Source organism: Sphingopyxis sp. 2PD (assembly GCF_005503695.1).
GTDB lineage: Bacteria > Pseudomonadota > Alphaproteobacteria > Sphingomonadales > Sphingomonadaceae > Sphingopyxis.
Genome location: NZ_SCMU01000018.1, coordinates 1 through 55,040 on the forward strand (window position 1 = coordinate 1; position 55,040 = coordinate 55,040).

Annotated in this window: 50 protein-coding genes, 1 tRNA gene and 2 pseudogenes; 20 read left to right on the forward strand and 33 right to left on the reverse strand. The window is 63.0% G+C overall.

What is annotated here, in order from left to right:
• Positions 1-79, forward strand: a pseudogene (locus FFS18_RS12235) (integrase catalytic subunit); the annotation flags it as partial.
• Here the strand turns inward: FFS18_RS12235 and FFS18_RS12240 are convergent.
• The 15 genes from FFS18_RS12240 to FFS18_RS12315 all read right to left on the reverse strand — a co-directional run bounded on the left by FFS18_RS12240 (position 68) and on the right by FFS18_RS12315 (position 11,350).
• The gene (locus FFS18_RS12240; protein WP_137871057.1) at positions 68-358 is read right to left on the reverse strand and encodes a DUF5983 family protein; all 291 of its coding nucleotides are present in this window, start codon (positions 356-358) and stop codon (positions 68-70) included. The pseudogene FFS18_RS12235 and the gene FFS18_RS12240 sit on opposite strands and share 12 nt — an antisense overlap.
• A gap of 95 nt (positions 359-453) precedes the next feature.
• Positions 454-1,329 carry a hypothetical protein gene (locus tag FFS18_RS12245; protein ID WP_232014689.1) on the reverse strand — a complete coding sequence of 292 codons (876 nt, stop codon included), beginning with the start codon at positions 1,327-1,329 and terminating at the stop codon, positions 454-456.
• A gap of 480 nt (positions 1,330-1,809) precedes the next feature.
• Complete coding sequence (locus tag FFS18_RS12255; RefSeq protein ID WP_062900439.1) at positions 1,810-2,241, reverse strand: hypothetical protein; 432 nt, start codon at positions 2,239-2,241, stop codon at positions 1,810-1,812.
• Positions 2,242-2,314: 73 nt separating this feature from the next.
• Positions 2,315-4,000, reverse strand: a complete 1,686-nt coding sequence (locus FFS18_RS12260; protein WP_062900440.1) for an ATP-binding protein — start codon at positions 3,998-4,000, stop codon at positions 2,315-2,317.
• Positions 4,001-4,110: 110 nt separating this feature from the next.
• Positions 4,111-4,662 carry a hypothetical protein gene (locus FFS18_RS12265; protein WP_249340390.1) on the reverse strand — a complete coding sequence of 184 codons (552 nt, stop codon included), beginning with the start codon at positions 4,660-4,662 and terminating at the stop codon, positions 4,111-4,113.
• On the reverse strand, positions 4,662-5,123 hold the full coding sequence (locus FFS18_RS12270; RefSeq protein ID WP_062900441.1) for a hypothetical protein: 462 nt from the start codon (positions 5,121-5,123) through the stop codon (positions 4,662-4,664). Before FFS18_RS12270 ends, FFS18_RS12265 begins: the two co-directional genes overlap by 1 nt.
• Positions 5,124-5,134: 11 nt before the next feature.
• A complete protein-coding gene (locus tag FFS18_RS12275; RefSeq protein ID WP_062900442.1) occupies positions 5,135-5,779 on the reverse strand; it encodes a hypothetical protein in 645 nt (214 codons plus the stop codon).
• Positions 5,780-5,845: 66 nt separating this feature from the next.
• Positions 5,846-6,115 (reverse strand): hypothetical protein, encoded by a 270-nt coding sequence (locus FFS18_RS12280; protein WP_062900443.1) that lies wholly within the window; start codon positions 6,113-6,115, stop codon positions 5,846-5,848.
• The gene (locus FFS18_RS12285) at positions 6,112-6,744 is read right to left on the reverse strand and encodes a hypothetical protein (protein ID WP_137868952.1); all 633 of its coding nucleotides are present in this window, start codon (positions 6,742-6,744) and stop codon (positions 6,112-6,114) included. Before FFS18_RS12285 ends, FFS18_RS12280 begins: the two co-directional genes overlap by 4 nt.
• Positions 6,686-7,162 (reverse strand): hypothetical protein, encoded by a 477-nt coding sequence (locus FFS18_RS12290; protein ID WP_062900445.1) that lies wholly within the window; start codon positions 7,160-7,162, stop codon positions 6,686-6,688. The genes FFS18_RS12285 and FFS18_RS12290 overlap by 59 nt, the downstream gene beginning before the upstream one ends.
• Positions 7,163-7,301: 139 nt before the next feature.
• Positions 7,302-7,538, reverse strand: coding sequence for a hypothetical protein (locus FFS18_RS12295; RefSeq protein WP_062900446.1), 237 nt, complete (start codon positions 7,536-7,538; stop codon positions 7,302-7,304).
• Between the two features lie 62 nt (positions 7,539-7,600).
• On the reverse strand, positions 7,601-8,449 hold the full coding sequence (locus tag FFS18_RS12300) for a Mom family adenine methylcarbamoylation protein (RefSeq protein WP_232014691.1): 849 nt from the start codon (positions 8,447-8,449) through the stop codon (positions 7,601-7,603).
• A 19-nt stretch (positions 8,450-8,468) separates the two neighbouring features.
• Positions 8,469-8,858, reverse strand: a complete 390-nt coding sequence (locus FFS18_RS17750) for a hypothetical protein (protein WP_232014692.1) — start codon at positions 8,856-8,858, stop codon at positions 8,469-8,471.
• Between the two features lie 57 nt (positions 8,859-8,915).
• Positions 8,916-10,109 carry a hypothetical protein gene (locus FFS18_RS12310; protein WP_062900447.1) on the reverse strand — a complete coding sequence of 398 codons (1,194 nt, stop codon included), beginning with the start codon at positions 10,107-10,109 and terminating at the stop codon, positions 8,916-8,918.
• A 308-nt stretch (positions 10,110-10,417) separates the two neighbouring features.
• Positions 10,418-11,350, reverse strand: a complete 933-nt coding sequence (locus tag FFS18_RS12315; RefSeq protein ID WP_062900448.1) for a LysR family transcriptional regulator — start codon at positions 11,348-11,350, stop codon at positions 10,418-10,420.
• A 99-nt stretch (positions 11,351-11,449) separates the two neighbouring features.
• Here FFS18_RS12315 and FFS18_RS12320 point away from each other — a divergent pair, with 99 nt between their 5' ends.
• The 6 genes and pseudogenes from FFS18_RS12320 to FFS18_RS12345 all read left to right on the forward strand — a co-directional run.
• Positions 11,450-12,202 (forward strand): 3-oxoacyl-ACP reductase family protein, encoded by a 753-nt coding sequence (locus FFS18_RS12320; RefSeq protein ID WP_062902942.1) that lies wholly within the window; start codon positions 11,450-11,452, stop codon positions 12,200-12,202.
• 23 nt (positions 12,203-12,225) lie between these two features.
• Positions 12,226-12,828 (forward strand): NADPH-dependent F420 reductase, encoded by a 603-nt coding sequence (locus FFS18_RS12325; RefSeq protein ID WP_062900449.1) that lies wholly within the window; start codon positions 12,226-12,228, stop codon positions 12,826-12,828.
• A gap of 532 nt (positions 12,829-13,360) precedes the next feature.
• Positions 13,361-13,540 carry a hypothetical protein gene (locus FFS18_RS12330; RefSeq protein WP_062900450.1) on the forward strand — a complete coding sequence of 60 codons (180 nt, stop codon included), beginning with the start codon at positions 13,361-13,363 and terminating at the stop codon, positions 13,538-13,540.
• 37 nt (positions 13,541-13,577) lie between these two features.
• Positions 13,578-16,448: an HsdM family class I SAM-dependent methyltransferase gene (locus tag FFS18_RS12335; protein ID WP_062900451.1), complete on the forward strand. Its 2,871-nt coding sequence runs from the start codon at positions 13,578-13,580 to the stop codon at positions 16,446-16,448.
• Entirely contained in the window at positions 16,414-17,166 is a 753-nt protein-coding gene (locus tag FFS18_RS12340) for a hypothetical protein (protein WP_212743050.1), read from the forward strand. The genes FFS18_RS12335 and FFS18_RS12340 overlap by 35 nt, the downstream gene beginning before the upstream one ends.
• Before the next feature lie 131 nt (positions 17,167-17,297).
• A pseudogene (locus tag FFS18_RS12345) lies at positions 17,298-17,924 on the forward strand (transposase); the annotation flags it as partial.
• 438 nt (positions 17,925-18,362) lie between these two features.
• Here FFS18_RS12345 and FFS18_RS12350 read toward each other — a convergent pair.
• The 7 genes from FFS18_RS12350 to FFS18_RS12380 all read right to left on the reverse strand — a co-directional run bounded on the left by FFS18_RS12350 (position 18,363) and on the right by FFS18_RS12380 (position 28,478).
• Positions 18,363-18,950: an RES family NAD+ phosphorylase gene (locus FFS18_RS12350; protein WP_062900453.1), complete on the reverse strand. Its 588-nt coding sequence runs from the start codon at positions 18,948-18,950 to the stop codon at positions 18,363-18,365.
• 2 nt (positions 18,951-18,952) lie between these two features.
• Positions 18,953-19,534, reverse strand: a complete 582-nt coding sequence (locus FFS18_RS12355; protein ID WP_062900454.1) for a hypothetical protein — start codon at positions 19,532-19,534, stop codon at positions 18,953-18,955.
• Positions 19,535-19,618: 84 nt separating this feature from the next.
• Positions 19,619-20,617: a hypothetical protein gene (locus FFS18_RS12360; RefSeq protein WP_120216964.1), complete on the reverse strand. Its 999-nt coding sequence runs from the start codon at positions 20,615-20,617 to the stop codon at positions 19,619-19,621.
• A gap of 102 nt (positions 20,618-20,719) precedes the next feature.
• Entirely contained in the window at positions 20,720-21,034 is a 315-nt protein-coding gene (locus FFS18_RS12365) for a hypothetical protein (RefSeq protein ID WP_062902943.1), read from the reverse strand.
• Positions 21,035-21,060: 26 nt separating this feature from the next.
• Positions 21,061-25,356: a strawberry notch family protein gene (locus FFS18_RS12370; protein ID WP_062900456.1), complete on the reverse strand. Its 4,296-nt coding sequence runs from the start codon at positions 25,354-25,356 to the stop codon at positions 21,061-21,063.
• 138 nt (positions 25,357-25,494) lie between these two features.
• Positions 25,495-27,513 (reverse strand): ParB/RepB/Spo0J family partition protein, encoded by a 2,019-nt coding sequence (locus FFS18_RS12375; protein WP_062900457.1) that lies wholly within the window; start codon positions 27,511-27,513, stop codon positions 25,495-25,497.
• Between the two features lie 32 nt (positions 27,514-27,545).
• Positions 27,546-28,478, reverse strand: a complete 933-nt coding sequence (locus tag FFS18_RS12380) for a DUF7146 domain-containing protein (protein ID WP_223181169.1) — start codon at positions 28,476-28,478, stop codon at positions 27,546-27,548.
• 205 nt (positions 28,479-28,683) lie between these two features.
• On the opposite strand from FFS18_RS12380, the gene FFS18_RS12385 reads away from it, so the two are divergent.
• Positions 28,684-28,884 (forward strand): helix-turn-helix domain-containing protein, encoded by a 201-nt coding sequence (locus tag FFS18_RS12385; RefSeq protein WP_062900458.1) that lies wholly within the window; start codon positions 28,684-28,686, stop codon positions 28,882-28,884.
• Positions 28,885-28,999: 115 nt separating this feature from the next.
• Here the strand turns inward: FFS18_RS12385 and FFS18_RS12390 are convergent, their stop codons facing one another.
• The 4 genes from FFS18_RS12390 to FFS18_RS12405 form a co-directional block, all read right to left on the reverse strand.
• Positions 29,000-29,590, reverse strand: a complete 591-nt coding sequence (locus tag FFS18_RS12390) for a mobile mystery protein B (RefSeq protein ID WP_062900459.1) — start codon at positions 29,588-29,590, stop codon at positions 29,000-29,002.
• Positions 29,587-30,051: a mobile mystery protein A gene (locus FFS18_RS12395; RefSeq protein WP_062900460.1), complete on the reverse strand. Its 465-nt coding sequence runs from the start codon at positions 30,049-30,051 to the stop codon at positions 29,587-29,589. Before FFS18_RS12395 ends, FFS18_RS12390 begins: the two co-directional genes overlap by 4 nt.
• 135 nt (positions 30,052-30,186) lie before the next feature.
• A complete protein-coding gene (locus FFS18_RS12400) occupies positions 30,187-31,422 on the reverse strand; it encodes a tyrosine-type recombinase/integrase (RefSeq protein WP_062900461.1) in 1,236 nt (411 codons plus the stop codon).
• A 172-nt stretch (positions 31,423-31,594) separates the two neighbouring features.
• A tRNA-Leu gene (locus FFS18_RS12405) sits at positions 31,595-31,681 on the reverse strand.
• A gap of 203 nt (positions 31,682-31,884) precedes the next feature.
• On the opposite strand from FFS18_RS12405, the gene FFS18_RS12410 reads away from it, so the two are divergent.
• From FFS18_RS12410 to FFS18_RS12450, 9 genes are all read left to right on the forward strand, one after another.
• On the forward strand, positions 31,885-32,823 hold the full coding sequence (locus FFS18_RS12410; protein ID WP_137871058.1) for a complex I NDUFA9 subunit family protein: 939 nt from the start codon (positions 31,885-31,887) through the stop codon (positions 32,821-32,823).
• 75 nt (positions 32,824-32,898) lie between these two features.
• Positions 32,899-33,699: an undecaprenyl-diphosphate phosphatase gene (locus FFS18_RS12415; RefSeq protein ID WP_120216966.1), complete on the forward strand. Its 801-nt coding sequence runs from the start codon at positions 32,899-32,901 to the stop codon at positions 33,697-33,699.
• A gap of 158 nt (positions 33,700-33,857) precedes the next feature.
• Positions 33,858-35,300 carry an NAD(P)-dependent oxidoreductase gene (locus FFS18_RS12420; protein WP_137871059.1) on the forward strand — a complete coding sequence of 481 codons (1,443 nt, stop codon included), beginning with the start codon at positions 33,858-33,860 and terminating at the stop codon, positions 35,298-35,300.
• A gap of 23 nt (positions 35,301-35,323) precedes the next feature.
• On the forward strand, positions 35,324-36,457 hold the full coding sequence (locus FFS18_RS12425; RefSeq protein ID WP_249340391.1) for a DUF2059 domain-containing protein: 1,134 nt from the start codon (positions 35,324-35,326) through the stop codon (positions 36,455-36,457).
• A 17-nt stretch (positions 36,458-36,474) separates the two neighbouring features.
• The gene (gltB, locus tag FFS18_RS12430; protein WP_137871061.1) at positions 36,475-41,004 is read left to right on the forward strand and encodes a glutamate synthase large subunit; all 4,530 of its coding nucleotides are present in this window, start codon (positions 36,475-36,477) and stop codon (positions 41,002-41,004) included.
• A 263-nt stretch (positions 41,005-41,267) separates the two neighbouring features.
• Positions 41,268-41,699 (forward strand): hypothetical protein, encoded by a 432-nt coding sequence (locus tag FFS18_RS12435; protein ID WP_137871062.1) that lies wholly within the window; start codon positions 41,268-41,270, stop codon positions 41,697-41,699.
• 154 nt (positions 41,700-41,853) lie between these two features.
• Complete coding sequence (locus FFS18_RS12440; protein ID WP_120218272.1) at positions 41,854-42,525, forward strand: glutathione S-transferase family protein; 672 nt, start codon at positions 41,854-41,856, stop codon at positions 42,523-42,525.
• An 80-nt stretch (positions 42,526-42,605) separates the two neighbouring features.
• On the forward strand, positions 42,606-42,938 hold the full coding sequence (locus tag FFS18_RS12445) for a hypothetical protein (RefSeq protein WP_137871063.1): 333 nt from the start codon (positions 42,606-42,608) through the stop codon (positions 42,936-42,938).
• 33 nt (positions 42,939-42,971) lie between these two features.
• A complete protein-coding gene (locus tag FFS18_RS12450) occupies positions 42,972-43,889 on the forward strand; it encodes a hypothetical protein (protein WP_137871064.1) in 918 nt (305 codons plus the stop codon).
• 18 nt (positions 43,890-43,907) lie between these two features.
• On the opposite strand, the gene FFS18_RS12455 is transcribed toward FFS18_RS12450, so the two are convergent.
• Both FFS18_RS12455 and ubiG read right to left on the reverse strand, forming a co-directional pair.
• A complete protein-coding gene (locus FFS18_RS12455) occupies positions 43,908-44,510 on the reverse strand; it encodes a YdeI/OmpD-associated family protein (RefSeq protein ID WP_137871065.1) in 603 nt (200 codons plus the stop codon).
• Entirely contained in the window at positions 44,498-45,307 is an 810-nt protein-coding gene (ubiG, locus tag FFS18_RS12460) for a bifunctional 2-polyprenyl-6-hydroxyphenol methylase/3-demethylubiquinol 3-O-methyltransferase UbiG (RefSeq protein WP_120216971.1), read from the reverse strand. The genes FFS18_RS12455 and ubiG overlap by 13 nt, the downstream gene beginning before the upstream one ends.
• A gap of 160 nt (positions 45,308-45,467) precedes the next feature.
• Between ubiG and FFS18_RS12465 the strand changes: the two genes are divergently transcribed.
• Entirely contained in the window at positions 45,468-46,715 is a 1,248-nt protein-coding gene (locus FFS18_RS12465) for an aspartate kinase (RefSeq protein ID WP_137871066.1), read from the forward strand.
• Positions 46,716-46,870: 155 nt separating this feature from the next.
• On the opposite strand, the gene FFS18_RS12470 is transcribed toward FFS18_RS12465, so the two are convergent.
• Positions 46,871-47,458 (reverse strand): inner membrane-spanning protein YciB, encoded by a 588-nt coding sequence (locus FFS18_RS12470; protein ID WP_137871067.1) that lies wholly within the window; start codon positions 47,456-47,458, stop codon positions 46,871-46,873.
• 183 nt (positions 47,459-47,641) lie between these two features.
• Here FFS18_RS12470 and FFS18_RS12475 point away from each other — a divergent pair, with 183 nt between their 5' ends.
• Positions 47,642-48,058 (forward strand): DUF3703 domain-containing protein, encoded by a 417-nt coding sequence (locus FFS18_RS12475; RefSeq protein ID WP_120216974.1) that lies wholly within the window; start codon positions 47,642-47,644, stop codon positions 48,056-48,058.
• Positions 48,059-48,195: 137 nt separating this feature from the next.
• Here FFS18_RS12475 and katG read toward each other — a convergent pair whose 3' ends face one another.
• The 4 genes from katG to FFS18_RS12490 form a co-directional block, all read right to left on the reverse strand.
• Entirely contained in the window at positions 48,196-50,388 is a 2,193-nt protein-coding gene (gene katG / locus FFS18_RS12480; RefSeq protein WP_137871068.1) for a catalase/peroxidase HPI, read from the reverse strand.
• 300 nt (positions 50,389-50,688) lie between these two features.
• Complete coding sequence (locus tag FFS18_RS17490; RefSeq protein WP_171005306.1) at positions 50,689-50,913, reverse strand: hypothetical protein; 225 nt, start codon at positions 50,911-50,913, stop codon at positions 50,689-50,691.
• A 58-nt stretch (positions 50,914-50,971) separates the two neighbouring features.
• Positions 50,972-53,500 carry a TonB-dependent receptor gene (locus tag FFS18_RS12485; RefSeq protein ID WP_137871069.1) on the reverse strand — a complete coding sequence of 843 codons (2,529 nt, stop codon included), beginning with the start codon at positions 53,498-53,500 and terminating at the stop codon, positions 50,972-50,974.
• 90 nt (positions 53,501-53,590) lie between these two features.
• The gene (locus FFS18_RS12490) at positions 53,591-53,761 is read right to left on the reverse strand and encodes a YezD family protein (protein WP_137871070.1); all 171 of its coding nucleotides are present in this window, start codon (positions 53,759-53,761) and stop codon (positions 53,591-53,593) included.
• A 190-nt stretch (positions 53,762-53,951) separates the two neighbouring features.
• On the opposite strand from FFS18_RS12490, the gene FFS18_RS12495 reads away from it, so the two are divergent.
• On the forward strand, positions 53,952-54,956 hold the full coding sequence (locus tag FFS18_RS12495) for an NAD(P)H-dependent flavin oxidoreductase (RefSeq protein WP_137871071.1): 1,005 nt from the start codon (positions 53,952-53,954) through the stop codon (positions 54,954-54,956).
• Positions 54,957-55,040: the final 84 nt, after the last annotated feature.

Here is a 55,040-nt window from a genome sequence, read left to right on the forward strand (position 1 = left end):
TCCATCGCCAGTGTCGCCCGCCGGTTCCGCTTCGCTCCACCTGCGGCCAACACTGGCGATGGACGCGTCAATGCACTAACAATCCCAGCGGACCACTCGGTGGGGGCCGGTCACTGTCGAGCAGCACATAATCACAGCCGTTGTCGCGGCCGAGCGCCAGGATCGCGGGCAGTTCCTTGGGGAGACAGCGCTGCGCTTCGGGCGGTAGCGTCATCGTATGGAGGAACCAGCCATATTGCGTTGGCGCGACGCACAGCGGCCGCCTGTGCGGCGGATAGTCTGCCCAAGCGGTGAGCAGCTGCCCGGTCGCGCAGCGAATATGGGCGGTGCTGAGCACAAGATATTGTCCGGTTTCCATGGCGTATTCCTTGAAGGGAGGCTCTGGTCGAGGGCAATTCAACGAACCGATTCCTGCTGTTCGATCCGCGAATTCGGATCCGCGGTGCTCGATGGTCACGCCGCGAGCCGCGTGACACCGGCGTTGAACCGGTCGATCCATTCGCGGAGCGGCGGTCGCTCTTCGATCGGGATCTGCGCCGCGACTGCCTGGAATTCGACGAGGGCGACGGGTGCGCCGTTCACGATCGCGGCAATCTCGCGGGGCGGCAACAGGCCGCGGTCCCGGATGAACTCGGTCATCGTACCGGGCCGCGCACGGGTGGACCGCCGCCACAGGCCTTCGACATTGATCAGGCGGGGGGCCGCGCGCGCTTCCATCAGGACGATCAGGCGCAGACACCAAGCGGGCAAGGTCTGAACCTCGTGCGGCTTCATCGCGGCGCAGAAGAAGCAGCTCGACTTGACGGGAACGGGAAGGCCTTCGGCCTTGATGCGAGCCGCGCATCGATGCCGGTCCCAACCCCAGTCGCGTAAGGGGTAACAATAGTCATAGCGCGGGTCGACATGCCCCTCGCGGTGCGCATACCGGCGGCTGTCCGCCGGCGATGCATCGTAGCCAATGAGCTTGATCACCTTGCCGCCGCGTGCCCACGCCTGCTTCGCGGGATCCCAGCTCTCGACCCATTTATCCTGTGGCTGGATCTTCCATTTCTGACTGCAACTGTGACGCCCGAAGCTGATCGAGGGCAGGGTCGCGTTGGTGAGGCAGTTTTCGAGCAGGGAGAAATAGGGCGGCCAATGCTTGAAGCGCTTCGGGGCATAGCGGACGATCTCGTGCGCTATGCCGCGGGCATCCATCCAGCGCTGAAATATCGGGAGATAGTCATAGGTTTCCGGACGCTCGCTGCCGGTGTCGGCCGTCAGCACGAGGTCCAGGGGTCGGCCGCGCGCGATCCATTCGATGATCATCGCCGTGCTATCGAGTCCCATGCCCCATGCGGCGATGACCGGCGGACGTGGCAGCGCAGGATCGTCCGGAAGACCCGGGTGTGGCCGGACATCAGACGAGAGGCGGGCGAGCGCGGTAGCCATATCAACGGCACCGGCAGCCGAGCGATCGCCGAAAGAAGCGGTGCGAATGTTGCGGGCGTGAAGATGTCATCGGCGAATACCTTCCAACGATCCTCGCCGATGCTTCTCCCTTCCCTCCTCCGTATTGGCCGGTCAGGCGACGAGGGTCGTCAACCTTTCGCCATTGCCGGGCGGTCGCGATGAGACCCTGAAAGGCCGCAGCGTCTCTCCAGTGTTCACGATGAACTGGGCGCGACCGCTGGCGGCGCACCGCCTGACGGCAACGGCATAGCAACGCTCGAAGGAGGCGAGTTCCGCGCGCCGCGGCGACAATCGGATCGATGGTTCAGCGTTCGCCATGACAAAGTCCAGTCGAAGTGGATGAGGAGAGGCCCGCCTTCAGGTGCCGACGCGTTTGATCGTGAGCCGGAAGGCATCACCGTCTTCGAACACGACATGAATATGCGCGGCATCGATCCTGGAGCTGGTCGCGATGCTTGCGATATAAGCCTGCGTGCCAAATGCCTCGGAGACGATGTGCGGCGGGCGCTCGTCCGGACCGCCCCCGGCGTTCTCGCATTTGTCGATATGCGTCTCGATCAGTTCGGAAAGGAACGCGGCCATCGTCGAAAGGCGCGTCCTCGCGGAGCCCGCGTCGCCACTCTCGGGAGGGCCGAGGTCGCGCAAGATGGGCGCAAGAGCATCGTTGATCAGGTTCAGGAGATGCGATCTCCCCTCGGCATCCATTCCGGCGAGTAGCGAGGATGGGATCAAATTGTTGACCGCATGGGTCGCGTTGTCGACGAGATCGTCGAATTCGTCTTCCGCCATGGGAGTGACTCCTCGGGAATTGGGCCGGTCAGGTGACCACGGATCGCCCGCTCGGTTCAAGATTCCGGCATCGTCATGCCACAGTGGTTTCAGGGTCGGCGTCATTGGCCGCCAACGCGACCCGCACATTGCCGTGATAGGCCTCGAGCGTGAGCCGCCGCCCGATCGGGATCATCCATTGAACTTCTTCGGCGAAAACGGCGCGGATGTTCTCGGCGAGCGCTTCATCGGCTCCAAGAAGCAGTTCATTTGCAAATTTGCGGGCATCGCGTTCAAAATCGCGGTGCTGGGTGTGCCAACTATCGCTGCTACAATCCTCGTCGTAGGCAAAGCAGCAATCCTCGATCATCTGCGCAAGCGCCGCCGGCGCGATAGTGGCTCCTTCGCGAACGAAGACATGGGTTTCATCAAGACCGCTTCCGCCATTCGCACAGACCAGCATGTCGACGGGAAAGTTCAACGTCGCGATCGGCTCGTCGGACGCGGCGCAGCGGACGACTGGAACTTCGAGCGTGATCATAGGAACGCGGCCAGACAATGTGTCCGAGCAAATCACATCGCCGTCGGCGTAGTGAATCTGACGCCCGTCAATCTCGGTCGCAAAGGACAGGCCCGTGACGCGGGGAAGGTCATCATACCATTTGTAGCCCGCGAACGCGTCCTCGGCGCGGACGGCACGAAAGCCGAGCCTCTCTTCGGTCAGCAGCGATGCCGCGCATTGCTCGATATCGGCGTCATGATCGGGAATCAGGATCATCGGGACGGCCTCGATGCGGGCGCCCTCGGCGCCGCCACGATCGTCCGCCGTGCGTGGGCACCATTCGGAGAGCCAGGCACTGGCTTCGGGAAGTTCGATGCCGAGATCGGCTGCGCGCTGCCAGTTCTGGAATGAAAGTCGGTGGCTGCTCTCGGTTGCAATGGTTCGATAAATGGTGGCCTGAACGGCTACCCGCAGCGAAGCGAGCGCGGCATTATCGACCATTTCCTTGCGCGCAGGGAGCACGAGCTGCAACGATGGCGCGTCGACGATGTCGATCCGGGCCGTCCAGGGATACGAACCATCGACCTCTTTGACCGACGGCAAGCGGCAGGCGACCTTGACCCCGTGAAAGTTGATCCGCGGTTCAGTCGCGAGATCATAATTCGCGCGGAAGATGCCGATCCGGCAACCGTTCCATTCCTCGACCCGATGGGCCCCTTCGAGGAAATCCTCACGCGGCAGCAGTGCGCCGTGGAAGTGGACAGGCAGGGGGAAATGCTTGGCAGCGGCCTCGATCTGGCCCCGAAGATTGCAGAGCCATTCCTTGGGCATGGCGATGATGATCTCTGTGCCCGCCCGGATGCGACAGTTTTCGACAGCCAGGGGCTGCGCTCCTTCCCAGCCGTCCGCGGGGATGGTCATTGTCCAGCCCTCGTCTGCGACCCGCGAGAAGGACCGCACGGTCACGGTCCTGCCGGCCAGGCTGAACACACCCATGCCGGCCGGGTCCTCGCGCTGCGCGATCTCGTCGCTCCAGCCAGAGCGCCCAAGCGTGACGAAGGAAGCAGGGTCGTCGATACCGCGGCCATCGTCGGCGATGTGAAGGCTCGAGCTGCCCTCGTGGTCGCCCAGATGAACGTCGATCCGTCCGGCGCCCGCGCGGCGGGCATTCTGGAACAGCTCGTTGAGAACGTCGGTGATCGTCCCATTGAACAGGCGCGATACCTTCGTGATGAGTTCATCGCCGACCGATGGCCGAATCTCGCGGGGAAGCGTCATGACAGGATCTCCGGTTGCCGGGCAACATCATTGCTGCCGCACCGCCCCGCTCCCCCTTTCCTCCTAGCCCAGGGGAAGCGGGCGCATGGGCCCGTCATCAGGGGCCCCGCTTATCGGCTTCGGCGAATGGCTCGCTCAGCCTCGGTTTCGACATAGACCTGTTGTGAGCGACCGCGGCGGCGCTTGCGGATGCGGCCATCGACATGGGCCTCGGCCCAGCGCCGCGCCTCGGCGGCGCGCATGCCCATCGCGCATTCGTCGGCTTGCTCGAAGATCGTGTAGGCAAGCGCATATTGCTCGCGCTCGGGAAGAGCGAGCAGGGCCGAAGCGACCGGCAGAAGCCCCTCGTAGAATTCGAGAACATGGCGGCCGCCGCCATGGTGCATCAATATGGCGAGGCGGCCCTTCTTGCCGATGCCGGTCGGCCTTGCGATCATCACATTGTGCGAGGCATAGGTGACGCCGGCGCTGCAGCCGTCGGGTTCCGTCGGATAGTAGACGCGATCATCGCGCGCCGGCAGTGGGTGGGCGATGATATCGTAGCCGTCGAACGTTTCGACCTTTCGTATGTGATTATGTCCGATAACGCTCATTTCAGACCCTTTCTTTTTGGGTGGCTTCAGGACGAGGTTGCAGGTTTCGTGGACTCGGCCGACCGACATCAGGCGGCGCGTAAATTGTCGCCCTGACGCAGACCGAGGTCGAAGGCCGTGAGAATGTCGAGGTTGGCCTCAAGGCGATCGAACGCGGCCGTGAGGTCCGCGATTTGGATCCAGACGCACGCATCGCCTGGGTCATGGTCGAGCTCGAATACGATCGGCACCGAGTCCGCTGTCATCTCGGGGAAGATCGAGCGGATGATCAGCAATTCGATCCTGCGGCTGAGCGCCCCGATGCGCGGCGCGAGGGCCGCACGTTCGACGGGGCTCATCATCAAATAGCGCTCGGGCGCTACGATGGGCGCCATGCGAACACATGCGATCCGCCCCGCAATCTTGGGCGCAGCGGACGCACCGCCGATCATGCGTCGTTCTGCCGCGACGCCGTCGGCGGGGACCAGGACGCGGTAGATATAATGGGGCGGCGTCCCCGCGAGGCGGGAACGGGAGACAATGATTTCCATCGATTTGCTCCTCAGGCAACGAGCCGCAGGGGCGGCGATCCGGGGTTGGGGAGATGGAGGTCGCGGCGGATGCGCGCCGCCAGGCGATCGGGCTCGAGCAGTTCGCCAATGGCGGCCCAATGATTGCGGTCGCCGCAATAGTCTCGTCGACCTGCGACACGGCGAAACATCACCTCGCGGCCGGACCCGATGCCGAGGCCGAGCTGGACATAGATGCCTTCGCCATGAAGGACGATCTCGCCGCTGACCGCGATGCCGCCCTTGTTCGAGCGCAGGTCGTAGCTTCCGTCGGCGAGGCAAAGCGCGTCGGCGAGGCGCTTCAGCGCCTTCCGGCCATCGCTATGGAAGAGCTTCTTGGCCTGCTCGTCATAGCTGACGCCCTTTTGCGCGAGCACCGCGAGGGCGGATTTGCCTCGCATGTCGGCAATCCGGTCCATGCAGGCGCGGCGAAGCAGACTGTCACCCTCGCCCAAGTCTCTCGCGATGGCGCCGAGATGGCGTGCCAGCAAAATCACGGCGGGATCGAGATCGTCGGACTTGCCCGCGTTCCGGCAATCCGTGATCGCGGCGGTCAGCGCGTGGAGACAGGCGGGAAGCGTCGACAGCCCCGAGGGATCGAGCGCTTGCTGAAATCGGAACGCGATATCGTAAGCCATGGGATAGGCTCCTGCCTTCGGGCGCCCCATCGCGCCCGCCCCTGCCCATCCCCCTCTCCTCCGGCTTCAGTCGGCCAGTTGCGGTTCGCAATTATCGATTAGCTCGGCACAGCAATCCTCGATCTGGACGCCCAGCGGGCTCGGGCCGGGATCGAAGATCATCTTGAGGCATGCGCAGATATCGGGCTGGCCCTGTGTCCCGCACATCAGTTCAAAATCGGACTGATCGGCGGTTCCGCTCGTCTGCGCATAGGCGGCAAAGGCCGATTGCCGCATGATTTGCTCGTCCCACACATCGACATAGAGCGTCACGCTCGCGCTGGTGATGCCGGTCACGTCCTCAATCCCGGGCGGACCGATCGCAGCGTTTCGTCCATCATCTCGCGGGTCGAGGTGCCGAGAATCTCCGTGCCGGTGATGACGAAATATCCGCCGCCATGCTGGCCCGGCCTGAACTTGTCGCAGGTAGACGCCCACTCGAAACCGAAGGGAAGCGCGCTTTTGCAGACCTTTTGGATCAGCGATGCGAGCGCCTCAACATCGGCTTCATGTCCGCGAATGAACGCGACGCGGCCCGTATCGTCGCGATTGTCGTCGATCGTGATGTCCGCATCGAATGAGGGAATATCAGGATAGGGCCAGAGTTCGAGGAAGGATGCGAACGGATCTTCTTCGTGATCTTGCTTGGGGAAGAATTTGCTGAAGGCATCGCTGCAGGCGGCGTAGAGCGACGCGAGCGCCGCCATCTCCCCGCTCGGTGTTCCCTCGAAATCGCCGGACAGTTTCTCGGCGACAAGAAAGCATTCCTCGAGCAGCGATGCTTCTTCGGGCGTGACGGGCACATTGAAGGCCGTCTCGACATAGTTGTTGGCCATGTTCGGATTCCTTGGCGTTCGTGCTGGTCGCTCATTTCTGCGATAGGTGGATGTCCAGGGCCTGGCGGAGCAGGTCGTCGCGCGCGCCATTGACGATGATCGCATCGGGATTGGTCGCCAGGACCGCACTGATGATCGTGTCGGCCGGGCGCTTACGCAGCGGGTACTGGAAGATCTGACCACGCTCGATCGTAACGACAAAGGTGCGCATCAGCCGCTTCAATCGGCGGCGTTCGAGTTCGCGGGCAAGGAGATCGCCGACTTCGACCTCGAGGTCATGATCGTAGGTGAACTTGCCGAAGGACTGCTGCGGCCGGTTCGCGACCAGCCATTGGTTGACTTCCATCTCGGTCCAGCGGCCGACCTTATGGAAGAAGTCAGCGCCGCCCGTCCCTTGGTTGCGGGCATGGAAGGCCAGTTCGCCATCGATATAGACGTCGGCCGTGTAGGCGCTGGTTTCCTGCGACAGCGCAGCATTATAGGTGATGCGGCGAAGTTCGATTTTCATGGGTAGTATACCTCCTGAGTTGGACGATCACCCGAGCCCCTCTCCCTCTTCTCCATGCAGCGACCACGATGGCTGCGCTGTCGGTCGCTGTTTGTCGGGAATTTCAGGCCGTGCTGGAGTATCGAGCCTGGGCTCAATTCTATGTGCGGAGAGTCGCTGTTCGATCGTACAGGTCGAGGAGAATTCCCAACCCCGCGGCTTCCGTATAGGTGAGATCGCGATGGCCATCCGCATCGAGGCCGCTTGCCAGCTCGATGACAGGGTGAACCGAGATAATTTGCCCTGAGGGAAGCCGAAACTGGTTCTCGATGCCGGGTGAGGGAGTGGTGCCGTCAGGCACGTCCATCCGACCTTGAATCTGGAAAATGATGTGCATGAGCTTTCTCCGTGAACGAGTAGATTTGGGCAGTCGTCGCCGCCGATCACTGAAAGGACCGCCTAGGCAGCGAGGTCGAGGAGCGGGAGCGCTGTGACGTCGCCTCCGGTCGCCGCCCGGTCTAGGATGGGATAAGGCAGGCTCGGCACCTTGCGCGCGGCGATCCGGACCGCCCTCGTCAAGGGAAAGAGATAGGCGTGGCAGCCAGGATGGCGGCGCCGTGTCAAAAAGCCGGTGTGTTCTAGGCTGGCGAGCCATTCGCCACGGTCCTCACCGAGGCGCGGCGCGCGGGCACCGGCTCGGATCAAATCCTCCATCGCATATCTCTGACCGCATTCGGCATTGCGGATCTTGGATATTGCCCGCGACGATATGGGGCGCCCATCGGGAAGGATGAGGTCAACGCGCGGGCTTGATCGGCCGGTGTAGCGACTTCCCATCACCGCGTAGAGGCCGCCGACATGGCCAGGAAGGAACACGTGTCCGTCTGCATCGACGCGCCTGACCGGGTCGGCATAGGATATGACCGACAGAATCTCGGGTTTCTGGCGGCGGAGCAGCCGGAACGCCCGTGCCGCCAGGAACGATTCCGAATTGGCGCCCTGACTGTCGAGTATGACGAGACGTCCAAGGTCGCACGCCGCGCGCGGATCGCCGAGGCCCGCCGTTTTCGGAGCGCTTGCATTATTGACCGGGTGCGAGAAGACGCAAACGCCCACGAGTTCCGATCGTCCGCCGCGGCCATTGGCGAAGAGGCCGACCGAGAGCCGTGCGACCGGCATCGCCCCCGCATAATGATGTTCCCTGACGAACGGCGCGGCCTCACGCCGGGTATCGATTATATCGACGGACAGGGTTCCGGGGTCGATCTCCCAGTGCCCGGCACCCAGCGGCACCGGCGCTCGCGCCACCGCTGGGTCCGGTCGGTGATCATTCGGGATCGCCCGCGCCGTCGTCGGTGGATTTGACTGCGGCCGTCCGAGAAAGGTCGGGAATGCGCGGGTCGTTGTAGATGCTGTCGAGCGACAGCGAGAGCGCGCGGTGCTGGGCGCCTTCGGGCGTCGAAGCGTCGATCGTGAAGACCTCGGTCGCGAAGCGGTCATCGCCGCTATAGAAATCGACGTCGACGACATAGGTGACGATATCTGCCGGAGCGGTCGGCGACAGTGACTTGTCGAGCAGGTCGATGACGGTGGATCGCAGACCGTCGATATCAGGATCGAAATCTTCCCACGTCACATGGTCGGGGCATTCATCGACGAGATAGTTGGACATGAGATCCTGCATCGTCTCAAGCAGCGTGTGGCGTGCGTCGGCCATGGTTTTCCTCCTTCGGAAAATTGGCCGCCGGACGATCGCGTCCGGCGGCGCAGAATGTCAGTGGACGGCTTCGAGGAGCTTGCGGGCCTTGCTCTCGATATCGAGCCTGCTGTCCTGGTGGGTCTTGGTACGGGCGAAGGCGGTGATGCCCTGCACGAAGTCGTAGATGCTCTCGGGCGGGCGGCCTTCCTCGCCCAGCACCGTCGCGACAATCTTGGCGGACTCGGCCTTCGAGAAGCCCCGCTTGCGCAGAAAGTCCTCGCGATCTTCGTCCTTCCGGGCGACGATGCGTTCACGCGCGGTTTTGACGCCACTGACGAAGCGCATCGGCGAGGAGTCCGCGAAACGCTCGAGCGCCGGCGCGGCTTCGTGCGCGAAGCGGTTGGCAGCGAATTTCGAGTGCCGGATCTTGACCTCCTCGAAATTCTCCACGCCCCAGAGGTTCCGGTTCATGCAGACGGCGCGGAGATAGAAGGTCGCCATGCCGAGCGTCTTCGCGCCGACCTCAGAGTTCCAGGTGTAGAAGCCGCGGAAGTAGAGATCGGGCTCGCCGTTCGGAAGCTTGCCCGCCTCGATCGGGTGCGTGTCATCGACCAGAAAAAGAAAGACATCGCGGTCCGAGGCATAAAGCGTGGTCGTGTCGCGGCTGACATCGACATAGGGATTATAGTACATGTTCGACCAGTCGAGCACGCCCGGAACCTTCCACCGCGTCTGCCCGACGCCGTCGCCGGCGATCTTCATCACCGCGGCGACGAGTTCGTGATCGAATATCCGGCCATAGTCAGGACCGGTGGCAGCGCGTAATTCGTTCCGACCATCGTGGGTCTGGTAGAGTTTGACCTGCTCGGCCCGGTGCGCGACGAGCCCGTGCTGGAGGTTGATCCCCGCGAGCGCCGCAGGCAGTTCGCGCAGATAGGATGCGGGCGCACTGACAAGGCTGCAAAGCTGTCCGAACGACCAGTTGGTCGGGGCAACGGGCCGTTCTTCACCGGGAACGATGAGCGAGAGGCGTTCGGGGCTGTCGCTGCGCGCCTCGACGCGAATCTCCTTGCTATCCACGACGCGCGCCGTGGAGCGGTCGGCGCGGGTACGAACGGCCGCGTAAAGCTCGGTCAGCGAAAGATAGCGCTCATCGTCGGGCCGCGAGAACCATTCAGAAGATACGCGCCCGATATTTCGGCCGCGGGAAATATCGACACGATAGGCGCCGGAAACGGGATGATCGGTCGTGGGTGCAAGCGTGGCCATGGTGGCTCTCCTTGATTGGCTGGGTTACGCAGAAGGCCGATCAGCCTTCGGACGCACTCCGCCCTCACCCCCTTTCCACCTCTGAAGCAGGGAAGCCGACGATCAGTCCAGACGGTCGAGATCGATCCGAATTCAGGATAGAGCGTCATTCGATGCCGGGGCGGTAAAGTGGCCGTTCCCGCTGCCACCGCCAAACGGTCAAGCTGGTCAATCGCTCACGGGGCTGCTTTTGAAGCAATTCTGACCGGTTGCGGTCGTGCAGCTTTTATCTAGCCAGCATCGAGAAGCAGACTTTCCGGGACTGAGCGTTAACTACCCAAGCTACCCGCAAACCGTTCGGCCAGCCGCTCGCGTTTGAAAACATCGGCGACCCAATCGACGAACGCGCGCGTCTTGCCGGGAAGCAGCGTGCGCGACGCATAATAGACCGAGATCGCACCCGCGTCGGCGTACCAGCGTGGGACCAGCCGCACCAGCTTACCACTCTCGAGTTCCGGCAGCACATCGGGCATCGCGAGAAGCGCGACACCGAGCCCGAGCCGCGCGACTTCGCGCATCGCGGCGGGATCGTTGACGACGATATCCTCACGCAATGTCGCCGCGCTCTCGTTCCCGACCGCATCGCGCATCATCCAGTGGCGGATGCGCCCCGACTGGAGCGAGCGCATGACGATGCCTTCAAACTCGACCAGTCCGGCAGGATCGCCCGGCGCGACGCGGCCCGCCATATAGGCGGGCGATGCGACCGCGACGATATGCGCGGGCGCCAGGGCCCGCGCCACGACTCCCGGCGACAGGTCGAAGCCGCCCCCGATCGCCGCATCATAACCCTCGGCAACAATGTCGACCGGCCGATTCTCGAAATGCCATTCGGGCCGGATGCGGGGATAACGCGCGAGGAAGGCGGGCAGCATCGGCAGCAGGTGCATAACGCCAAAGGTCGGCGCCATACTGACCTTCAGCACCCCCGCCGGTTCCCCGCTGTCCGAAGCAATCCCCGCGATCGCCGCCTGGATGTCGTCGAGGCTTCCCGCAATCGCGAGGCGAAAGGCTTCCCCCGCCTCGGTCAGCGTCAACCTGCGCGTCGACCGGTGGAAGAGCCGCACCCCCAGATTGCGTTCGAGCATCGTGACGTTGCGGCTCACCGCCGCCGGGGTCAGCGCCAGCCGGCGCGCCGCTTCGGAAAAGCTGCCCAGCTCGGCGCTGCGCACAAAGGATATAAGATTGGCGAGCGTTTCCATTTTCAATCAATGATTGAATATATAGCAAATCATTACCGACTAATCGAGCCATAAACATTGCGCCATCTTGGTCTCACCCCACAACAAGGAGTGCAGACCATGACCAAAGCTAGCCAGAACCTCACGGGCAAAACCGCCCTTGTCACCGGCGGCTCGCGCTCGATCGGCGCCGCCATCGCGCGCCGCCTCGCCGCCGACGGCGCGGCGGTCGCCATCACCTACAGCGCGTCGCCCGACAGCGCGGCGAGCGTTGTCGCCGAGATCGAAGCCGCGGGCGGGAAGGCCATCGCCATTGCCGCCGATGCGGGCGACCCCGACGCCGTTCGCGCCGCGGTCATCCAGACCGTCGAAGCCTTCGGCGGCATCGATATCCTCGTCAACAATGCCGGCGTCGCGGTCAACGCGCCGATCGAAGAGTTCCGGTTCGAGGATTATGAGCGCATGCTCGCGGTCAACGTCACCGGCGTCTTCGTCGCGACACAGGAAGCCGCGCGGCGCATGAAAGTGGGCGGCCGCATCATCCACATCGGTTCGTCGATGACGCGCTACGCCGCCTTTCCAACCGCGTCGGTCTATACGCTGACCAAGGGCGCGATCACCGGCTTCAACCGCAGCCTCGCGCGCGATCTCGGGCCCAAGGGGATCACGGTCAACACCGTCCACCCCGGCCCGACCGACACCGACATGAACCCCGCCGACGGCCCCGTCGCCGCGATCGTCGGTCCCGGCATGGCAATCGGCCGCTATGGCCAGCCGGCTGAAATCGCCAGCATCGTCGCCTTCCTGGCCAGCGACGAAGCCGCCTTCGTCACCGGCGCCGACATCGTCGCCGACGGCGGCTTGACCGCCTGACCCGACCAGAAAGGACTATCGTCATGCCCAGCATCGGCATCATCGGCGCCGGCAACATCGGCCGCGCCATCGCCACCGCGCTCGCGAACAAGGATATCCCGGCGACGCTCGCCAACCGCCGTGGCCCCGAGAGCCTCGCCGAGGTCGTCGCGGCCATCGGTCCGGCGATCACCGCCGGAACGCGCGAGGAAGCCGCCGCGAAGGATATCGTCTTCGTCGCGGTGAACTGGTCGAAGCTTCCGGCCGCGCTCGCCGACCTGCCCGACTTTGGCGGCCGCATCGTCGTCGACACCAACAACCCGATCGAAGCGCCGCTATTCAAGCCTTTCGACCTTGGAGGGCGTGCGTCATCAGAAGTGTTCGCCGACATGGTGCCGGGCGCCCGGGTGGTGAAGGCATTCAACCACCTTCAGCCGCATCTCGTCTCGCGCGATCCGGCCAGTGAAGGTGGCCATCGCGTGCTCTTCTACTCAGGCGACGATGCCCCGGCCAAGGCCAAGGTCGGCGCGCTGATCGACCGGCTCGGCTTTGCCGGGATCGATCTCGGCTCGCTCGCGACCGGCGGACGCCTCGTCCAGTTCCCGGGCGGACCGCTCCCTGCTCTGAATTTGGTCAAATTCGACTGATCAAACCGATCGGCGGCGGATTGAAGTGCAATCCGCCGCCACTGGCCGGTGCACCGAAGACTTTCTGACGCCTGGCGGCGTCCGAAACTCTCAACGTTTGCGGTCAGGCCGCTTTCGGTCACGAATCTTTGAAAGCGGACGCGGAGAAATGCTGAGCGCAGTGCGGCCACCCCAATGCACCTTACTTGCAGCCGTTTGGCGCGCGCGACCCGAGGTAGGCCCCGATGCAGGCGCATTCGCCTCCCCGCCATTCCGCACAGCCGGTGAAAGGAAGAAAACCCAACGCATCCTTAGTCACAATTTGCACCCACGCGGATTGCTTGGTGCATTTGTTCCTTATTTGTTCTATTGCGACATTTGAATCGGAGACCGAATTCGAGGACGACGCGTGCTCACCATTCCCAGGTTCCTGATTTCTGGATATCCAGATTTCTTGCAATCCACATTTGTGGATTGCAAGAAAGGCCGATTTCTGTATTTCTCCACCAGATGCGCACGGCCCACGGCGGTCCGCAGTGGGGAGGTTCGCCTGATGGTCGACAAGCAGATCGTAGACGATGGTGCCACGGATGGCGAAAACAAATCGCTCAATTTCAAGGTGAGCGCCGACTTCAAGAAGGACTTCAAAGGGTTCGCTGTCGCGCAAGGCATGACGATGACAGACCTTCTCAAGGAAGGCTTCGCGCTAACGAAGAAAAAGCGGCAGAAGTGATGCTGACGGCGCCGTCGCGGCTGACCGGACTCCGGCGATGACAGTGCACGCGCCCGATGCGGCGTTCGCTGGCGCCGAATGGCTGTTTTCGATCGGCCGCGGGGACGTCCCGGCCGTCGAAGGATTGGTTCCGGTTGCCTCGTTCGATCGCGAAGGGCAGAATCCGGATGTCGTAGCCATGATCGAGCGTGCGGCCAGTTATGGGGCACGCGCGGTCTTCTTCGAGGCGCAGCGACAAGGACGGACCCCGGTCGCGCAGGCGTTCGTCTTCGACACCAAGGATCATCCCGACGACACAAGATTTGCCGAACTCCACAAGCGACTATGGAGCTGGGGCGGCGTGCCGCTGGTCTATCGCGCAGGACCGGGCGTCATCCAGTTGTTTCGCTGCGCACACCAGCCGGATTTCGTCGGTACGGACGATCGTCCGATATGCAATCCGATCCGCACGCTGGAATTGGGCGCGGCGATCGCGGAGCAAGATGTCTGGTGGGACGCGCAGCGAATCCGCAATGGCGCGATCTGGGATGACCCCGACGCATGCCTGCTCATGCTGTCCGCGACCAAGTCGGCTCACCGCAAACTGGTCGCCGGGGTCCGCGCGCTCGCCATACAGCTTTCGGACAGCGAATTGCTTGACCCGGCGCTGCGCCGCCGGCTGCTCATCCTGTCACTGCTGATCGCATATCTCGAAGAGCGACTGGTCTTGCTCCCCCATGATTTCGCGAGCGCCCTGCCCGGTGCCTCTCGCTTCTTCGAGGTCCTTGCCGACGGTCCGGCGCTGATCAGGCTGCTCGAAGCGCTTGAGGCAAGATTCAACGGCCATGTCTTCCGACTTCGCGACAGCGAACGCGCCGCCTTGGCCAAAACTTCCGATCTCGCCCGCTATGCGCGATTGGTGCAGGGCTATGAAGATGAAACCGGCCAGCTCAGCTTCTGGCGCCTTTATTCGTTCCGAGACCTGCCGGTCGAGCTGATCAGCAACATCTACCAGCTCTTCGTGAAAGACGAGGCCAGCTCCATCTACACGCCGCCGGCGCTTGTTCGACTGATGCTCGAGGAGGTTCTCGATTGGGATCGGATCGACGCGCTGATGGAAAGCGACGGAGTCATCCTCGATCCGGCATGCGGTTCGGGCGTTTTCCTCGTCGAGGCGTACAAGCGGCTCGTGCTCCATTGGCGTTCGCGCAACGGATGGGTGCATCCCGGCGTGGAAACTCTTCGCGGGCTGCTCCAGCGCATTCATGGCGTCGATCTCGAGGAAGGTGCGGTCGAGCTCGCAGCATTCAGCCTCTGCCTCAGCCTATGCGACGCCTTGAAGCCCGAGGATATTCGCGCCAGCGTGAAGCTCTTCCCACGCCTTGCCGGCGAGACGCTCCATTGGAGCTGCTTTTTCGACGCAAAGAAAAATGGCCTTATCGCGCAGAAGGTCGCGATCATTGTCGGCAACCCGCCCTTCGCCTCGTCGCTGACGACCAAGGGTGCTCGCGATTGCGCCGCGTCGTATACGAAGGAGTACGGCCCCCTCGCCGACAAGCAGCTCGCCTACCTGTTCCTCCACGAAGCCATGGCGATGGCGACTAAAGGCGGCATTCTCGCAATGATCGAGCCGTCGGGGTTCCTGTACAACCAGAATGCCCATTCGGTCCGCCAAGCGTTCTTCAAAACCTGGCGTGTCCGCGAGCTATTGGACTTTGTATCCGTCCGGGGACTGTTCAAAAAGGGAAACGCCGATCCGAAGATTGTCGTCGTAATCGCAGAGGCGGAAGATCCCGAAGTCGACGGCCGCCTCCTGCACGCAGCTTTCCGGCGCAACGGCCGGGCGACCGCAGAGCAGGGATTCGACATTGATTATTACGATCTTCACTGGATCAGCAACATCGATGCTCAACAGTCGCGGGACATCTGGCGGGCCAATCTGCTGGGGGGCAGCCGGGCGCACGATCTGATCAAGCGGCTGCGCACCTATCCTACGCTGCGACAATTCGCCGAACAGCGGCAATGGGATTTCGGCGAAGGCTATATTGCGGGACAGAAGGGTATCTCGCGCCCCGCCAACCATCTCATCGGCAAACCGCTCCTTCCCACCAGCGCGCTATCCAGCGCCGGTCTCGACACGAGCAATCTTGCCGTCGTGCCCAAGCAACCAATCAAGGATACGAAGACGGAGCGCCGATTTACGCCGCCGCTCCTGCTCATCAAAGAGCATGAAGATCTGCACCACGGGATGTGGACGGGTCACTATCTAACCTATAAACACGAGATCGTCGGCCTTGCGGCACCACGCGGTCAGCTCCCTCAACTCGCGGCGATTGGCGAATGGCTTGAACGGGAGTCGGTAGCCCTGCGAGCCTATATCGCGGGCATCAGCCCCCGCCTGTTTACGCAGCGTGCGACGGCGATCCTAAACGCAGACGTGCTTGCCCTACCCTATCCCGAAAGCGGGAATCTGGATCTCAGCGATAACGAAAGGATCATTGCTGAAGACATCGTCGAGCATCAGCGCGATTTCATTCGGCTTGGTACGGGTTCCGCCGTCATGCAGGCAGCCCCGCCAGCGGCCCTTGAAGCCTTCGACAAGGTGTTCACGCGGCAGTTGAATGCGATCTATTCGCGCACGCCGCTGCGCCCGCTTCCCGCACAAAAATGGTCCGGCGCTATTTGCCGGGCCTTTGCCTTCGGTGATGGCCAAGTCGATTGGACGGGTGCCGATGAACTACGCATCAAACTCGACAGCTTGTTGCGCGAGCGGCGGGGCTCGAGCCTGACGATCACGCGGATTACGCGACTGTACGACAAGGAATTCGTTTTTCTGCTCAAACCCGACCGGCACCGTTTCTGGACCCGATCGGTCGCGCTCCGCGATGCCGACGATGTTCTCGCCGATCTGCGAGGCCAGGGTTTCTGATATGCTGGCCGACGACGGTGAAAGCGTTGGTCATGCGGGTTCGCTTGACGCCGGCGTGCATCTTCCCGGCGAATGGTTCTCATCCCTGATCCGCTTCCTACGCGATGCCCTTCCGGGATGGCGCGACGATCCTGCGCGCGAAACGGCGACAGGGGAGACGAAGTTGACCGCGCAACTCTGCGCGCGCCTCGCCAGCCTGACACGGCACGCTCCGGGATGGGATTTTCTTCAGTTCCGGCGCGAGGAGCCCGACGAAACCAACGGCAATCGCGCAATCGATCTCGCCGTCGCGCCCTGCGGCGATGTCATATGGATCGAAGGGCGGGCGTACACCGAGTATCAGACCCTACTGCCCGTGGAATGCAAGCGCCTCCCCACGCCTCCTGGCTCTGACCGCGACGAGCGCGAATATCTGATCAGCCGTTTCAGCAGCGCGGGCGGAATCCAGCGTTTCAAGGCGGGCCACCATGGGGCTGCACACAATCGCGCGGCGATGATCGGGTACTTGCAGGCCGAAGATTGTGTCTTCTGGCGAACGCAGCTCGACAGTTGGATCGACGGCATTGTGGCGGAGCCGGTGGAAGGATGGTCCGAAAGCGACAAGATCACATTGCACGACCATGACGCCGGAGCGCGTCTTGCCGCTCTGCAGTCCAACCATGTCCGGAAGCCTGGCCTAGCGCCAATCCTCATCGATCACCTTTGGATCGAAATGTAGGTCACGCGTACCTGCCTGACCAATGCGCCGAAGGGAGGGAGCGAGGCCGATGCAGCGGACCGTGGAGATAGCCGATTTCGAGCTACCGCGCGGCGGCATTGCTATTTCCCAGCTGATGACGATGGACCGGGCGAAGAATGATCGACCGGACGCAGGAGCGCTTCGGCATCTGGCCGCATCGGCTTGTAGCGGACGCAGCCTATGGTTCCGCCGCGAACCTGGCGTGGCTGGTGGAAGAGAAAGGCATCGAGCCGCATATCCCCGTGTTCGAAAAATCCGGTCGCAATGACAGCAGCTTCGAGCGCGTCGACTTCATCTATGATTATGACGACGACAGCTATATCTGCCCGGGTGGCAACCACTTGCGGCGGTCTAATCGCAACTTCAGTACACCGCGCACCGGGATCGATAAGGACGGCTCCATCCGCTACCGCGCGCGTCAGCACGACTGCGAAGGCTGTGCTCTGAAGCCGCAATGCACGCCCAATGCGCCAGCCCGCAAGATCACGCGTTCAATCCACGAAGGCGCGCGCGACATGGCCCGCGATATCGCGACAACCGACGCCTATCTTGTGTCGAGCAGAGAGCGGAAGAAGGTCGAAATGCTGTTCGCCCACCTCAAGCGCATCCTGAAACTGGACCGCTTGCGTCTGCGCGGCCCCAATGGTGCCCGTGACGAGTTCCACCTCGCCGCCGCGGCCCAAAACCTCCGGAAAATGGCAAAGATCTTCCCGATCCAGCACCTCGCCACCGCCTGATCAAGGTGGGGAGGCCGTTCGCCTCCCGTCCGCTTCCACCCTCCGCAGTCCGCCGGGCGACTTCTTCAACAGAATAGGGCGCTAAGCCGACAATCATTCGTCGCCTCTGAGGTCGATTCGGACGGGCGGATCGACATCTTCTCCTCGGCCAGGATAGTCGTCGAAGACCGTGACACTGTTGTCGGAACAATTATCGCGCTGGGCGGTCAGCTTCGATGGTCGCCGCATTTTTTTGCGCTGTCTGGATCGAAGTCGATTGCCCGGCGAGCGCGATACGCCGGCGTGGTGAGGTTCCGGGAACAGGAATGAATTTGAAATGCTGGGTATCCGCCTCGAACGTCCGCGCTCGGCGGTTCATTTCCTGCGCGGTTTCTCGCAAAAGTGAAAAATCCACTGCAAAATATGTAGCTCAACGCGCAACCGGGATCGACGGTGGATCTAGAATTCTATGAGTTCGAATCCACGCGGTTTGAGGATCTTGCGGACCCAGCCCTTGTCGATCTGCAGATTCTCACCGGTCAGGTCGATTGCGGGATCCGCTCGCTCGAACAATGCGATGCAAAGTTCGTCCGTGTCGAAGCGCGACCTATACTGGATGCCATCGAACGCCGTCTCGGTATAAACGATCGCGGAAATCCGTTGCGTAATGTCGTAACCACCAGGATTGGTGACCGGATCGAAATCGGCCGCTACGCCGGCAGCGGTGGTCTGAAACCAGGCGAGACCGGGGCCATGCAGCTTGGCAAGGCGTAGTGTTCGTCTGGTCTTGAACGTAGCCGCGCGCTTCTGCTCGACACGGTCCCATAACAGGTCCCGGTCAGCGGGCTTCCGCAGCAGGCTTTCCGCGAACGGGCCAACCAGTGTTTTCCCAAGATAAAGAACGCCGAATTGTCCGTCGGGATCGTCCCAGCGCCAGGACGCGTCCTTGCGGCCATACCAGCGCGCGTCGACGGATTTGCCATGAACACGGTGCAGCGTCCGTCCGGCAGCGATCGTCGCCACCGGCATCATCGATTTTGCCGCCATTGTCAGTCGTCGAGTGTTTGGGCGACACGCACGACACGATCGACATCGTCTTGATTGCCCCTTAGGAGGTCGATCGGCCGCGCGTCGCCCAGACCGTCGTCGCCGCTCACCAGATACTGGAGGACCGCCCAGCCGCTCGCCCCGGGTGCAGCACCGAGAACGCGGGGAATCGCCGGGAGGATGGCATTGCCATCGAACTGGAATGCCGGAAACAGCTTGGCACCATTGTCATCGATCATGAGGAGGCGACGGTCCCGGGCGGCCTTGTAGACGGCCTGCACTGTCTTGTGTCCGAGCAGATTGCGAACTGCTTCGGCATCGAAAGCTCCACCTGCGGCTTCGATCAGTCGCCGTTTGAAGGCGATGGCCCGGGTAATCTCTTCCGCCTGTTCCGGATCGCCGGCTTCGACCGACGGAATGCCGCGCGCGATATTCAGGACAAGCGCGGGGACGTCGATGCTGCCAATCGCCGCCGTCTTGGCGGCAGCTGGCATCATCTTGATGATCCGGTCGGCGCTTGCCAGGATGCGGTCACGCAGGATGCGATCTACATCGATAGCGGCCATACTGGCTGTGCGAGACATGTCGGCGCTCCTAGTTTAGTGAGTTTCATATAGGGCATATTGGGAACGCTTTCAACCATCCACAGACGCCGAAACGATGAACCTTCAAACATGGACGTCGACGGACGTCGTGCCATCACGCTGGCTCCGTGGCCTTGGCGGCTGCCGCTTCAACTCGCTGGGAGTAGCAGTAAACACCGTCCAGTCGCCGTAGTAGACCCCGTCATGCTCGACATAATCGTTGAAGATGGTGAGGCGCCAATCGCACAGCGGGCCGACGACGTTCGACAATCCTCGCGCCCGCCAATCGGACATCACCGCCGGGAAGTAGCGGTCCATCACTTCAGGTGTGGCAGCAAATTTGACGTCACACATATAGGTGGTGTGGACATAAGCGAGCGGCCCGATGACGGGTCCATCACTGCCCCAGTCTTCGAGGTTCTCATCGGGATCTTTGCGACCATGATAGAGGTGGAGATAGAGTTGCGGAACATCCGGGGCGACGGCTTCGGCTCTTGGCATCGTATCACCGGTCTCATTCGCTTCGCGGGCGGCAATCCAGTCCAGATAGCCGAGACGCGTGTCATCGTTTGAGATCTCGTATTTCCAGTCGGCTAACGGATGACCGGCGCGGCGGCTCCACGGTCCCTGCTCTTCCGGCGCGGAAGCGATCGAAATCGGAGGCGGAACGAATGCGGCAATTTCGAACCAGGCGTCGGCCGCGGCTATGGATCCGAGCCCATTCAACTCGGTCCGGCTCATGAGAACATGGTCCGACCCGTTGGTGTCGAAATATAGCGGATCGCCCTCGCCGGTATAGACGGCACGCTGAGCGCTGAACGCGCCGACACACGGATCCGAATTGCGAACAAAAGGAATGCCGTGGTGGGTGCAGAAATCCTCGACCTGATCGAATTGCCCGCCAACCAGGCCATGGGCGCAGATTTCGAGGGCTTGGCCATCGACAATGTGGGACGCATCGACGGTCGCTCCAACCCAGTCGAGCATTCCATGGTCGCACGCTATGGCGTCGATCAGCGGCTCGATCAGATCGCTCCTGATCGCCCCGCCGATCCGAATGATCGCGGATGCACGGTCTGTCATGGGAACCTCCATCGTCTCGATGGCCCTGCGGACAATTCCGCCGCCACACCGAGCCCCCCCCCACTCCCCCCTTTTCGCCTGTAAATTGGCCCAGCACGCAAACTATGGCGGTGACTGGGGGCCGCATTCGGCAGCGCCGATGAGGCTGCGAAGCTTCGACCATGCGAGTGCTTCGCCGGCGCACCGCCCTTGCCGGACGCCTATTTCGTACAGGCGATAGGTCAGGCTGACGATTTCAGGTGTGGCGTTCGAGGGGACGAGGATCAGGAAATCGCTTTCGTCGTCCAGGAGCTCGAAGACCGTGCCGTCGGTCGGCAAGGTCGTGACTGCAATGCTGGCCGAGCTCCCGAGCGCGGTGAGAGCCGTGTTGAAGCGGTCGACAAAGTCCTGATCGACCAGTGGATAGAAGTCGGACATCATGGCCCCCTTCGTGGATTCGGGATTCACTGCGGCCGCTCGGCGATGATCGCGGCGAGGACCTCGTCGGCCTTCTCGACAGGCAGGAAGAGCCGCGTCTTGTACTGGATCACCTCGCTGAACAGACCGCGCGCCTTCAGCCATTCGCGGTCCTGTGGCTGGAAATCCCGGACCTCGAAGCGCCGGCTACTGTTCACCATCGTGGAAACGAGGCGCGCGCCATGGAGGCCCGGGATCAGTGCGCCATCGCCGCCACGCGCCGCCTCGATCAGTTCATCGGGCGTGAGTTTGATCGAGGACTCAAGACCGAAGGCGGACTCCAGTTTCTCGAGCGCGGTGGGCATCACGATGCGTCCGAGGATGGACGTTCCCGCCGCGTCATCGATCCGCCAGACGCGGACATCGTCTTGCGGCAGCTTGTTCCAGACGGGCAAAAGGAGGCCGGTCGCGACGCTGATCGTGTCAATATCGACCTTATCGAGCGCTTCGGACACCTCTGCTTCCCAGAAGCTTTTGAAGCTATCGTGATCGACCTCTTTCCAGAAGGTGTGCCAAAGTTCGGCGAGTTGGATACGATTGGAACCCGTCGGCCGGACAAGCTCCAGCATCTTGACGGGGCGCCCCTCGTCGTCGGTGATCGACCAGGATGGAACGCAAACGGCGACGCGCCCCGAACGGCTGTTCCGCAGATATCGCACGTCGTCGGAGCTTCCCCAGATCTTGTCGAGGCGCGTCCATCCGGTGACGTGCGGCTTCAGATGAAGCTCGAGGCGGAGCAAACGCGTTTCGGCGCCGGATACCGGGTCTTTCCTGAGCACGCGCTCCGAGATCTGAACGATACGCTCGGCCCGGATCGCTTCGACGCCGAGGTCGAGCGTTCCGGCTTCGCGCGCTGCGTCGACGCGGGCCTGTATGAGCCCCATATATTCCTCGAAAACCGCGTTCTGGGTCGCGATCCTGAGCGCGAGGATGCGGTTGAGCCAGCGCTGGATCGGCGGCAGCTTGTCGAGCAAGGTGCCATGCTCATCGACAAGCTTCAGGCCTGTGATGATCTGGAATTTCTCGAGGCTGACGCTCGCGAGCTTGCCGGCGTGGAGGAGGTGATACCACTGGGTCAGGGCCTCGCGGGCATAGCTGCTTTCGAGATTATCGGCGGGATCGAACAGGTTCTGGCCGCCTGTCTGGCGTTGGCCGCGCGTGAGCGCGCCCAGCGTGTCGAGACGGCGCGCGATCGTGCTGATAAAGCGGCGTTCACCCTTGCAGTTGGTCGTGACCGGGCGGAACACCGGCGGCATGGATTGGTAGGTGCGGTGGGTGCGACCGAGGCCCTGGATCGCGATGTCGGCGCGCCATCCGGGTTCGAGCAGGAAGTGGATGCGCCGCTTGCGCGCGGTCGGGCAGTCCAGGTCAGCGTGGTAGGACCGCCCCGTGCCACCCGCCTCGGAAAAGACGAGGATGGGCTTTCGCCCCGACATGAAGTTGTCGGTCTCGGCGATGTTGGAACTGGACGTGCGACGCTCGACCTTCTGCCGGCCCTGCCCATCAACGACAATCCGCCGCGTGCGCCCCGTGACCTCGGAAACCATGTCGGTGCCGAAATGTACGATGAGAAAGTCGAGCGCAGCCGGAACAGGCGGCATCGAGCAGAGCCGCTCGATCAAATCGTCGCGCGCGGCGACCGCTTCCTGGCACAGGACACCGTTGCCGTCGTCATCGAGCATTGGCTCGGAGCGCATTGACCCATCGGTCGCGCGAAAGGCGCGCATTTGCCGGGTTGGGAAGGCGGTCTTCAGATAATCGACCATGGTGTCGAGTGGGGAGACATCGATCGAGAGGTTCGCCCGTTCTTCGGGTGACAGGTCAGCCAGGCGGCGGTCGAGTATTGCCTCGGCGGTACTGGTGAGCTGAACGACGGCGACATGGCCCGCGGCGAGTTCATCCTCGATCGCGCGAACGAGCGTCGGCATCTTCATCGCGATCAGGACCTGCGAGAAGAACCGCTGCTTCGCGCTTTCGAACCGGCTCAGCGCCGATCCCTTGGCCTGGGCGTTCATCGTCTGCCCCGAAATGCGGTCGACGATGTTCGACGCCTTCAGAACCTCGTCGAGGTTCTGGTGAATGATCGCCCATGCATCGGCATAGGCGTCGTAGATGTCGATCTGGTCCGGCGTGAGCTGATGCTCGAGCGGGTCATATTCGACGCCGGCGAAACTGAGCGCCCGGGCGGTGTAGAGACCCATGGACTTGAGATCGCGGGCGACGATTTCCATCGCGGCGATGCCGCCGTCGGTCATCGCGGCGAGAAAGCCGTCGCGATTGGCAAACGCCGTACCGGGACCCCAGAGCCCGAGCCGCGACGCGTAACTCAAATTTTCGGGCTTGGTGGCGCCGGTCGCCGATTCATAGACAACGCGGGCGCGCGGCAGCGCATTTTGCAGGCGGACCCCGGCGAGGCCCTGCTCGGATCCCTTGGCTTGCCGGTACTCGTCCTTGGTCCCGGCGGCGTTGCCCATCGAATGGGATTCATCGAAGAGGATCACGCCTTCGAACCCGGCGCCCGTCCACTCGAGAATCTGCTGCAGGCGCGAGCATTGGTCGTGGCGCTGGGACCGGAGCGTCGCATAGGTGAGGAAGAGGATGCCACTCGCCATGCCGATCGGCTGACCAAGCGGAAAGGCGTCGAGCGGCTGGACGTCGATTGGAAGCCCGCCGAGCGCGCTCCAGTCGCGCCGGGCATCTTCGAGGAGCGTCGCGCCCTTCGAGATCCACATGGCGCGCTGATTGCCGCAGTTCCATTGGTCCCGGATAATTGCGGCGCCTTCACGGCCCTTGCCGACGCCCGTCCCGTCCCCGATGAAGAAGCCCATGCGATAGGGGCGGCCTTCGGGGTCCTCGATCAGCAAGTCGCCTGCCGTGTTGGTGACGAACCGGCCCGAGAGGTCGCGCGAGAAGGCATCGCCTGCGTAAATGATCGCTTCGAGCTGGGCGTCTGACAGCGCCTCGCTTGCCCGCTTCTGGAAAAGCGGGCGATATTGGGGGATCGGGGGCAGAACCGACGCCATGGCGAGCGATTCCACGAGATCGTCGGGGTGGGGCTTCGCGCCTGGAATATCGATGCGGGCGAGCCGCCAAGGCGCATAGATACCGACCGGATCGCCGACAGGGAGCGGCGCGTCGCGGACCGAATAGGCGAGCGGCTGCGCTAGATCATCGGTCGCGGCGATCCGCGAGGGTGCGATGATCCTGGGGCCAGCGAGGCCGGAGAAGAGTGAGGACGACGAAGGCCTCAGCGCGGGACGCATCGGGATTACCGCCGGGGACGCCGGGGGCGGTTCGTCGGATGGGTCAAGCCGCGCCGGAGCCGCGAGCACGATGGGCAGCGCCGCCGCGATGGTGTCGACCGTGTGGCGCTCGGTTTGGCCGATCCAGCCCTTGTCGAAGACGATCAGGCGGACGGCGACGCTGGTGCCATGCTTCGCATAGGGACGGCCGAGAATCGTGATCTCGACGCGCGGGCGGGCAATTTCGGCGACGGAGACATAGCCGCTCGCGCCGCTCGCATCGTGCGCGAAGGTCGGCGACATGATCGCGACGCAGCGTCCGCCCTCGGCAAGACGCAGCAGCGCGGAGCGAAGATGGCGCGCTCCGGCATGGCGATCTTGGCCGCGCCCCTCGCTGCGGCTGAAGGGCGGGTTGATCAGGACAATTGTCGGCCGAACATCCGTCGGCAGCCGGTCGTTGATGAACTCGGCGTCATGGGTCGTGACTGGGCGGCCCGTCACGAGGGAAAGCAGCGCCGCCCGGCAGGGATCGCGCTCGTTGAGCGAAGCGCTCGCGCCCGCGGCGATCGCGCGCGCCGCAAGCATGCCGGTACCTGCCGACGGTTCGAGCACATGATCGCCAGCAGTGACCGCCGCCGCTCGGGCCGCGAGCCAGGACAGCGCCGCCGGCGTGCTGAACTGCTGCATATCGACCTGGTGCTCGCTGCGATAGGTCTGGGTCGGCAGCGCCTTCTCGAACGCGAGGATATCCGCGAATTCGTCTTCGGGCCCCCAGTCCGGGTTCGGGTCATCATCGGGCACGAGCGTGTCCGATGCCTGCGCGGCTTCGAGCGCGTCATAGGCATCGCGCATCGACCAGCGCCCGTCGGCATCGGAGCCGCGGAACGCTTCCACCATCAGGCGCTTGAGCAGCGAGCGGGTCACGGATTGCGGATCGGCGAGCCGGTCGCGCAGTGCGCGGGCGACGCCATAAAGGCGTTCGGCTTTTTCCCGGGCCTCGGTGCCCGGGGTTTCAGCGAGCTTCAGAAGCGGAAGGGTCATGGCAATTCTCCTGAAGAGGTTCGGGAGCAACACGCCCCCGCTGCCATCGCCCCTCCCCCTCTCCTCCCGACTGGAATGGGGGCATAAGAAAAGGGGCCGCGGCGCAGGACCGCGACCCCATAAAATCGAAGAGCGAGATTAGGCCGCGTCGGAGAGCGGCTCGTCCTCGTGGGTATCATCGGCGGGATCGCCCGCCGCCTCGGGTTCGACGGTGCCGCTCGTTTCGTCTTCGCCATCATCGTTCACCGGCTCGGCGACCGGATGCTCGAAGCGCATGGCGTCAGGCAGCCAGGCAAGCGCCTTTTCCTTGACGTCCGCCTCGACGATGATGTTCCCGGCGAAGAGCTGTTCAGCCGAAGAGGCGAGCAGGTTCTTCTTCGACGCCCCGTAGCGCTGGCTGAGCTCGCTGCCGCCGATCTCCTGAAAGAGGTCGATGATGGAGCTCTTGGTGAGCCGCTTGAAATAATTCTTCGCGGTCGGGCGCCACCAGGCGGCGACATCGATCTTGAGCTTGCGACCGAGATGATCGACGAAACCGCTGGCGGAATCTTTCATGGGCACCGCATGGATCGTCCGGGCGATCGCCCAAGCGAGCCAAGCCGCACGCGCTTCTTCGCCGAGCGCGCAGAAGGCATCGTAGCGCCCGGCGACGCCGATGTTCGGCTGGACCCAGCTTCGATCGAGCCCCTCTTCGAGCTTGGCCCATTCGTCAGCCGCGAGCGATCCGCTTTCGAAGCCAATGACACGCGACGGCGCGGCATCGGCGCGAAGGTCGCTGGCGAGATCGGAAGCGTAGCGCCGTAAAGCCGCATCGACCATCACGAAGGTTCCGAGATCGAGCGCAAAGCGGGGATCGCTTGCGACATGGACACGAAGCAGTTCCGCCTTCATCGTTGCGAGCTCGTCGATGAGTCGTTGGCTCATTGCCGGTTTCGCCGAGACAGAGCCGTCGGTCTCGGCGTCGCTATCATCGTCGCCATCGATGTCTTCGTCGGCCTCGGTCGGCACCATGTAGGCCTGATGGTGCACACGCGGCTGGCCATCTTCGCCGATGACGAGGAAGGCAAGTGCCGCGGCCTTTTGGTCGTCGGTCAAGACCGCCGGTCGATTCTGGATGCCGCTCAGTTCGGATTCAAGTTCGCGATACCGCTGTTCCTCGTCCTCGGTGATGCCGTCATCACTCTCGTCGGCAGATTCGGCGATCATGTTCATCTCAGCTTCGATTTCGGCGCAGCGCGCTACCTCCTCTGCGGTCGGTTCAGGAATCTCGCCGCGGACCGGGCGGAGGCCGTCATAATCCGCGAACGAGATGCGCGTCATCGGGACCGCGCGAATTTCCGCGAAGCCCTCGCGCGCCCGGATCGCTTCGGCTTCCGCAGCCAGCTTCTCATCAGCGAGGCGGTCGAGGACGTCGCCATCGATCCAGTTCTCGGATGCACTGTCGGAAAAGAGGTCAGAGTCGATCCGCCCGCCCGCCTCGACATAGGCATCGCGGCCGACGAGCAGCGCTTTCGGGTCGCCGCCCCGGTAGCTGCCGGCGGCGAGCTCACGCCGGATGGTGTACGGGTCGTTGCGGTAATAGCTGTCGCGATATTGCTCGAAGACGCGGGATTGGCGAGCCGTATCCGAGGTGCTGCCATAGGCCTTTGCAATTTCGAGGGTGATTTCGCCCTTGCGCAGCGCATCGAAGATCGTCTCGTGGAGATCGGCGAGACGGACGCGGCCGAGCACGAAGCGCTCGGTTTTGCCGAAGCGCGCCGCGACCTGGGCCGCAGTCTTGTCCTCCTTCTCGATCATGTTCTTGAACGCCATGCACTCGTCCGCGGCGGTCATCGGGAGCTTGTTATTCTCGGCGTAGCTGAACTCGATGGCACGCTTCGCGTCCGGCATCACCATGACCGGAATCTTGAAGTCGTCCGGGAGCCGCCCCTTTTCGATCAGGACGTGCACGCGCTCGAGGCGCCGACCGCCGCCGAAGATGCTGTAGTGGTCCTTCTTGCGCTTGACTGCCGTACCAATCAAATTCTGGAGCACGAAGCCGGCCTCGCCGATCATCGCCTCCAGTTCTGCGTCGGCATCGGGATCGCTTTCGGTCCTGACGTTGAGCGGCGAAGGGACGCAGTTGCGCGCAGGCGCGTATACGATGGGAAATGACATAATCAGTCTCCTGGCGGCGGAAGCCCGACCATTCAGGCCGCTCGGCGCCGCCAGTCCCCCACTCCCTTCCCTCCTTGCCTGAGGACATCGTTCCAGTCGTTTCGGCCGTTCCATGGCCAGATCGTATCGATGCGTCGTCCGGGCACCGCGTGCGCCTTCACGGCGAGCGGCACGGCGAGGCGGCCGGCACGGTCGTTGTCGGGCAACAGGATGAGACGCGACACCGATTCTGGAATAGTAATTTGTGGGATGCGCTCATTGCCGAGTGCGGCCCAGACCGGGATGCCGAGGAGGATCATCGCCGAGATCGCTGTCTCGACGCCCTCGGCAATTCCGAGTGTATAAGCGGCCGGCGCGAGTCGAACCGCACCTGTGCGGGGGTGACCGAGCAATCTGCGAGGGTGCCGGAGGTCGCGCGCGCGTCGGCCCCTGCCATCAAGGAAGGTCCGTTGGACGGCCAACAATCCCGAGTCATCGGTTACCGCGGCGAGCATCGCCGGTCGAAACACGGCCAGTCGGCCCTTGCCGAGAGGCGTTCGGGGAGCGAACCGCAGGCAGTTAGGTGCAATATCGATCGACCTGTTCCGCAAATAGGTCTCCGCGATTGTCCAGTTTATTGGCCGACCAATGCCCCACAGGTCACGGGCACGCTGCTGTAGCCATTCTTTAGGGAGGGAGGATGGCGCCCCCCTGCCGTCACGTGCGTCGAGGGCGTTCAGACCGTCGCGGCGAAGCGCCCGGAGCACATCGGAAATATCGCAGCCGGCAAAGCATTTGAACAAAAGTCGTGTTTCGCCAATCCTGACCGACAGGCTCGGGGTTTTATCCTCATGAGCAGGGCAGCGGCACATGCCAGAATCGCCAGACCAAGTCCCGCCGAAGCGGCGCACAAGAACGGCCCCGGCGACTTCGAGTTCTGGCTTGCGAGACGTTGAAAACCCTGCAGGCATGGCAAGCCTCTTCATCAGGACGGATACGCAATAACCCCCTCTTTTCCTCCTCGCTCCGCTTGGCTGCGGCATTAGTCTGTGGCCCCGCGGCGCGGGAATGCCGCCGACCGGTAGCTACGTGCCCTCCTCCTTGTGAAAATCGTGCCGCCGACCATGCTTGAGCGGGCGAAAGCTGCGTTGGAACCGCGCGCAAAAATGTCTCGTTGCGAGGACATGAAAGATGCGGGATTCCGATGACACTCCGGTTGAGATCGTATTTATCGAGCCCCTTACGGTACGGATTTCCACTGCCGTCAAGCTCACCGGAATCAGTCGATCCAGGATTTACGAACTCATCGAGTCCGGCGACCTTGAAACCGTCAAGGTCGGCCGATCTACGCTGATCCCATATAAAAGTCTGAAAGCCCTAACCAGCGCATAATCGGTTGCGCCACCGCTCGAAAAGAGGGTCCCAAATTTTCGTTCCCACCGTGTAGCTCGCGTCGGAGCAGCTATTGATCGCTTGGTCCATGCGGAGTCACATGCTGGCTATCTAGCTATGATCGTGCAAAGAGCAACAATGGCCCGATATCATGGCTATCGGCTACTTTAAGTGCGGCAACATAAGCTGCTCTCGTTTCGCTGGCATTGACCAGGCCAACGCTTCCCCATGTAAACGGTGTACATCCGAGTTGGACCGCCAGCATGTCGCCGACCATACGCGAAAAACGGCCATTGCCGTTCGGGAAAGGATGGATGGCAACGAGCCGGTGGCTGAATCGGACGGCAATTTCATCGGGTGGGTAGGTTCCATGCTCGACCCAATATCGCGTGTCGTCGATCAGTTGACGAAGGTCCATGGGGATTCTGTAAGCATCGACGCCAATGTTGCGCGGCGTGGTGCGATACTGCCCGGCCCAACGCCACACGTCTCCGAACATGCGTTTGTGAAGCTGGTTCATGAAATCCTGATCGAGAATATCCCGCTTCCGGCTCATCACCCATCGTAAAGCTTGCCTGATATTGATCTGTTCGGCTTCATTCAGCTCATGCCGCATGGTGATATAGGACGGGATGAGTTGTTCGCGCTCCTCGGCGGTCAGCGGCGTGTTGGCGTCGTCGTCATCGTTAAACAGCTTATCTGTCATTCATCATCCCACAGGCCGCGCAAGGAGCCGGATAGAATGAGTTCGATCATGCGCCGCTGTTCTTCGTCGAGATCGGCTTTGAGCAGGGCCTGATTTTCCAGCCGCATGGTATGGTCCAGCCGCGCAATATCCTTGCTCGCTTTCTGCTTCGCGCGGTCGCGCAGGATATCATCAAGCGGCTTCGTCGGTACGAAGGCATAAACGAAAGTGCAGTTCATTGCCTCAGCCGCCTGACGCAGCGTCTTAATCGTGGTGGATCCGCTGACTTCGGCCTTCTCAATCACGGGAATGCGCGAAATCGATGTTCCCATACGAGCGGCAAGCTGGCGGACCGTCATGCCCAGAGCTTCGCGTATTGCCTTTATCCAGCCTCTTGGGGGCACGGCAAAAGACGTTTCGCGCAAGGGCGCGAAACGTCTTTCGAGTTGCTTGCGGGCAAGGGCGGCCTGATCTTCGTTCATATATATATGTCCTGATGAGCCTAAGATGTATATATAAATATGAACATATCAAGATATTTTGATCGTAAATTTATGATCGTTACCTCATAAAATATACATAAATATATGAACGTACTACCGCAAAACCTGAGCGCGCTAGGCAGTCATTCGGCCGCCCCTCTGAAAAGATGGCCGCACAATCTGTGCGCCATCGCGGAGCTGGTCGAGATAGTCCGACCAGTGCTGCATCATGCGCACACGCTCATCCCAATATTCGCCGCGCGTGTAGATTCGCCGCGTCGCGTTTGCATCCAGATGCGCGAGCTGCCTCTCGATCGCATCGGGATGCCACATGCCCATCTGGTTGAGAAGAGTCGCGGCTGTCGAACGGAAGCCATGCGCCGTCATCTCCTCGCGGCTATAGCCGAGACGCCGAAGGGCCGCGCTCACCGTATTCTCGGACATGCACCGCCGGGAAGTTCGAAATGAGGGGAACAGAAATTGCCCATGGCCCGTGAGGCCGTGCAGCGCTTCAAGCATTTCGAGAACCTGCCTGGACAGCGGGACACAATGCTGACGGCGCATTTTCATCTTGTCGGCCGGGATCGTCCACACCGCGTCCTCGACATCGATCTCCGTCCATTCCGCCTGTCGCAGTTCGCCCGGCCTCACGAAGACATGCGGCGTCAGTCGCAGCGCAATTGCCGTGATTTCGTGACCAGCATATCCTTCGATAGCGCGCAGGAGCGCCCCTGTTTCCTTGCGGGTCGTGATCGCGGCGTGGTGCTTTACCTTCGGAGCCGTGAGCGCGCCGCGCAAGTCAGCCGCAAGATCACGGTCCGCCCTTGCGGTGGCGATCGCGTATCGGAAGACCCTGCTGATCACGCTGCGCATCCGACGCGCACTTTCATACCGTCCATTGGCCTCGACCTTACGGAGTACGGCCAGAACCTCCTGGGGCGTGATTTTCGAGATCGGACGGCTGCCGATCAGTGGATTGGCGATATCGAGGAGCCAGCGAATTTTGCGAAGCGTGACGGCCGCGCGCTCTTCCCGTTCGTTTTTCGCCAGCCATTCCTCTGCGATCGTCTTGAACGTGTTGTCCTCGGCGATCTTTCGGGTGATCCGTTCGACCTTCTTTTCCGCGGCCGGATCGAGCCCTGCAAGAAGCAGCTTTCGCGCTGCGTCGCGCAGTTCCCGAGCGGAAGCAATTCCAATATCAGGCCACGAACCGAAGTAGAGAGTCTTTTGTCGGCCCAGGTGACGATAGTTCATTCGCCAGACCTTTGCTCCGCTCGGTCTGACCACGAGATATAGGGCATCGCTATCGGCCATTTTATAGGCCTTTTCTGCGGGCTTGGCGTTCGAAATCTGGATGTGGGTAAGCGTCATGATGGTTTCACCTGCAAGAGGCTGACCGGAACCATCAAAAACACCATCAAAGCTGATGGTACGCTGATGGTTCCGGCTGGATCAGCCTGGATTCCATTCAGCGATTCTCATCGAAAAACGGTGGAAAACCAGCCGCTTGCTGGACGTTCCCGGACGTTGCCGGAAAGGTCACTGGTGCCCAGAAGAGGACTCGAACCTCCACGACCTTGCGATCGCCAGCACCTGAAGCTGGTGCGTCTACCAATTCCGCCATCTGGGCACGGGGTAGGAGCGGGCGCTTAGCGGCGGGGCTGGCGGCTTGTCAACTGCGCTGCGCGCGTCGCGGCACATTTTATCGCAAAGCTGCCGGTTTCGCGCGATCTGACTGTCGTCGCCCCTTGCCCCCTCCCCCGCTTCGCGGCATGGGGATGCCGTCGGGCGCGCGCGGCGCGCCACTTAAAGAATCGATCACAGGCGGATCCCATGCAGAAATTCGACGGGCAATTGATCACGGTGCTGGGCGGCGGCGGCTTTGTCGGCCGCTATGTCGTACAGCGGCTGCTCGCGCGCGGCGCGCGCGTCCGCGTCGCGCAGCGCACCCCGCGCGCCGCGACGTACCTCAAGCCACTGGGCGGGCTCGGCCAGACGCAGTTCGTCGCCGCCGACGTCCGCGATCCCGCCAGCATCGCGCGCGCGGTGCAGGGCAGCGACGCGGTGATCAACCTGGTCGGCGCCTTTGCCGACATGCAGGCGGTGCAGGCCGACGGGGCGCGGCATGTCGCCGCCGCCGCGAAAGCGGCCAGGGTCCGCGCGCTGGTCCATGTGTCGGCGATCGGTGCCGACCGCGACAGCCCGTCGGCCTATGGCCGCAGCAAGGGCGACGGCGAAGCCGCGGTGCGCGCCGCCTTCCCCGCCGCGACGATCCTGCGCCCCTCGATCGTCTTTGGCCGCGAGGATCAGTTCATCAATCGCTTTGCGGCGATGATCCGCATGTCGCCGGTGATCCCCGTCGTGGCGCCAAACGCCAAATTCCAGCCGGTCTATGTCGGCGATGTCGCCGATGCGGTCGTCGCTGCGCTCGATAGCGCCGCGGCAGGCCAAACCTTTGAGTTGGGCGGGCCGCAGGTGCTGACGATGGGCGAATTGCAACGCTGGATCGCCGATGCGACCGGCCGGGCGCCGCTGTTCGTCGACGTGCCCGATGTCGTCGCCGGAGCGCTCGCGTCGGGATTCGGCTGGGCACCCGGCGCGCCGATCACCAAGGATCAGTGGCTGATGCTGCAGACAGACAACGTCGTTGCGCCGGGGACGGCGGGGCTGGCGGAGCTTGGCGTCCAGTCGACCTCGCTGGCTGCGGTTGCCGACGACTGGCTGGTGCAATATCGCCGCAACGGCCGCTTTGCGGTCCAGAAGCCCGCTTAAGATCCACGCCTCAGGCCACGGCCTGCCCCCGCCCGATCGCCTTGGTCGCTGGGGTGAACAACCCCAGGACCTTTCATGCACGACCTTGCGACCATCATCCTGCTCGGCATCATCGAAGGGCTGACCGAATTTTTGCCGGTGTCGTCGACCGGCCACCTGATCCTGGGCGCCGAACTGCTCGGCTTTACCGGCGAGGGATCGGCGGCGTTCAAGATTTCGATCCAGCTCGGCGCGATCCTCGCGGTGCTCGTCGCCTATCGCCAGCGCTTCTGGAATGTCGGCATGGGATTGCTGCGACAGGATCGCGACTCCATCCTGTTTACGCGCAATATCCTGATCGGCTTTCTGCCCGCAATGCTGATCGGCGCGGTCGCCTATGAGGCGATCCGCGCGCTGCTCCAGTCGCCAACGACGGTCGCCGTCGCGCTGATCGTCGGCGGCGTCGTGATCCTAGCGATCGAGCGCATGGTCAAGGTGGTGAAGGTCGAAAGCGTCGAGGCGATGCCGCTCGGGACCGCGATCGCGATCGGCGCGATCCAGTGCATCGCCATGATCCCCGGGGTCAGCCGGTCGGGCGCAACCATCATGGGGGCGCTGCTGATGGGGGTCGAACGCAAGACTGCCGCCGAGTTCAGCTTCTTCCTCGCCGTTCCGACGATGCTGGGCGCAACCGTCTACTCGCTATGGAAGGACCGCGACGTGCTGGTCCTCGACGATCTGACCGCGATCGCGATCGGACTGGGTGTCGCCTTTGTCGTCGCGCTGGCGGTGGTCAAGGCGCTGGTGGCCATCGTCGGCCGCTTCGGTTTCGCGCCCTTTGCCTGGTATCGAATCGCGCTGGGCAGTGTCGCGTTGATCTGGCTTGCCCTTCGATAGGACCGATTTGGTACCATTTGCGAAACAAAATTGCGCCGCCTGCGTCGGCGCTCCAAAAGAGGTGCGATTTTAGGTCAGCTTTGCTTCCCTAACTGCGATTTCCTTCGTGACAGCGCCGATCCCGCCATGCATCTGCCCCGCTCAGAAGGGAAATTTGCATGGCTGCCGATCGCATGCTCCGGTTTGTGGAGCGTGAACAATCCTATCCCGACAAAAGGTCCGCCGAGGATCGTGCGCAGGATTTCCGCGAAATCGCCGAGCGCTATGCGGCGCCCGACGCCGACGCGCAGGCGGCGCGCTGTTCGCAGTGCGGAGTCCCCTATTGCTCGGTGCATTGCCCGCTCCACAACCATATCCCCGACTGGCTGCGGCTGACGGCGGAAGGTCGGCTGCGCGAAGCTTATGAGCTCAGCAACGCGACCTCGACGATGCCCGAGATCTGCGGCCGCATCTGCCCGCAGGATCGCCTCTGCGAAGGCAATTGCGTCATCGAGTTTTCGGGCCATGGCGCGGTGACGATCGGCAGCGTCGAGAAATATATCACCGACACCGCCTGGGCCGAGGGCTGGGTCGAACCGCTGCACCCCGGCGCCGCAACCGGCCAGTCGGTCGGCATCATCGGTGCCGGTCCCGCAGGGCTGACGGCGGCGGAATATCTGCGCGCCCAAGGGCACGAGGTGCATGTCTATGACCGCCACGACCGCGCCGGCGGCCTTCTGACCTATGGCATCCCCGGCTTCAAGCTGGAAAAGGATGTCGTGATGCGGCGCATCGATCGGCTCGCCGAGGGCGGCATCCAATTTCATCTGGGTTTCGAGGTTGGCGCCGACGCCACGCTCGACCAGCTGCGCCAGAAACATGACGCGCTGCTGATCGCGACCGGCGTTTACAAGGCGCGCGAAATCCATGTGCCGGGCAACGAGGCCGAGGGTGTCGTTGCGGCGCTCGACTATCTGGTCACGTCGAACCGCAAGGGCTTTGGCGATGCGGTGCCCGCCTTCGACGACGGGCGCCTCAACGCCGCGGGCAAGCATGTCGTCGTCATCGGCGGCGGCGACACCGCGATGGACTGCGTCCGCACCGCGGTGCGCCAGGGCGCGAAGTCGGTCAAATGCCTCTATCGCCGTGACCGCGAAAATATGCCGGGCTCGCTGCGCGAGGTATCGAACGCCGAGGAAGAAGGCGTCGAATTCGTGTGGCTGTCCGCCCCTGCCAGCTTCACTGCCGACAGCCGCGTGAAGGAAGTCGCCGTCGCGGGCATGCGCCTTGGCGCCCCCGACGCCAGCGGTCGCCGCAGCCCCGAGGCCGACCCCGGGCGCACCTTCGACGTACCCGCCGACATGGTCATCAAGGCGCTGGGCTTCGATCCCGAGGAACTGCCCAATCTGTTCGGCGCGCCCGACCTCAGCGTCACGCGCTGGGGCACGCTGCGCGTCGATCACCAGACGATGATGACCAGCCTGCCCGGCGTGTTCGCCGCGGGCGACATCGTGCGCGGCGCCAGCCTGGTGGTGTGGGGCATCCGCGACGGGCGCGATGTCAGCGACCAGATGGCAAAGTGGTTGAAGGCGAAGGCGAAAAGCGAAAAGAAGGCAGCATGACCAATAGGGGAAGGAAATTCATGATGTCGAAGTTCAAAGCTATGCTGCTCGCCGGGACGTTCGCACTCGCGCCGCTGACCGCCGTCGCGCAGGAAGCGCCGGTCGCCGAGGTTGTTGCCGCCGATGAGCAAGGCGACGCCAGCAGCGAAGCCTATGCCGCCGATGCCAAGGCAAAGATGCAGAAGGAAATGGATCAGGCGATCGCGCTGGTCGAAAAAATGTTCGACACCAGCAGCCTGCCGCCGATCGATCCGGCCCGGCTGACGCTGGCGCAGCAGACGATGGGGGCGCTGATCCCGGTCGGCAGCCTCGAAAAGATGATCGACAACATGTATGGCAAGATGCTCAAGACGGTCCTGGGCGAGCTCGGCGGCCAGTCCGACCTGATGCTGTCGATCAAGACCGGGGTCGAAAGCGAACAGATCGCGAAGCTCGACGAGCCGACCAGGGCGAAGATTGCCGACATCTTCGATCCGCATCGCAAGGAACGCGAGGACCAGATCATGCGGGTGCTGCGCCCGCTGATCAGCGAAGCGCTGGCCGACATGGAACGGCCGATGCGCGACGGCATGGCCAAAGCCTATGCCCGCAAGTTCAGCGCGCCGCAGCTGGCCGACCTCAATACCTTCCTCGCGACACCCACGGGCAATATATATGCCAGCGAATGGATGGCGTTGCAGGCCGATCCCGAAGTGATGGTCGCCGTGATGAAGGCGCTGCCGCCGCTGATAACCAAATTCATGGATCGCGGCCCGCAGATCGAGAAGGACATGAAGGAGCTGCCCAAGGAAAAGCAGCTGGCGGACTTCAGCGACAAGGAACTCGCGTCGCTCGCCAAGCTGATGAAGGTCGATGTGCAGGTTCTGAAAGACCAGCGCGACATGTGGAAGACAGAGGCGGTCGAGGATGTAGCGATGACCGACGACTATGCTGTCGAAGCCACAGCAGATGCAGCCGACGCGGCAGCAGATGCAGCAGAAGCCGCAGCGGAGGCCGCCGTCGACCCCGCATTTGACCGCAGCAACTGGTCGGACGCCGACCGAAAGCGCGTCGAGGATGCCGAAGCTGCGATCGAGGCTGCGTCGTACAAAGCGGTCGAGGCCGAAGAAACAGCCGTCGCCAATGCGCGCAAGCGCCTGCCCCCTTCCGCCGAATAGGCCACAGGACGAACATCATGACCCACAACCCCACCCCCGATCACGCGCGGCTCGAAGCCGAAGGCATGTATCGCCCCGACCTGGAATCGGACGCCTGCGGCGTCGGCATGGTCGCGGCGACCGACGGCAAGCCGTCGCGCCGCGTCGTCGAGGCGGCGATCGAAGCCTTGCGGGCGGTCTGGCACCGCGGCGCGGTCGATGCCGATGGCAAGACCGGGGATGGGGCGGGCATTCATGTCGACCTGCCGGTGCGCTTCTTTGACGACGCAATCGCAGCGTCGGGGCACAAGGTGCGCCCGAACCGGCTGGCCGTCGGGATGGTGTTCCTGCCGCGCACCGACCTTGGCGCGCAGGAGGAATGCCGCACGATCGTCGAGGCCGAGATCATCGACGCGGGTTTCACCATCTACGGCTGGCGCCAGGTGCCGGTCGATGTGTCGGTGATCGGCGACAAGGCACAGCGCACGCGCCCCGAAATCGAACAGATCATGATTGCCGGGCCGCTGCCCGACGAAGCCTCGCTCGCCGAGTTCGAAAAGCAGCTCTACCTCGTCCGCCGCCGGATCGAGAAAAAGGTGATCGCGGCGCAGATCGCCGACTTTTACGTGTGCAGCCTGTCGTGCCGTTCGATCATCTACAAGGGGCTGTTCCTCGCCGAAAGCCTCGCCGATTTCTATCCCGACCTGACGAGCAAGCTGTTCGAAAGCCGCGTCGCGATTTTCCACCAGCGTTATTCGACCAACACCTTCCCGCAATGGTGGCTGGCACAGCCGTTCCGCTGCCTCGCACACAATGGCGAAATCAACACGATCCGCGGCAACAAGAACTGGATGAAAAGCCACGAGATCAAGATGGCGAGCCTCGCCTTCGGCGAGCATTCGGAAGACATCAAGCCGGTGATCCCGGCAGGCGCATCGGACACCGCGGCGCTCGATGCAGTGTTCGAAACGCTGTGCCGCGCCGGCCGCGACGCGCCAACCGCGAAGCTGATCCTGGTCCCCGAGGCGTGGGTCAACGAGCCCGAGATGCCCGACGCGCACAAGGCAATGTACAATTATCTCGCCAGCGTCATGGAGCCGTGGGACGGACCCGCTGCGCTGGCGATGACCGATGGCCGCTGGGCGGTCGCGGGGATGGACCGCAATGCACTGCGCCCGCTCCGCTACACGCTGACCGCCGACAATCTGCTCGTCGTCGGCTCCGAAAGCGGCATGGTGCTGCTGCCCGAGGCGAGCATCCGCAAGAAGGGCCGCCTTGGCCCGGGTCAGATGATCGCGGTCGATCTGGACGAAGGCACGCTCTACGAGGACCGCGCGATCAAGGACAAGATCGCGGGCGCCGCCGACTATGCCTCGCGCGTGCGCGGTTTCCGCACGATGGCCGACCTGCCAAAAGGCGGCAAGGCGAGCCTGCCCGTTTGGGACCGTCCCGAACTGCTCCGCCGTCAGGTCGCCGCGGGGCTGACCATGGAGGATATGGAACTGATCCTCTCCCCGATGGTCGAGGATGCCAAGGAAGCGATCGGATCGATGGGCGACGACACGCCGCTCGCGGTCATTTCGGACAAGCCGCGCCATGTCGCGCAATTTTTCCGCCAGAATTTCAGCCAGGTCACCAACCCGCCGATCGACAGCCTGCGCGAGCGGCATGTGATGAGCCTGAAGACGCGCTTTGCAAACCTCGCGAACATCCTCGACGAAAAGGGGCAGAGCGATCACGTCCTCGTGATCGACTCGCCCGTGCTCGTCGGCGACGACTGGGATCGGCTGCGCGCCTATTTCGGCGATGCGGTCGCCGACATCGATTGTACTTTCGCGGCGGGCGGCGACGCGTCGACGCTGCGCGAAGCGATCGCCCGCGTCCGCCGCGAGGCCGAGGAAGCGGTGCGTGCAGGACGCAGCGAATTGTTCCTCAGCGACCAGAATATCGGCGAAGGACGCGTCGGCGTCGCGATGGTGCTCGCCGCCGCCGCGGTGCACACGCATCTCGTCCGTAAGGGACTGCGCAGCTATGCCTCGATCAACGTGCGCTCGGCCGAAGTGCTCGACACCCACGCCTTTGCCGTGCTCGTCGGGGTCGGCGCGACGACCGTCCACGCCTATCTGGCCGAAGCCGCGATCGCCGACCGCCATGCGCGCGGGCTGTTCGGCAAGGAGCTGTCGCTGAACGACTGTCACCTGCGTTTCCGCAAGGCGATCGACGACGGGCTGCTCAAGATCCTCGCCAAGATGGGGATCGCGGTAATTTCCTCCTATCGCGGCGGCTATAATTTCGAAGCGGTGGGCCTCTCTCGCGCGCTGGTCAACGACCTGTTCCCGGGCATGCCCGCCAAGATTTCGGGCGAAGGCTATCAATCGCTGTTCATCAACGCGACCGAGAAGCATGAGGCCGCGTTCGACAAGCGCGTCACCACGCTGCCCATCGGCGGCTTCTACCGCCAGCGCGCGGGCGGCGAGACGCACGCCTATTCGGCGCAGCTGATGCATCTGCTGCAGACCGCGGTCGCGACCGACAGTTACTCGACCTATCTGCAATTTTCGCGCGGGGTCGCCGACCTGCCGCCCGTCTATCTGCGCGACCTGATGGAGTTCAACTATCCGGCGCAGGGCGTCGCGCTCGACAGCGTCGAGGCGATCACCGAGATCCGCAAGCGTTTCGTCACCCCCGGCATGTCGCTCGGCGCGCTGTCGCCTGAAGCGCACGAAACGCTGGCGATCGCGATGAACCGCATCGGCGCGAAGGCGGTGTCGGGCGAAGGCGGCGAGGCAAGCGAGCGCTACCAGCCCTATGCCAATGGCGACAATGCCAACAGCAACATCAAGCAGATCGCGAGCGGGCGTTTCGGCGTCACCGCCGAATATCTCGGCGCCTGCGACGAGATCGAGATCAAGGTCGCGCAGGGCGCCAAGCCCGGCGAGGGCGGCCAGCTTCCGGGCTTCAAGGTCACGGAGTTCATTGCCCGGCTGCGCCATGCGACCCCGGGTGTGACGTTGATCTCTCCGCCGCCGCACCACGACATCTATTCGATCGAGGATCTGGCGCAGCTCATCTACGACCTCAAGCAGATCAACCCGAAGGCCCGCGTCTGCGTCAAGCTCGTCAGCTCAGCGGGCATCGGCACGGTGGCTGCGGGCGTAGCGAAAGCCCACGCCGACGTCATCCTCGTCGCTGGCAATACCGGCGGCACCGGCGCCAGCCCGCAAACCAGCGTCAAATATGCCGGGACGCCGTGGGAAATGGGCCTCAGCGAAGTCAATCAGGTGCTGACGCTCAACGGCCTGCGCCACCGCATCCGCCTCCGCACCGACGGCGGGCTCAAGACCGGACGCGACATCGTGATCGCCGCCATCTTGGGCGCCGAGGAATATGGCATCGGCACGCTGAGTCTCGTCGCGATGGGCTGCATCATGGTGCGCCAATGCCACAGCAACACTTGCCCGGTCGGCGTCTGCACGCAAGACGAAAAGCTGCGCGCGAAGTTCACCGGCAGCCCCGAGAAGGTCATCAACCTGATGACTTTCATCGCCGAAGAAGTGCGCGAAATCCTTGCCAAGCTCGGCTGCCGCAGCCTCGACGAGGTGATCGGCCGCACCGAATTGCTGCGCCAGGTCAGCCGCGGCGCCGAACATCTCGATGATCTCGACCTGAACCCGATCCTCGCCAAGGTCGACGCCCCCGACGAGCAGCGCCGCTCGCAAGGGCCGAGCTTCCGCAACCCGGTACCCGACAGCCTCGACGCGCAGATCCTGAACGACGCGAAGCCTTTGTTCGAGCGCGGCGAGCGGATGCAGCTGACCTATAATGTCCGCAACACCCATCGCGCGGTCGGCACGCGCCTGTCGGCCGAAGTGACCGCGCGCTTCGGCATGAACGGGCTCGCCGACAATCATGTCCAGGTGCGCCTCCGCGGCACCGCGGGCCAGTCCTTGGGCGCCTTCCTGTGCAGCGGCATCACGCTCGAAGTCTTTGGCGACGCCAATGATTATGTCGGCAAGGGTCTGTCGGGCGGCCGCATCGTCGTGCGCCCCACGGTATCGAGCCCGCTGGTCAGCCAGCACAACAGCATCGTCGGCAACACCGTCCTCTATGGTGCGACTTCGGGCATGCTGCTCGCCGCGGGTCAGGCGGGCGAGCGTTTCGCGGTCCGCAATTCGGGCGCGAAAGTCGTCGTCGAGGGCTGCGGCGCCAACGGCTGCGAATATATGACCGGCGGCACCGCGGTCATCCTCGGCCCCGTAGGGTCGAACTTCGGCGCCGGGATGACCGGCGGCATAGCGTTCATCCTCGACACCGACGGCCGGTTCGAGAGCCGCGCCAACGACGAGTCGATCGTCTGGCAACGCATCGGCAGCGCGCATTGGGAGGCCGTGGTCCGCGAACTGGTCGAAGATCACGCGCAAGCCACCGGCAGCAAATGGTCCAGCGAAATCCTCGCCGACTGGGACCGCTGGAAGGGCCAGTTCTGGCAAGTCTGCCCGAAGGAAATGCTGTCGCGTCTTGCGCATCCGCTGAGTGATGCCGAGACCGAGGTGGTTGCGGCGGAATAGTCGGCAAATCCTCCCTGTCGCGAAGCGATGGGGAGGGGGACCGTCGCCGTAGGCGATGGTGGAGGGGCAGCACCGGCAGCGCCATGGCCCCTCCGTCAGCGCTTCGCGCTGCCACCTCCCCATGGCTTCGCCACAGGGAGGATCGTTTACCGCGTCGGTGCCGCGGTTCATCGCAAGCCTCAATCGCGTTCACCGGGGCGAAAGCGTCGATCCGCTACGGACGCCGCTTCGATGAACCATACGTCCTTCGAAAGGATGGAATCATGCCCCGCCTCGCCCTGATCGCCCTACCCTTCCTCGCGCTCGCCGCGCCGCTGCCCGCTGCCGCGGCTGACGGCGAAATGCGCGATGCCGTCGCGACGCTGAACGACCCCGCGACGCAAGACCGGATGGCCGACACGATCACCGCGATCGTCGGCGCGCTGATGCAGATGCCCGTCGGCCCGCTCGCTGAGGCGGTCGCGCGCGTTGATCCCGATTCCTACGCGGCCTATATCCCGCGCGACGCGACGCTGGGCGAAGTCGCGGGCCGCGATCCCGGTTACGCCGACCGGATGGGCGCCGATGTGCGCGCTACGACCCGGATGGCGGGACAAGCCGCCGCGGCGCTGGCGGTTTACGCCCCCGTGCTCAAGGATATGGCGCGCGATATGGCCGCGCAGTGGGAACGCGAACGCGAAGCGCAACGCCGTTAACGTCTCCGTTTTCGTCATCCCGGCGAAGGCCGGGATCTCGCCAGTGCGTTCCGACGAGAGCGAGAGACCCCAGCCTTCGCCGGGATGACGAAACTACGGATAAGTCCAGCATCGGGCGTTGCGCGCCCGGCCCCGCTGCCGCTATGCCGAAACCATGTGGCAACTCTATCAATTCCCGCTCTGTCCCTTTTCGCGCAAGGTTCGCCTGCTACTGGGCGAAAAAGGCGTCGGATATGAATTGGTCCGCGAATCGCCGTGGGAACGCCGCGACGAATTCATCGACCTCAATCCGGCGGGCCGCACCCCGGTAATGGTCGATCAGGCGCGCGGCCAGGTGCTGATCGACAGCATGGCGATCGCCGAATATTTCGAGGAAACCGTCGAAGGCAAGGCGATGATCAACGGCACAGCGGCGAACCGCGCCGAGATCCGCCGGCTGACCGCATGGTTCGACCATGACTTTTATTATGAAGTTACCGGCCCCCTGCTGTTCGAACGGATGCAAAAGCGCATCGTCCACCGCCAGCCGCCCGACGGCGGCGCGCTGCGCGAGGCGATGAAGGCGGCGAACAACCATCTCGACTATGTCGATTACCTCATCGACCATCGCACCTGGCTCGCCGGCGCGACGATGAGCCTCGCCGACCTCACCGCCGCCGCGCATATTTCGGTCGCCGATTATCTCGGCGGCATCGACTGGACGGGGCATGAGCAGACCAAGGGCTGGTATTCGGGCCTCAAATCACGCCCGAGCTTTCGCCCGTTGCTGGCGGAACGGATGGAGATTGTGACGCCGCCCAAATATTATGAGGATGTCGATTTTTAATCCGCTTCGGATCGATAATCCTGTCTCGAATAGAAAAGCGCCGCATTGCATGATATGCCTGTAAGGACTCGGGGGAGTTCATGCGGGCGCAATATCTTTTTTCCTGTTTATTATTGTTGTTTTTGCCGGCTTGTACCGTCGTAAGTATCGGTGGCGGACAAGCGGTCGTTCACGGTGGCAATCTGCAGATCGTGGCGCCAGAAAACAGCAATGTCGTGGCCGTTCGATCGCGCGGTTTCGGCTTGGTTAGTGGCGCGCGCAACGTCACGCTGGGGTATCAGGACGAAAGCCTAGTATATCAAATCGCTGGCGGCAGCTGCGCGATCATCTTATTCGACGCCAAACTGGACGAAAAGGGCCGCGCCTTCTGGCGCGAACTGGCCGAAAAGCGTGAGGACATTTGCATTAAATAGTCGGTTCACTTGGTATCATTGGGGGATGATAAAATGAACAAGGCGATCGTACTGGCCGCATTGGTGGCACCGGCCCTGGCGGCATGTTATCCGATGGAACAGGCACCGTTGGTCTATGCGTCGAAAGCCACGGTCGGCGTCGGTGTTCAGGCTGGCACCACAGACAATCCAGGGCTGGAACTGATCCTCGGCTATAAAGCCAGTGACGTCGCACTGGTGCCGGTGGCTGCCGCGAAGTTTTGCCGTCGACAAGCCGCAGCCGATTGCGAAAACGACATCTACGCGATGCAGATCATTCGCGGCAGCAAGGTTGATGAATCGAGCAACTCAAGCGTCGATCTCGCGCTCCGCAACGCTGAGCTCGAACAGAAGTCCGCAGAAAATCATGTGAAAACGCTGCAGGGTGAACAAACGGTACTGCTGGCAACCCAAGACAAGGTCATTGCGCGGGACAATCTGAACAATATTCTGCGAGCCAGCCCGACCGCCGAAACCGAGGATGGCGGCACGGATCCAGAGCGAGAAAAAATGGAGGCGGAATACGCGACGCTTCGGTTACAGCAGCTGCCTGCGGCCGCCACTGTCGCAGCGCAAATCGACGCCAAGAAATCCGAAATTGCCAATGCAGCGCGCGATGTGGACCGCGCAAAAGACAAGGTTGCCGCGCTAAACGCAAAATTGGACAGCGACACATCGGGGCATCGAGGGGATTCTCTGTCCGTTTATGGTACCTTTGGCGGCAACGGCACGGGCAACAATACGAGCGCGGGCCTGAACGGGGAAAAGGTCTTTGCGACGGGGATTGCGGCGCAGAATCTGTCGGAGTTTCGCGGTGCGACCGATTGCTTGGGAGCTGTAAATAAATTGGTCGAAGCGCTGCCAAAAGACGCGGTGGAAGCCCGGGCGAAACTGATCGCCGACGCCAGCATTATATGCACCAAAGCCGAATAAATTCGATCCGACGGGCCGTCAGCAATCCTGATATTTCCAGTTTCGGCCCTTGCCCTCGGCGACCTGCGCGACGATCGTTTCGATGCGTTTGACGCGCGTTTCCTCGCGCTTCGCCTCGAGCACCCATTCGATATAGTCGCGGCGCTTGCCGGGCGAGAAGGAGTCCCAATGGCCTTGTGCTGCGGCATTGGCTTTCAGCGCGACGCCCAGATCGCCCGGCAGGTCGAGCGCCGCCTTTGGTTTCGGCGCCGCGCGCTTGGGCTTGCCCTCGGCGCACAGCGCCGCGGCCTTCCGGATATAGTCGGCCATCGCCTCGTCGCCCGGCAGGTCGGCCAGCGACGCGAGCCGCCCCATGCTGCCCATCGCCCCGGTGTCGCGCGGCGAGCCGGTGACCTCCTCGTCGCGCCAGAAACCGAAGGTCGCATGTTCCTTGAACGCCGCCATGCCTGCCAGATTCTGTCCGTTCAGCACAAAATGCGGGACGCCCCATTTGAGCGTCTCTTCCACGCCCGGCGCATGGCTATGCACCAGGTCGCGCAAATGGGTCAGGATCGGCTGCGCAAAGGGCTGTGCCTTCGCGATATAGGCGTCAACGCGGGGGTCGCGGCTTACGCCGGCCACCTTGCCGCGACCAGATAGTTGAGCGCCTCGCTGCCGCCGAGCTTGAAGCCCTTGGCGGCTGACGGCGACAGGCCGGTGCGGTCGATCACCTCAAGCCCCGCGCTTTCGAGCAGCTTGGTCAGTTCCTCGGGCTTCAGAAACTGGTCCCAGTCGTGCGTCCCGCGCGGCACCGCACCGATGCGCTCGGCCGCCTCGACGAGCAGCAGTTTCGACAGCATCGTGCGATTCGGGGTCGACAGGATCATCAGCCCGCCGGGTGCGAGCCGACCCGCAAGTTCGGCGATGAAGGCGGCGGGATCGGTGACATGCTCGACGACCTCCATCGAGGTGACGAGGTCGAAAACCGCTCCCCCGTTCGTGTCGAGCGAAGTCGAGACACCCGGAAGGCTGGCATCCCCCAAGCGTGTCTCGACTTCGCTCGACACGAACGGAATGGGGAGGTCGGCGAGTTCGCCTGCAAAATAGGTAATCGAAAGCCCCTGCCCCGCCGCATGACCCCGCGCCGCGGCGATATTCTCGGGCGCCGCATCGACGCCCGTCACCTGCGCGCCCATCCGCACGAGCGGTTCGGCGAGGAGTCCCGCGCCGCAACCGACGTCGAGCGCGCTGCGCCCCGCAAGCGGGTGACGTTCACGCGCATCGACGTGCCAATGCGCGTCGATCTGGTCGCGGATATAGGCGAGACGCACCGGATTGAGCTTGTGCAGCATCGCCGACGAACCGTGCGGGTCCCACCAGTCGGCGGCGAGCGCGCCGAAATGGGCGGCTTCATTCGGATTGATCGTCACAGCGCTCATGCCCCGCGATGTGGCACTCCGCCTTCCGCGGCGCAAGAAATTCTATCGCGCGCATAGGTTCTCATGCTTGCCATTGCACCTCCCCTTCCGTAACGACGCGAGCGCCGCGGAAATGCTTGGAAAAGTCGCGGTTGGAACCAGTTCAGGAAAGCGGGGCGAGATGGCGCGGATCGTGATGAAATTCGGGGGCACGTCGATGGCGGGCACCGAGCGGATTCGCACCGTGGCGAAACTCGTCGCGCGCGAAGTCGCGCAGGGTAACGAGGTCGCGGTCGTCGTCTCGGCCATGGCAGGCGAAACCGACCGGCTCGTCAATTTCTGCCGCGAGGCCAATCCGCGCTACGACCCCGCCGAATATGACGTCGTCGTCGCGGCGGGCGAGCAGATCACCTCGGGACTGCTCGCGCTGACCTTGCAGGCGATGGGAACCCCCGCGCGCAGCTGGCTCGGCTGGCAGCTCCCGATTCGCACCGAGGAAGCGCACGCGCGCGCGCGCATCGCCGACATCGACACCGGCGCGCTCGGTGCCGCAATGGCGAAGGGCGAGGTCGCAGTGATTCCGGGCTTTCAGGGGCTGATGGACGATGGCCGCGTGTCGACGCTCGGCCGCGGCGGGTCGGACACGAGTGCCGTGGCGGTTGCGGCGGCGCTGAAGGCCGATCGCTGCGACATCTACACCGACGTCGACGGCGTCTATACCACCGACCCGCGCATCGTCGCGCGCGCGCGCAAGCTCGATTATGTCACCTATGAAGAAATGCTCGAACTCGCGAGCGTCGGCGCCAAGGTGCTGCAAACCCGCTCGGTCGGGCTGGCGATGAAAGAGGGCGTGCGCGTGCAGGTGCTCTCGAGTTTCGTCGAAGGCGACGAGGCTCCCAAAAAAGGCACGATGATCGTCAGCGACGAGGAAATAGAGGAACATCAGATGGAACGGCAGCTGATCACCGGCATCGCCCACGACAAGAATGAAGCGAAGATCATCGTCACGCGCGTGCCCGACAAGCCGGGCGCGGTAGCGAACATCTTCGGCCCGCTTGCTGCAGCGGGCATCAACGTGGACATGATCATCCAGAATGTCGGACGCGACAAGGGCGAGACCGACGTGACCTTCACCGTTCCCGCCACTGACTTGCTGCGCTCGATCGACTTGCTCGAGGGCGCGAAGGAAAAGATCGGCTTCAACCGCATCATCAGCGACGACAAGGTCGCCAAGATCAGCGTCGTCGGCGTCGGCATGAAGAGCCACGCGGGCGTCGCAAGCACGATGTTCCGCGCGCTTGCGGATAGAGGGATCAATATCCAGGCGATCTCGACCAGCGAGATCAAGGTCAGCGTACTGATCGACGAGGATGAAACCGAGCTTGCGGTGCGCGTGCTGCACACGGCTTACGGGCTGGACGCCGAGTAAGAATTGCCCAAGCCCATTTTTCGATCGTCATCCCGGCGAAGGGTGTAGGGAGGCACGTGACTCCCTACACGATCTCGCCGTCGCGTTTTGATGCACCGTTGAGATCCCGGCCTTCGCCGGGATGACGATATAGGCTTTGAGCGACCATCCCGCGCTCACTCGGCAGCAACCGCTATCGCTGCCTCATCCCCCGCCATCCGCCGCAGCCGGCCTTTCATTACAAAATGCACCACCGCGACGTGGACCGCGAACAGGCCGAATTTAGACGTCAGCGGAAAGACGCCGATGAACAACGGCCACCAGGCGGTGAAGAAGATCGCGATGATCAGGTTTAGCCCTGCGCTCGCAAACATCATCGCCGACCAGATCATGCCGAACCGGTCCATCACATCACCGACCAACGCCAGTTGCTCGGGCGGGATATAGCGATTGAGCCAGCCCTTGCGCAGCATCACGGTTCCGACGATCAGATAGACGATCGTCGGCTTCGCCATCACAAAGCGCGGATCGCCGGTGAAGAGTGTGGCGGCCGCGGCGAAGAGTACCGATGCCAGGCTGATCCATTGCAACGCCGCAACCTTGCGCCCGCGCGCGAGTTCGTAGCCGACGACCGCCAGCGCAACCGCCGTGCCCGCCACCGTCGCAACCAGGATCCCAGCCCCGGTCGCCAGCAGCACCGCAAAAAGGATGACACCCAGCGAATCGAACAGCATCGGGCCGATCGCGTAGAGCAAAGTTCGCATGCCGCATCCTCTTGTCGCGAATCAAATGTTTTCGCCGTAAACATTGATCGACGAGACCGATGCGGTCAAGTATAAATTTACGCCGTTAACATGGGCGACACGCCATGTACCGGTATGATTAGGTTCTCGATCGAAACCCAATTCCTATGGTAGCCCCAAGCACCCACTTTGGAGGTGTTCGTTATGAAATCGGCGGTCAAAGCAGCCTTTGCCAGCGAAATGGCGTCCGCCCGATCAGCCGAAGCGGCCGGCGACTTTGCCCTCGCTACCCGGCATCTGGAACGCGCCCATATCCTGGGCCAGCGCTGGTATGTGACCCATATCCGAACGCATTATCATATGTTGCGGCTTGCCCTGAAACGGTCGGACGCGAAAGAGGCGCGCGGTCAGCTTGTCCGGTTGATCGGCGCGGGCCCCTTTCACCTCGCGGGTTGGGTGCCCGTCGGCAACACCGGCGGCGCCGACGTATCCGCCACCCGGCCGATGCCGATACCGGCGGACCTGCAATCCCATCTTGAAGGCCATTCGCTCCGCAATGGCTTGATCCTGCGCGGCTTTTTGCTCGCGGCGATTGTCGCGGCCTATCTGATCTATCGGTAAGGAACGCGCTGCCGGGGCTCTGACGCTGGCTGACGCCTGCACGCAAGCCCTGTTGCAACACCAAAGAAAAGACCCGCCCCCAGGCCCATGTCCCCGGGGGCGGGTCCGCGACCCGTCGTCTGTGCGGCTGGTGCCGATCAGGCGAGGTCGAACCGGTCGGCGTTCATCACCTTCGTCCACGCCTTAACGAAGTCCTTGACGAACTTTTCGCCATTGTCGGACTGCGCATAGACTTCAGCGACCGCGCGCAGCTCTGAATTCGAGCCGAACACCAGGTCGGCCCGCGTCGCGCGCCAGGTTTCACCGCCGCCCTTGCGGTCGGTGGCAACAAATTCCTGGTCATCGGACCCGTCGACCGCCTTCCAGACATTGGTCATGTCGAGCAGGTTGACGAAGAAGTCGTTGGTGAGCTGTCCCGACCGCTTGGTGAAGTGGCCGTGACCACGCTCGCCATGATTGGCGCCCAGCACGCGCAGGCCGCCGATCAGGACGGTCATTTCGGGGACCGACAGGCCGAGCAGCGACGCGCGGTCGAGCATCATTTCCTCGGTCTTCACCGCCAGCTTCTTCTTGCCCAGATAGTTGCGGAACGCATCGGCTTCGGGCTCCATCACGTCGAAGCTGGCAGCATCGGTCTGTTCCGCGGTCGCATCGCCGCGCCCGCCGATGAACGGCACCGCGACGTTGAAGCCCGCGTCCTTGATCGCCTTTTCCAGCCCGACGACGCCGCCCAGCACGATCGTGTCGGCGATCGACAGATTGCCGCGCAGCCCGTCGAGCGTGCTCAGCACCTTGGCGAGCAGCGCGGGTTCGTTGACCTCCCAATCCTTCTGCGGCGCGAGGCGCACGCGCGCGCCATTGGCGCCGCCGCGATGATCCGACTTGCGATAGGTGCTGGCCGACGCCCAAGCCGTCTTGATCAGCTCGCTGACGGTCAGGCCGCTCGCGGCGATCTTTTCCTTCACCGCCGCCACTTCGGCGTCCGACGGCATCGTGCCCGCGGGGATCGGATCCTGCCAGATCAGGTCTTCGGCCGGAACTTCGGGGCCAAGGTAGCGGACCTTCGGGCCCATGTCGCGGTGACACAGCTTGAACCAGGCGCGGGCGAAGGCGTCCTTGAACGCTTCATGATCGTTACGAAACTTCTCGCTGATCGCGCGGAATTCCGGATCCATCTTGAGCGCCATGTCGGCCGTCGTCATCATCGTCGGAACCTTGACGTTCGGATCCCACGCCGCCGGGGCCATATCCTCCGGCTTCTGGTTGATCGGCTGCCACTGCTGCGCGCCGGCGGGCGAGTGGACGAGCTCATAATCATAATCGAGCAGCAGGCGGAAGTAATTCTCCGACCATTCGGTGGGGGTGTTCACCCACGATCCTTCGATGCCGCTGGTTACGGCATGCTCGCCGACGCCGCCGCTCTCGTGGCTGCTGACCCAGCCGAAGCCCTGCGCCACAAGGTCGCCGCCCGAAGGCGCAGCGCCGAGCAGCGACGCGTCGCCATTGCCATGCGCTTTGCCAAAGGTGTGGCCGCCCGCGGTCAGCGCGACCGTTTCCTCATGGTTCATCGCCATGCGCTCGAAGGTTTCCTTCATGTCGCGCGCCGACAGCAGCGGATCGGGATTGCCGCCCGGTCCTTCCGGATTGACGTAGATCAGACCCATCTGGATCGCGGCCAGCGGTCCTTCGATCGCGTCCATGCCCTTATCCGGATCGATGCGCGTCTGGACGCCTTCGTTGACCCACTTGTCTTCGCTGCCCCAATAGATGTCGCGCTCGGGCTCGAACACGTCGGCGCGGCCGCCGCCGAAGCCGAATACCGGCCCGCCCATGCTTTCGATCGCGACATTGCCGGTCAGGATGAACAGGTCGGCCCAGCTGATCTTGTTGCCATATTTCTGCTTGATCGGCCAAAGCAGACGGCGCGCCTTGTCGAGGTTGCCGTTGTCGGGCCAGCTGTCGAGCGGCGCGAAGCGCTGTTGCCCGCTGTTGGCGCCGCCGCGGCCGTCAGCGGTGCGATAGGTACCTGCGGCGTGCCACGCCATGCGGATGAAGAAGGGTCCGTAATGACCATAGTCGGCGGGCCACCACGGCTGGCTGTCGGTCATCAGCGCGGTCAGGTCGGCCTTCAACGCCTGATAGTCGAGCAGCGCAAATGCCTTCGAATAGTCGAAGTCGTCGCCCATCGGGTTCGACGGGCCGTTCGGGGTCAGGACTTCGGTCGCCAGCATGTCGGGCCACCAATCCTTGTTGGTGCGGCCGAGCAGCGACCGCACGCCGCCGGGTTGGTGAACCGGGCATCCGCCGCTGATGGGGGTCTGGTCGTTCATACAGTCTCTCCTTTGGGGGTTCTCGTTGGATAAGGGTGGCGCGGCAGGATGACCGGCGCATGACGCGCGGGCGACCGGGGGGTCACCGCAGGCGCATCGATGCTGGCTGATCGCGAGTCGATTGGGTCGTCCTTTCGCCTTGGGATGGAAAGGATAGGCCGCCCTCTTCCATCGACATAACCGAATAAGCTGAATTCAGTCATTGAACGAACCGATTACAGAGCGGCGGGTTGCGGCAATGATATGACTTGGTCGCGCTGCTGCCACGCCCCGACGAAAGCGCGCCGAGGTCGCGCAACATTACGCAGGAACAGCGGGTTGGCATGATGTCACCCGCATAATGGCGTGACGAAATGGAGAGAGAAAGTGGCCAACCAAAACCCCAACGAGCAGCAGCAACGCGACGAAGAACAACGCCGCAAGCAGCAGCAACAGCAGGATGGCGGCCAGGATCGCCAGCAGGGCGGCCAGCGGTCCGATCAGGACCGCGGCAACCCGCAGCAGCACTGATCGATCAGCCTGCATGAAAAGGGGGCGCTCCTCGCGGAACGCCCCCTTCTCTGTGTCCGGCGAATGGGCCGGGTCAGAAACTGAACTTGACCGTCCCGCCCCACGTCCGCGGGTCGCCAGGCTGCCCGGCGATCAACCCGACGTTGCCCGGCGCCACTTGCAGCGTTTCGATATAATTGACGTCGAAGGCGTTGCGCACCCAGCCGAAAATATCGAACCCGTCAGCGCGGAAGCCGACGCGAAAGTTGGTCAACGCATAACCCTTCACATCGGTATAGATCGACGGCGACGCGTTCGAATTCCAGCGCGAGCGATAATTGCCATCGACCCCCAGATAGACCTGGCCGTCCTTCGCAAGCAACGTGGCGGGGATGTTGGTTTCCGCGCCATAGGAAAAGGCCCATTTGGATACGCCGGGCAGGTCGGCGCCCGAAATGTCGCACTGCCGCGGGCTCAGCGCACCGGGGACGCCGGGCTGCGAATAATCGGGCGCGGCATTGGCAGGCTGGAACGTCCCCCCGGACAGTTCGGGCGGGCATGGCGCATTGGTGAAGCTTTTATATTTGGCGTCAGTGTAGGCGCCGTTGGCATAAGCGGTGAACCGGTCGCTGGTGCGGATCTTGAAGTCTGCCTCGATACCCTGCGACACCACTTTTTCGGCGTTCGCCAGATAGCCGCGCACCGTGCCGAACTGGCCGCCGTTCACCGTCGCCTGGAAATTCTTGATCTCGGTCCGGAAGGCGGTGAGGTTGAAGGTCGCGAGACGGTTCAGGAACTGCGTCTTGAGCCCGATTTCGAAATGATTGACCGATTCCGGTTTGACCGTGCTGGCGCTCAGCACCGGCTGGTTGTTGGTATCGAGCGGCAAGCCATTCTGGTTGATGCCGACCGTCTTGAAGCTTTTCGCGTAAGTGGCGTAGGCCAGTACGTCGGGCGCGACCTTGTAGTTCACGTTCAGATCATAGCTGAAATTCCAGTCGCTGACCGACGGCTCGGTCAGCTGCGGCTGGTAAACCCCGCACTGTGCGGTGAGCACCGCATTGCCCGCGGTCGCCGCCGGCGCGCAGCTGGCAATCACCTGCCCCGCACCCGTGGTCACCACGCGCTGATAAAAGCCTTCCTTCTTGTCATAATTGATGCGGATGCCCGGCTGGATGGTCAGTTCGGGGGTCAGCTTGTAGCTGAGCTGTCCATAGAAAGCGGCGCTGTCGGCCTTCAGGAACTGCGTGTTGGACGCGGTCAGGCCGTTCAACACCTCGGGCCGGTTGTAGACATTGTTCGGATCGGTCGACGGCGCCAAGCTGTAACGCGTCGCGTCGATGCCTTGCTGCTCGGTCCCCTGCGTATCGATCCGCTGCCGGAAAGCAAACAGACCGGCGACAAAATCGATCGTGTCGCCTTCGTAATTGTAACGAAACTCCTGGCTGTACTGGTCCTGCTGCGACGGATTTTGCGACCGCGACACTACCGACGCGCCGGTGAAGTCGCGGTCATTCTCCGGCAGCCAATCCCAGAAGCGCCAAGCGGTGATCGAGGTCAGAGTGCCTTGCCCGACGTCCCATTTGATGCGTAGCGATGCGCCGCCAATCTTGTTGCCGGCGTTCAGGCTGGCGTCGATGTCGGTCAACCGGTCGTACACATTGCGGCTGGGGACGGTGTAATTGTAGCCGGGGTTGGCGGCCTGAAGCCGTGCAATGATTGCATCATATTGGCGGTTCAGCGCCCGCTGCGTCGGCCCGACGCGGACGAAGGCGGTGCCGCAGCATTCGGGGTCCTGCTGACTGTAATCGCCAGCGATCGTGATGCTGAGATCCTCGTTGGGTTGGAACAGCAATTGGCCGCGCAGGCCCAGATTGTCCTGTTCGTTGATCCAGCGATCGGTGCGCGTGTTGAACAACGTGCCGCGGCGGCTGGTCGCGGCGATCGCGATGCGTGCGGCGATCTTGTCGGTCAGCGGCCCCGACACGGCGGCTTTCGCCTGCCGGTAGTTGAGGTTGCCGACGCTGACTTCGGCGCGCCCCTCGAAATCGAAGGTCGGCTGGTTGGTCGTGATGTTGATCGCGCCCGCGGTGGTATTCTTGCCATAGAGCGTCCCCTGCGGCCCGCGCAGCACCTCGACCTGATCGACGTCGAGAAAGTCGAAGGTCGCGGCGGCAACGCGCGAATTATAGACGTCGTCGACATAGATGCCGACGCCCTGTTCGAACCCGTCGCTCGTCAGGCCGTACGGCACACCGATGCCGCGGATATTGACCGACGTGTTGCGCGGGTTGGTGATATAAACCTGAAGCGTCGGGGCGAGCTGTTGCAGCTTCACGACGTTGAAGTTGCCCGTCGCCTCGATCGAATCGCCGCGAATGACCGAAATCGCGACCGGCACCTCTTGCGCGGTTTCCTGACGGCGGCGCGCTGTGACGATGATGATGTCGCCGCGGCTGACGTCGTCGTCGATCTGCGTGGCGGCTGTCGCCCCCTCTTCCGCCACAATGGCGGCAGACACCTCCTCAGCCGCGGCGGGCGTGGCTCCGATTGCCAGAAGAAGCGAAATGGTGAGCGACGAGACCTGCGCGCGGCGGCGGGCGAACGGGTATTTTGCGGTCATGACAATTTCCTGTTGCAAAGAAATTGCCACATCCGGTGGTCCGGTCTGCGGCAGGATGAGGGGAGAGCCCCCTTGGGAGATTTTGAAAGTTCAGTTGGGGTAGCGGTGCCGTTCGGTCACATCGACCTGCACCAGACGACCTTCGTGAACGGTCAGCTGGATGGCACCAAATTTCAGTTTCTGAAGCGCATCGAGCACGGTCTGCACCGCGCGAGGCGTCTGTTCGGATCCGTCTTTGTCGGTCTCCGTGGATGAACGCATGAATAATCCTTTCCCTGATGGATTCGCCGCCCAAGCATATGCCAAGTGTTTTAGTTGACAATGCTTGATTTGCTTTCTGCGCCGAAAGGTTCGGTTGCTGCGCCAAACGGATTCCAGCACGCGACGGGCCGATTGCCCTGTGTCCGCCAGGGATTGCGCGCGAGTCCCAGTGCTGGCAAAGGCAACCTCAATGAGCAAAATGAACGAACTGATGGCGCGCGGGACCGACCTGCTCGGCAGCGATTATGCCATCCTCTGCGGCGCGATGAGCTGGGTTTCCGAACGCCATCTGGTCAGCGCCATCAGCAACGCGGGCGGCTTTGGAGTGATCGCCTGCGGCGCGATGACGCCCGACCTGCTCGACACCGAAATCGCCGCGACCAAGGCGCTGGCGACGCGGAACTTCGGCGTCAACCTGATCACCATGCACCCGCAATTGTTCGACCTGATCGAGGTTTGCGCCAAGCATGGCGTCGGCCATGTCGTGCTGGCGGGCGGCCTGCCGCCCAAGGGCAGCCTGGAGGCGATCAAGGCGTCGGGCGCCAAGGTGATCTGTTTCGCCCCGACGCTCGCGCTCGCCAAAAAGCTGGTCCGGTCGGGCGTCGATGCGTTGGTGATCGAAGGCATGGAGGCGGGCGGCCATATCGGCCCGGTATCGACCAGCGTGCTGGCGCAGGAAATCCTGCCGACGCTGGCGGACGAGGTGCCGATCTTTGTCGCCGGGGGCATCGGCCGCGGCGAAGCGATCGCTGCCTATTTGGAAATGGGCGCCTCGGGCGTCCAGCTCGGTACCCGTTTCGTCTGCGCGACCGAGAGCATCGCCCACCCCAATTTCAAGAAGGCGTTTATCCGCGCATCGGCGCGCGAAGCCGTCGCGAGCGTCCAGATCGATCCGCGCCTGCCCGTCATCCCGGTCCGCGCGCTGAAAAACGCCGGGACCGAAGCCTTCACCGCCAAGCAGCGCGAGGTCGCCAACAAGCTCGACGCGGGCGAAGTCGACATGATGCAGGCGCAGCTGGAAATCGAGCATTATTGGGCGGGCGCGCTGCGCCGCGCAGTGATCGACGGCGACGTCGAAAATGGTTCGTTAATGGCAGGGCAATCTGTCGGTATGGTATCCCAAGAAGAGAGTGTGGCGGAAATCGTCGCATCTCTGGTGCAACAGGCCGAAGCCGCGTTGCACGCCCGGGGTTGACGCCGCATGGTATCGCGGTTGGGGAGTGGAACATGAATATGTCGCGGAAGATTATCGTCGCAGCTTTGCTCGCGAGCGTTGCTG

Bases quoted from the DNA above. Each gene is read 5' to 3' on its own strand.
- katG (WP_137871068.1), bottom strand. From the start codon at position 50,388: ATGAACGACCAGACCCCCATCAGCGGCGGATGCCCGGTTCACCAACCC.
- FFS18_RS12375 (WP_062900457.1), bottom strand. From the start codon at position 27,513: ATGTCATTTCCCATCGTATACGCGCCTGCGCGCAACTGCGTCCCTTCG.
- FFS18_RS12315 (WP_062900448.1), bottom strand. From the start codon at position 11,350: ATGGAAACGCTCGCCAATCTTATATCCTTTGTGCGCAGCGCCGAGCTG.
- ubiG (WP_120216971.1), bottom strand. From the start codon at position 45,307: ATGAGCGCTGTGACGATCAATCCGAATGAAGCCGCCCATTTCGGCGCG.
- FFS18_RS12490 (WP_137871070.1), bottom strand. From the start codon at position 53,761: ATGCGTTCATCCACGGAGACCGACAAAGACGGATCCGAACAGACGCCT.
- FFS18_RS12270 (WP_062900441.1), bottom strand. From the start codon at position 5,123: ATGGAAATCATTGTCTCCCGTTCCCGCCTCGCGGGGACGCCGCCCCAT.
- FFS18_RS12470 (WP_137871067.1), bottom strand. From the start codon at position 47,458: ATGCGAACTTTGCTCTACGCGATCGGCCCGATGCTGTTCGATTCGCTG.
- FFS18_RS17750 (WP_232014692.1), bottom strand. From the start codon at position 8,858: ATGGCCGACGCACGCCACACGCTGCTTGAGACGATGCAGGATCTCATG.
- FFS18_RS12365 (WP_062902943.1), bottom strand. From the start codon at position 21,034: ATGTCCGACTTCTATCCACTGGTCGATCAGGACTTTGTCGACCGCTTC.
- FFS18_RS12350 (WP_062900453.1), bottom strand. From the start codon at position 18,950: ATGGCGGCAAAATCGATGATGCCGGTGGCGACGATCGCTGCCGGACGG.
- FFS18_RS12425 (WP_249340391.1), top strand. From the start codon at position 35,324: ATGTCGAAGTTCAAAGCTATGCTGCTCGCCGGGACGTTCGCACTCGCG.
- FFS18_RS17490 (WP_171005306.1), bottom strand. From the start codon at position 50,913: ATGCAGGCTGATCGATCAGTGCTGCTGCGGGTTGCCGCGGTCCTGATC.
- FFS18_RS12320 (WP_062902942.1), top strand. From the start codon at position 11,450: ATGACCAAAGCTAGCCAGAACCTCACGGGCAAAACCGCCCTTGTCACC.
- FFS18_RS12275 (WP_062900442.1), bottom strand. From the start codon at position 5,779: ATGGCTTACGATATCGCGTTCCGATTTCAGCAAGCGCTCGATCCCTCG.
- FFS18_RS12435 (WP_137871062.1), top strand. From the start codon at position 41,268: ATGCCCCGCCTCGCCCTGATCGCCCTACCCTTCCTCGCGCTCGCCGCG.
- FFS18_RS12310 (WP_062900447.1), bottom strand. From the start codon at position 10,109: ATGGCCACGCTTGCACCCACGACCGATCATCCCGTTTCCGGCGCCTAT.
- FFS18_RS12255 (WP_062900439.1), bottom strand. From the start codon at position 2,241: ATGGCGGAAGACGAATTCGACGATCTCGTCGACAACGCGACCCATGCG.
- FFS18_RS12485 (WP_137871069.1), bottom strand. From the start codon at position 53,500: ATGACCGCAAAATACCCGTTCGCCCGCCGCCGCGCGCAGGTCTCGTCG.
- FFS18_RS12465 (WP_137871066.1), top strand. From the start codon at position 45,468: ATGGCGCGGATCGTGATGAAATTCGGGGGCACGTCGATGGCGGGCACC.
- FFS18_RS12385 (WP_062900458.1), top strand. From the start codon at position 28,684: ATGCGGGATTCCGATGACACTCCGGTTGAGATCGTATTTATCGAGCCC.
- FFS18_RS12290 (WP_062900445.1), bottom strand. From the start codon at position 7,162: ATGAAAATCGAACTTCGCCGCATCACCTATAATGCTGCGCTGTCGCAG.
- FFS18_RS12330 (WP_062900450.1), top strand. From the start codon at position 13,361: ATGGTCGACAAGCAGATCGTAGACGATGGTGCCACGGATGGCGAAAAC.
- FFS18_RS12265 (WP_249340390.1), bottom strand. From the start codon at position 4,662: ATGTCGGTCGGCCGAGTCCACGAAACCTGCAACCTCGTCCTGAAGCCA.
- FFS18_RS12415 (WP_120216966.1), top strand. From the start codon at position 32,899: ATGCACGACCTTGCGACCATCATCCTGCTCGGCATCATCGAAGGGCTG.
- FFS18_RS12340 (WP_212743050.1), top strand. From the start codon at position 16,414: ATGTTCTCGCCGATCTGCGAGGCCAGGGTTTCTGATATGCTGGCCGAC.
- FFS18_RS12295 (WP_062900446.1), bottom strand. From the start codon at position 7,538: ATGCACATCATTTTCCAGATTCAAGGTCGGATGGACGTGCCTGACGGC.
- FFS18_RS12325 (WP_062900449.1), top strand. From the start codon at position 12,226: ATGCCCAGCATCGGCATCATCGGCGCCGGCAACATCGGCCGCGCCATC.
- FFS18_RS12445 (WP_137871063.1), top strand. From the start codon at position 42,606: ATGCGGGCGCAATATCTTTTTTCCTGTTTATTATTGTTGTTTTTGCCG.
- FFS18_RS12360 (WP_120216964.1), bottom strand. From the start codon at position 20,617: ATGACAGACCGTGCATCCGCGATCATTCGGATCGGCGGGGCGATCAGG.
- FFS18_RS12400 (WP_062900461.1), bottom strand. From the start codon at position 31,422: ATGACGCTTACCCACATCCAGATTTCGAACGCCAAGCCCGCAGAAAAG.
- FFS18_RS12395 (WP_062900460.1), bottom strand. From the start codon at position 30,051: ATGAACGAAGATCAGGCCGCCCTTGCCCGCAAGCAACTCGAAAGACGT.
- FFS18_RS12410 (WP_137871058.1), top strand. From the start codon at position 31,885: ATGCAGAAATTCGACGGGCAATTGATCACGGTGCTGGGCGGCGGCGGC.
- gltB (WP_137871061.1), top strand. From the start codon at position 36,475: ATGACCCACAACCCCACCCCCGATCACGCGCGGCTCGAAGCCGAAGGC.
- FFS18_RS12245 (WP_232014689.1), bottom strand. From the start codon at position 1,329: ATGGGACTCGATAGCACGGCGATGATCATCGAATGGATCGCGCGCGGC.
- FFS18_RS12475 (WP_120216974.1), top strand. From the start codon at position 47,642: ATGAAATCGGCGGTCAAAGCAGCCTTTGCCAGCGAAATGGCGTCCGCC.
- FFS18_RS12495 (WP_137871071.1), top strand. From the start codon at position 53,952: ATGAGCAAAATGAACGAACTGATGGCGCGCGGGACCGACCTGCTCGGC.
- FFS18_RS12335 (WP_062900451.1), top strand. From the start codon at position 13,578: ATGACAGTGCACGCGCCCGATGCGGCGTTCGCTGGCGCCGAATGGCTG.
- FFS18_RS12370 (WP_062900456.1), bottom strand. From the start codon at position 25,356: ATGACCCTTCCGCTTCTGAAGCTCGCTGAAACCCCGGGCACCGAGGCC.
- FFS18_RS12355 (WP_062900454.1), bottom strand. From the start codon at position 19,534: ATGTCTCGCACAGCCAGTATGGCCGCTATCGATGTAGATCGCATCCTG.
- FFS18_RS12285 (WP_137868952.1), bottom strand. From the start codon at position 6,744: ATGGCGCGCGCGACGACCTGCTCCGCCAGGCCCTGGACATCCACCTAT.
- FFS18_RS12390 (WP_062900459.1), bottom strand. From the start codon at position 29,590: ATGACAGATAAGCTGTTTAACGATGACGACGACGCCAACACGCCGCTG.
- FFS18_RS12240 (WP_137871057.1), bottom strand. From the start codon at position 358: ATGGAAACCGGACAATATCTTGTGCTCAGCACCGCCCATATTCGCTGC.
- FFS18_RS12440 (WP_120218272.1), top strand. From the start codon at position 41,854: ATGTGGCAACTCTATCAATTCCCGCTCTGTCCCTTTTCGCGCAAGGTT.
- FFS18_RS12450 (WP_137871064.1), top strand. From the start codon at position 42,972: ATGAACAAGGCGATCGTACTGGCCGCATTGGTGGCACCGGCCCTGGCG.
- FFS18_RS12380 (WP_223181169.1), bottom strand. From the start codon at position 28,478: ATGAAGAGGCTTGCCATGCCTGCAGGGTTTTCAACGTCTCGCAAGCCA.
- FFS18_RS12260 (WP_062900440.1), bottom strand. From the start codon at position 4,000: ATGACGCTTCCCCGCGAGATTCGGCCATCGGTCGGCGATGAACTCATC.
- FFS18_RS12420 (WP_137871059.1), top strand. From the start codon at position 33,858: ATGGCTGCCGATCGCATGCTCCGGTTTGTGGAGCGTGAACAATCCTAT.